Below are 57671 nucleotides of genomic sequence, written 5' to 3'. Positions count from 1 at the left end.
TTTGACATGTTGCGTGCGACGATTCCACTGGGACGGGTCGCGGGCATCCGCATCGGCGCGCACTGGTCGGCGCTGGTCACCCTCGGCCTGTTTATCTATCTCCTCGGCCGCTCGCTCGCTGGCACCGATGGGAACCCGGTGGCGGTCTGGCTGGTCGCCGCAGGCGGCGCGGTCGGACTGTTTATCTCCCTGCTGAGCCACGAGTTGGCGCATTCGATCGTCGCGCGCCGTAGCGGCACCCGGGTCGATGTGGTCGTGTTGTGGCTACTCGGCGGTGTGTCCGAACTCGGCGACGAACCGAAGGATCCGCGCTCGGATCTGCGGATCGCATTGGCCGGACCGCTCACCAGCTTCGTGCTCAGCCTCGCGCTGTTCGGTGTCGCCGATGTGGTCGCAGCGCTGATCAGTGGGCCGGTGCCGGCGATGCTCGGCTGGCTGGGCGCGATGAATCTCATTCTGGCCGTATTCAATCTGCTGCCAGGCGCGCCACTGGACGGTGGCCGAGTCCTGCGCGCACTGGTCTGGCGGCGCACCGGAGATCGGCTGCGTGCCGCCACCGTAGCCGCACGCAGCGGCCGCTTCCTCGGGCTGAGTCTGCTGATCCTCGGTGGCGCGGAGTTGCTACTGGTCGGCGCGGGCGGAGGGCTCTGGCTGATGCTGCTCGGCTGGTTCCTGTATTCGGCCGCCAATATCGAACTGTCCACCGCCGGGCTGCGACATCGGCTGGGCATCATTCGGGTACGCGACGTCATGACCGAACATCCGCTGTCGGTTCCGGCGACCTGGTCGGTGGCCGACCTGCTGCGCTCACAGCTCGCGCACACCGCCCATCGGGCTTTCCCAGTGATCGACAGTGCCGGCCGACCGATCGGCGAGCTCGGCTGGTCCGATCTCACCGCACTGCCCGTGGCGGCTCGCGAGACTACCGCAGTGCGTAGCCTCGCCCGTCCGCTGCCGCCGGCGGCCCGGGTTTCCGGTGACGAACTGCTTTCCACCGTGGCATCACATGTGGTGCTGCGACCCGACTTCGACGTCATCACGGCGATCGATTCGCACGGTCGACTCATCGGAGTGGTCACCGCGACAGATCTGACGCTGGCCGTCCAGCGCAGCGCGCTGGGGCTGCCCACCCGCCGGCCCGAACAGTATCGGCCACCGAATAGCGAACTCTGACAAGACAATTCGGCCCGCGATGGGCCGACCGATGGGAGGCTTGCGATGAACCATACACAAGTACGGCAGGAACCACCTCGACCGATCTTCCGGAATCGGCACGAGGCAGGCCGGGTGCTGGGCGGTCTGCTCGAACACTATCGCGGCGATCCTGATGTCTTGGTGCTCGGACTGCCGCGCGGTGGTGTTCCGGTCGCGTGGGAGGTCGCTGCGGCGCTCGGCGCGCCGATGGACACCCTGGTGGTGCGCAAACTCGGCGCACCGGGTCATCCGGAGTTCGCGGTCGGCGCACTGTCCATCGGTGGCCGCATCGTGCTCAACGACGATATGGTGCGTGCGCTGCGGCTGACCGCCGACCAGGTGCGCAGCATCGCCCGCGACGAGGCCGCGGAGATGGTCCGGCGGGAGGCCGCCTATCGCGCCGGCCGCGGCCCGATCGAGGTGGCCGGGCGGACGGTGATCCTGGTAGACGATGGCCTGGCCACCGGCGCGAGCATGTTCGCTGCCATCGAGGCGATCCGTGAGGGCGAGCCGAAGCGGATCGTGGTCGCGGTCCCCGCAGCACCGGAATCGACCTGCCGGGAACTCGGCGCATCGGTCGACGAAATGGTCTGCGCGACCATGCCGACCCCGTTCCGCGCGGTCGGCGAATGGTTCTGGGACTTCACTCAGGTCACCGACGAGCAGGTGCGCACGCTGCTGAGCATGTCGACCACCGGCACCGCCGTCCCGCGCATCGACGCCGCGGCGACCATCCGGGCTGCGGCCATCGACGCACCCGGCGGCGTCGCGCCATCGCAGGTGCTCGAAGAACTGATCGGCGACGCCAGATTCGTGCTGATCGGCGAGAGTTCGCACGGTACAAAGGAGTTCTACCGGGCCAGGGCGGCGATGACGCGATGGCTGATCGAGGAGAAGGGCTTCACCGCCGTCGCGGCCGAGGCGGACTGGCCCGATGCCTACCGGGTGAACCGGTACGTGCACGGGCGCGGCACCGACACCACCGCCGATCAGGCGTTGCGCGGATTCGAGCGTTTCCCGGCCTGGATGTGGCGCAATATCGAGGTGCGCGACTTCGTCACCTGGCTGCACGGGCACAATGCCGAGCAATTGCGTGACGACGCACCGCAGACCGGCTTCTACGGTCTAGACCTCTACAGCCTGCATCGCTCGATACAGGAGGTGGTGCAGTATCTCGACCGCGTCGATCCGAAGGCGGCGCAGCGCGCCAGGATTCGCTACGCCTGCTTCGACCACGTCGTGGGCGATGACGCCCAGGCATACGGTTTCGCCGCGGCCTTCGGGGCGGGCAGTTCCTGTGAGGCCCAAGCGATCCGGCAGTTGCTGGAATTGCAGCGCGTCGCGATCGCAGTTGACGAGTTGGAGCCTTTCGCCGCCGACGACCTGTTCGACGCGTTGCGCAATGCCTGTTCGGTGCGCGACGCCGAGGCGTACTACCGGGCCATGTTCGGCGACCGGGTGTCTTCGTGGAATCTGCGCGACAAGCATATGGCCGACAGCCTGGACGCGCTCGCCAACCATCTCGGCCGTTCCGACGAACGCTCCCCCGCCCGAATCGTGGTGTGGGCGCACAATTCTCATGTCGGCGATGCCCGCGCCACCGAATTAGGCGGCGAGGGCCAACTGACCCTGGGGCAGCTGACGCGCGAACGCCACGGCCGCGACTGCCGTCTTATCGGCTTCAGCACCTGCTCGGGCACGGTGACCGCGGCCGAGGAATGGGGCGGACCGGACCGCCGCGAGACCGTCCGTTTCGCATTGCCTTCGAGTATCGAAGAATTGCTGCACGACACCGGAAACCGGGAATTCCTACTCCGCACGGACGTTCCAGGCAAGGTCGGCGAGCTGTTGCGTCAGCCCCGGCTACAACGCGCGATCGGCGTGGTATACCGCCCCGGCACCGAACGTCAGAGCCATTACTTCCACACCAGGCTCGCCGACCAGTTCGACGCGCTCATCCACATCGACCACACCACCCCGCTGGAACCGTTGGAGCCGACCAGCGAGTGGATCGCGGGCACCACGCCCGAGACGTATCCGTCCGGTCTGTGACCAACCACCGTTGGCGCGCTCCATGGCGGCGGTGCCATGGAGCTCAGGCCTTGTGTACCACGATCATCGGGCACTCCACCGTATGCAGCAGCGCTTTGCTGGTCGACCCGAGCATCATGCTCGCGAATCCACCACGGCCGTGGCTGCCGACCACGAGCAGCTGCGCATTCGCCGACGCATCGAGCAGCGCCCGAACAGGCTTGTCCAACTTCAGGATTCGCAGCACCGGAACGTCCGGATACCGATCGCGATAACCGGCCATGTGCTCGGCCAACCGCGTCTGCTCGGACTCCCGCGCGGCCTCCCAGCCCGAATGCGGCAGATCGATCCCGCTGGCATCGCTCCAGGTGTGCAGCGCTGTCAGCCCCACCTCGCGCCGCGACGCCTCCTCGAAGGCCAGCTCGATAGCGGGCACACTATTCTCCGACCCGTCGACACCGACCAGGACCGGTTTACCTACCGATACCGGATCGAGCGCCGAATTCTCGTGAATCACGGCCACCGGGCAGTGCGCGTGGTGGGTGAGCGCAGTGCCGACCGAGCCGAGCAATCCGCGCTGGAACGCGCCGACGCCGCTGGTACCGACCACCAGCATCCTGGCCCGCGCCGAGCGCAGGATCAGAGTCGGAATGATGGACACGAACATCACTTCGGTGGCGAGCTCCAGTTCCTCGCCAAGTGCGGCCTGATGTGCTACCAGGGTCGCCTCAGCCAGAATCCGCTCGCCGTTGCGGCGCAGCCACTCGATATCCGACTCCGCCAAGGTCCGATCCGGGCCGAAGTCGGGAATCGCCACCGAGGTGACAATGCGCAGCCGACAATGGTGCAGTGCGGCATCCACCGCGGCCCAGGCGACCGCCTGATACGAACTCGCCGAGCCGTCGACGGCCGCGATGATCTGCGGCGCTGAGGAATTGCCCATCGTTACTCCTATAGCGGTACGACCGGCGGGCCGTTCGCTGTTCGGGGTCACCGAGGTACTGCAACCTCATTGCCGGTCTTCCTTGATCGGACTGTTGAATTGACGCCACCGCCGTTCCCAGCTCGCTCCATGACGACGCTCGAGCAGCGACACCACGCCCTGCATCAGCAGCCACGCGACGACCCAGGTGCCGTTGCACACCATGACGCCGATGCCGATACCGGTCAGCGCGGCGGCACTGGGGCGCCGTGGCGCCGCCGTCGGAGTCCCGTCCGGTCTCAGCCACACGGTCACGTGATCGCCTAGTGCCGCATCATTCGGCACCCGCACCGTCGCGATGCCGGGCCGACCATCGTGCGTCCACTGCACCTGTGCCTCGCGCAGATGTGACGGCGTCCGTTCAGGTTCATCCGTGATCACTGCACTGACCGCGGATTTCGCCGAGTCCTCGGCGCGTATCCGGGCCGAGGCGTCGGTATAGGCGGCCGTTCCCAGCGCTCCGGCGATCGGGATCGCGACGAGTACAGCGAGCGTGACCACGATCCGCAGCACAGCCTCGAGTCGATCCGATGGCCGCAGCAACGGATTCGGACTCCACGGACGCCGCCACCACAGCCGCCGCAGCGGTGACCAGGGGCCACGAATCGGGAACGCCGAGTCCCGCGACATCACCGATCACCTTCTTCCGGTGGCGTTTGTGCTGATCCGAGCATCACGCGTGTACGCGTGGGCGGGCAGAGACGAAGGTCATCGCTGTCCGGGGTCCACCGACCTTGCTTTTTCATCCGCCCGGCAGTGTCCGCAGCGGAGCAGGCCGACGTGCGGGTCCGCCGCCATCGCTGGGCCAAAGCGGCGACAGTTGGCGAGTACGGGGTGGCGGAGGTTCTGGATGTGCGAATGAGCGGACCGGCGAATCCAGCAGCGCGCGCCAAGCGGTCAGACGGCAGGTTCAGCGTGCGGAAGGTATCAGCGGTCTTAGTGCCCTGTGGTTCGTGACCAACGCCAGGCGTGCCGCACCGCATCGGATTCCTAACCTACGGGTAGCCGATTTATCGGAACCCGAAGGGACACCGCGCATGACCACCCAGCACCACGATGATCCGCACCGGCTGGCCTCGGCCGAAATGGTGGTCGGTGTCGACGGCTTCGAGGCCGCCGATCCGGCCGTGCGATGGGCTGCCGAGACCACCTCCCGGCGGGGCCGCCGACTGCGCATCGTCTACGGTCTGGACCTCGCGGCGGCCGGGGCCGTTAACGGGCTCTACGAGGTGATCAAAGCCCCTCGGTGATCGATGCGATCGGGCGCGGACCTGGTGCACACCGCTCCGACTGGCCCATGAGGTGGATCCGCTGGTGCGGACCGCGCAGTGCCCCGTCGTGGTCGTCCCCCCGCAGTAGCACACCATCATTCGCGCAGAAGGGTTACGAAATCACGTGTCCGCCAATGCCATCAATCTCCCTATCCTCGTCGGTATCGACGGCTCCGATGCGGCCACCGAGGCCGTGCGCTGGGCCGCGGTCGACGCCGCCCACCACCACGCACCTCTGCACATCGTTCACGGCATCAGCGCACCGATGGACTTCGGTCCCGCGATCGCCTTCAACCAATTCGATTACGACGCCTATCGAGCGGCCGGTACCGCCGCCGTCACCACGGCCCACGCATTCGCGACCGCCGCGGCCGCACCCGTCGGTGACCTCGATATCACAACCTTCGTGGTCGAGGCACCGCCGATCCCGGTCCTGCTCGACCGCTCCAAGGACGCCCGCCTACTGGTCGTGGGCACCCGCGGCCTAGGCGTCTTCCGCCGCAGCCTCCTCGGCTCGGTGAGCACCGCTGTGGCCAGGCATGCGCACTGCCCGGTCGCCGTCATTCCCGAACCGGAGAACTACACACCGGATCGGCTGGGCGGTCCAGTGCTGGTGGGTGTCGACGGCTCTCCGAGCGCCACCCGCGCCATCGAGGTCGCCTTCGACGAGGCCGCCCATCGCGAGATCGGAGTGCGTGCGGTATTCACCTGGTCCGAATTCAACCGCTACATCTCCCGCGTCGATTTGCAGACCGAGGCCGAGGAGTTGTTGGCCGAGAGCTTGGCCGGCTATGCGGAGAAGTATCCGGACCTCGAAGTACAGCGCGTCGTCGTCGAGGATCGATCGGCCAGACGCCTACTCGCGGAATCCGCGGACACTCAACTGATCGTCGTGGGCAGCCATGGCCGCGGCGGCTTCGCCGGCATGACGCTCGGCTCGGTCAGCCAAGCCGTCCTACACGCCACCGACTGCCCCCTCATCATTGCCCGCCCATAAGACTGACAGAAGGCATCGACATGATCGCTCACCCCGATGAGAATCCACACCAACTCGCATCAGCCGCGGTCGTGGTGGGAACAGACGGGTCGTCAACCAGCGACGCCGCCGTCCGATGGGCCGCGCAAACGGCGGCTCGGAAGCGACGGCGGCTGCTGATCGTGCACGGCCTCGACCTCGCCGGTACCCGCGCGGTCCTGGGAAGCTACGACGCGATGGAACCTTCGGTTACCGCGCCGATGCATGCCCACGGTGAACACATCCTCACCAAGGCCCGCGAACTGGCTCATGACTTCAACCCGGAACTGGCCGTCATCACTGAGCTCTTCGAAGCAAATCCAGCGAAATTGTTGATCGAACTCTCGCAATCCGCCGACCTTGTCGCCCTCGGCGCCACCCCGGGTGTCGGTACTGTCGCTCACCTCGGGTCGACTCTGCTCACGGTGGTCAGCCACGGCCACGGTGCCACGGTCGTCGTGCGTGGCACCGACGCAGGGCAACCGGCTCATCGCGGCGGTCCGGTCGTGGTCGGCGTGGACGGCAGCCCGGTCGGTGAAGCCGCCATCGCCGCGGCGTTCGCGGAGGCATCCGAGCGTGACGCCGAACTCGTCACCGTGCACGCCTGGAGCGATCTGAGCGTCGGCGCGTTCGCCGGAAGCGCCTATCTGGAAATCCCCGTCGTCGACCTCGAGATCGCCGAACACGCGCTGTTGGCAGAGCGACTCGCGGGCTGGCAGGAGAAGTACCCCGATGTCACCGTGACCCGCAAGGTCTCCGTTTTCGGACCGCGCGAGCTGCTGGTCAAATGGTCGGAGTCCGCTCAGCTGATCGTGGTCGGCAGTCGCGGGCGTGGCGGATTCCGTAGCCTGCTGCTGGGGTCGACCAGCAACTGGCTTGTACAGCACGCCGACTGCCCGGTCATGGTCGTCCATTCGAAATAGTGCAAAAGCTCAGCCGTTCAAAAGAATTCCCTTGAAAGATCAACAGGACATGGCCGCCGCATCGGGCGAGTGCTCGCCCCGACATGTCCTGGTGATCATGGGCGACGCCGTGGGGGCTCGGAGGGGCAGGGCGGACGGGGCCAGGATCAACAGGAGGAGGCTGAGGTGTCGGTGGGTGATCGCTGCGCCGTGTCCTGTTCATGACCGGACCGTTTGCATTTCGGGCGGGCCAGGTCGCTGGAATCCGAGAAACTGCGAGGGGTCGGCTGCGGCGAGGGGTGGTGTGCGCGGTCGAATCGACGGCTCGCACCAGCATGGGCGACGCGCGGGCGGCGAGGGGCTCGCCGGGCGACTTGGGGACGAGATTATGTGTCTTAGAACAACTTTGAGTACAAACTTCGACAAGGGACACCGCCGTGTGTTACACCGGTTCTACATATAGTTTGCATCGCTAACGAACTTTGGAGGTAGCGCATGTGCGGTATTGCGGGTTGGGTCTCCTTCGATTCAGATCTCACACAGAACCATTCGACCCTCGACGCCATGACAGCGACGATGGCGTGTCGCGGCCCGGACGGCTCGGGCACATTCGTCCGCACCCATGCCGGTCTCGGCCATCGGCGCCTGGCCATCATCGACCTCCCCGGTGGCACCCAGCCGATGAGTGTCGACACACCGAACGGCGACATCGGCATCGTGTACAGCGGTGAGACCTACAACTTCACCGAACTGCGTACTCAACTGATCGGACTCGGACACCAGTTCCGCACCGACAGCGACACCGAGGTCGTACTGCACGGCTATCTGCAATGGGGTGACGCCGTCGTCGACCATCTCAATGGCATGTACGCGTTCGCGATCTGGGACCAGCGCGACGAAAAGCTGGTGATGATCCGAGATCGCATGGGGATCAAGCCGTTCTACTACTACCCCACCCGAGATGGTGTGCTGTTCGGCTCCGAGCCGAAGGCGATACTGGCGAACCCATTGGCCCGCAAAGTGGTGGACACCAACGGAATACGCGAACTGTTCGCGATGACGAAGGAGCCCGGCTGGTCGTTATGGAAGGACATGCACGAGGTACTGCCCGGCACGATCGTCACCGTCGACCGGAGCGGGCTGCGTACACGCACGTACTGGAAACTGAACGCGGTGGCGCACACCGACAACCGTGACGACAGCGTCGCCCATGTGCGCGAACTGATGACCGATACCGTTGAGCGCCAGTTGATCTCGGACGTCCCGCGCTGTGTGCTCTTGTCCGGCGGTCTCGATTCGAGCGCCATCACCGGCCTCGCCGCTGCCCGGCTGGCCCGTGACGGCGAGCAGTTGCGCACCTTCTCTGTCGATTTTCTGCACCAGGAGCAGAGCTTCCAGCCGGACGAGATGCGCGACACCCCGGATTCGCCGTACGTGCGCGAGGTCGCCGAACTGGTGCGGTCCGCGCACCATGACGTCGTCCTCAACCCCGGCGATCTGACCGATCCCGAGGTGCGTCGCGCGATGATCACCGCACGCGACATCCCTGCCGGACTCGGCGACATGGATTCCTCGCTCTACCTGTTGTTCAAGGCGATTCGCGCACAATCGACGGTCGCGTTGTCCGGCGAGTCGGCCGACGAAGTATTCGGCGGGTACCGCTGGTTCCACGACGAGGCGGCGGTGAACGCGAACACCTTCCCCTGGCTCGCATTCCAGAACTCGGTAGTCGGGAATGACCGTTTCAACGTATTCAACCGAGACCTGTTGCAGCGCTTGCAGGTCGACAATTACATCGGTGATCAGTACGCGACCGCGGTCGCCGAAGTCGAGCACCTCAATGGCGAGTCGGACAACGAACGCCGCATGCGCACGATCTGCCACCTGCACCTGACCCGGGTCGTCCGCATGCTGCTCGACCGCAAGGATCGCGCGTCGATGGCGGTAGGTCTCGAGGTTCGCGTTCCGTTCTGCGATCATCGTCTGGTCGAGTACGTGTACAACACACCGTGGTCGCTGAAGACGTTCGACGGCAGGGAGAAGAGCCTGCTGCGGCACGCGACCAAGCACGTGCTCCCGCAATCGGTAGCCCAGCGGGTGAAGAGCCCCTACCCCTCGACGCAGGATCCCGGTTACGCCACCGGACTCGCCCAGCAGGCCAAGGAGATCCTGGCCGAGCCGGATAACCCGGTGTTCGCACTGGTGGACCGCAAATGGGTACAGGACGCCGTCGCAGGCGATCCAGCGCAAATCACCAGCAACATCCGGACCGGCCTGGACCGGGTACTCGACCTGCACCACTGGCTCGACATCTACTCCCCTGAGCTCCAACTCGACTGAGCCGGAGCTCGCGGCCGAAGTCGAATAGTGCTGGCGGCTCCTGCCTCACGGGGGCTATCCGAGTGAGTGTTCAATGGCTTCGCCGCGATGGATCCGCTTGCCCGCGAGTTGCGCCAGCACTTCGGCCGGGTCGCGATGGGTACACTTGCCACTTTCCGAGGCGGGTTGGAAGCTGCCGAAGCGGGCGACCACCGCGCCGTAGGTGCGTCGCACCCGCCGTGTGCGAATTGTCGGGGTTGGGAACAGTCGCTCCCTGTCCCAACCTGCGATGATCTCCAGCATGAATGGTGAGGCGATACGCACGCCCAGCCCCGATCGGTCCAGCACACGCACGCGCAATCCGCGCGGGCAAGGTGAACGTCTACGGGGCGAGATTCTGGCCGCCGCCAGCAGGCTGCTTTCCGAACTGGGCGGCGAGCAAGCGGTCACAATCCGTGGAGTGGCTCGCGCGGCCGGGATCGCCCCGGCCAGCATCTACGAGCACTTTGCCGACAAGGCCGCACTGGTGGACGGTTTGGTCGAATACGACTATCACCGATTAACGCAGGCACTGACGGCAGCGGGAGTGTCCGGCGACCCGAGGCAGGCACTCACCGACCAGATGCACGCCTACTGCCGGTTCGCCCTGGAGAATCCCGGCCACTACCGCCTGTTACTCACCAGACGTAAGTCTGTGCAGGGCAACGCTTCACTCAGTCCGGCCCTGGCGCTCGTCGCGGGCACCTTCGAGCGTTGCGCGAAAACTGGCTATCCACTGCGCATGTCGGCCGAACGAGCTGCGGTCATGGTCTTCGTCGGCGTGCACGGGCGAGTGGCGCTGTTCCATTCCGACGATGCCGAAACCGACACTGCCGCAGCGCTCTTGTTCGCCGACGAACTCAGCGGTCTCATGTTCCTTTCCCCTGACGATTACTGAGTCGCGCCGTACTATTGGTAGGTAACCGAACAATCGTTCGGCCAGGTTTATCGCGCTTGGAGACTCGGTGACCAATACTCTGACGCCCCCGTCCGAAGAACAGACCCCTCCTACCTATCCGATGGCCCGCACCCCTATCTGTCCGTTCAACCCACCGCCCGATCTGGCTCGGCTACGCGAAGATCAGCCCATCAGCCGCGTTCGGATCTGGAATGGCAACCAGGGCTGGCTCATCACGCGCTACAACGACGTGCGGGCGGTGCTGGCCGACCCGCGCTTCAGCGCCGACCCCGATCGATCGGGTTACCTGCCGGTGACCGCGGCGAGCCAGGCACGCCGTCAACGCTCGAAAAGCTTGATCTCCATGGACAATCCGGAGCACGACGTGATGCGGCGCATGCTTACCCGGGACTTCATGATCAAGCGCGTCGAGGCACTGCGGCCTCGAATCCAGCAGATCGTCGACGACCTCATCGACCAGATGCTGGCGGCCGGGCCACCGACCGATCTCGTCTCCGCGTTCGCACTGCCCGTGCCATCGCTGGTGATCTGCGAACTACTCGGCGTGCCCTACGCCGATCACGAATTCTTCCAGCGGTGCAGTCGCGTCCTGATCAACATCCATGCCTCACCAGAGACTTCACTGACGGTCAGTGGAGAACTGCGCACCTACCTGAGCGATCTGGTCCGACGCAAACAGTCCGAGGCCGAGGACACCACCGTGCTCAGCCGACTGGCGAAAAATCAAGTGGCCAACGGCGAACTCACGCTCGACGAAGCCACCGACACGGCGTTGCTGCTGCTGATCGCCGGGCACGAGACCACCGCGAACATGATCGCGCTCGGTACCCTCGCCCTCCTCGAGCACCCGAAACAGCTTGCCGAACTGAGGGATTCGGATGACCCAGCGCTGGTGCGGTCCACCGTGGAGGAGATGCTGCGCTACCTCACCATCGTGCACAGCGGTCGTCGTCGGGTCGCGATGGAGGACGTGGAAGTGGGCGGACAGCTCATCAGAGCGGGCGAGGGAATCATCGTCGCCGGCGAGGCGGCCAACCGTGACGCCGCCGCGTTCCCCGACTCCCCCAACGATCTCGACATCCACCGCGACGCCCGCCATCACGTCGCGTTCGGTTATGGCATTCACCAGTGCCTGGGCCAGCCGTTGGCCCGGGTCGAGCTTCAAGTCGTCTACAACACGCTCTACCGTCGCATACCCACGCTGCGGCTGGCAGGCGACCTGGCCGACGTGCGCTTCAAAGACGACATGATCGTCTACGGCGTACACGAACTAGCTGTGACTTGGTGAGGAGATCAGACATGAAAGTTGTTCTGGACGAGGACAAGTGCATCGGCTCGGGGCAGTGCGTACTGGCGGCACCGGAGGTGTTCGACCAGCGCGACGAAGACGGCATCGCCTTCGTACTGACCGATGAGATCGCCGACGCGGAGCCTGTGCGTCAGGCGGCAAGGGTGTGCCCCGCCCTCGCGATCAAGGTGATGGACGGCTGACGCTCGATTCGACCGCGCCCCGGAGCCGCCGCGCACTCCGAGGCGTGGTGCGGTCGATCTTTTTCACGACCGTCAGCACGATCGCGGAATCTTCGACCGAACATCACCCTGGCCATGCTCGCCCACACCTACCTCGCCGTCACTGTTGCTATCTCCCCAAAAGCATTGGCAGCGGCCTCATTCCACTCACACTCGGCGAAATTCACCGTCTTCTGGCACACCCGAGGCCCAGATGCGGTCGGCGGCATGCAGCGGGGTGAGTATGAACGCGATGAGCAGCCGGCGGATCTCCGGTAATGTGAGAACGATCATGTCCTCATCGAGGTCGCCGGTTCCTCTTTTGCGGCAAGGGTTTTCATGGAAGCGAGCCGGGCCGGGGCGAGCATGGACAAGGTGATGTGGGCATACCAGGCGCGCCATTTGCGGACCTGGTAGTGATCCGGTCCAGCCTCGCCCTTGGCCAGCTGAAATGCTTCCTCCACGTGCCAGCGCGCCCCGGCTGTCCAGGCCAGATCGACCAACCTGGCGCTGGCCGGGCCATAACAGATGTAGTAGGCGATCTCGGTCGGGTCGCCGATCGAGCGCCGCGCCAGCAGCCAGTGCCCGCGCGCGGTCTTCTCTCGTCACCGGCCAGCACGGCCTCGGGGTCGTCGAGGTGGGCGACGACATAGCCGCGCACATCGTCACGGACTCCGTCGACGTCCCAATCGGCGGCCCGCAGCAGCCGCTGCGTCCCGTGCGGAGCGCTCTCACCAGCGCGTTCAGCTAGGGTCCACCCGTTCTTGCGTTCCAGAGCCGCGACCAGCCCCGTCACGTACTCACCCGCTCGTCCCCGCGGCTCAGCGCGGGTGAACCGTCCCCCGATCCTCGACATCAACGAATCCAGCTCCGCCACAGCACGATCCAACACCACGCGACAGGTCTACCAGCAACCGACCAATGAGTGCCGTTGCAGTATCAGGCCAGGGTGACGATCTGGATCAGGTTCCCGCAGGTGTCGTCGAAGACCGCTGTGGTCGCCGGCCCTGCCGTCATCGGCTCCTGCGTAAACGTCACCCCCAGCCCACGCAGCCGCTCGCATTCCGCCTGCACGTCTGCGACCTGGAACGAGGTGGCCGGAATGCCGTCGGCAACCAGGCCTTCCTTGTACGGCTTGACCACGGGGTGTCCGTCCGGCTCGAGCAGCAGTTCTGTACCCTCGGGGTCCTCCGGTGAGACGACCGTCAGCCACCGGGCCTCGCCCAGCGAGATGTCGTGCTTCTTGGTGAAACCGAGCACCTCGGTGTAGAAGTCGAGGGCCTTCTGCTGGTCGTCGACGAAGACACTGGTGATATAGATTTTCACGGTGCTTGTCCTTTCCTGGTGACCGGCCACCGCTCGAAGATGGCGGTCAGCGGGGTGGTGTCGAGGTGGTGGAATTTGTACCGCCCCTGCTTGCGCGTCGTGATCAGCCCGGCCTCCTCCAGCACCGCCAGATGCTGAGATATGGCCTGCCGGGTCAAGCTCAGCTGATGTTGACTCGTCAGGCGCACGCAGATCTCGAACAGAGTCTGACCGTCGCGCGCGGTCAGCTCGTCGAGAATGGTCCGCCGGGTGGGATCGGCGAGGGCTTTGAAGATATCGCCCATAACGCCACGATAGGCAAGTGGATACTTGCCTGTCAAGATCTCAGACCGCTGAGCCGGTTCGGACCTCTGGGACTCGCCGATCAGGTCGAGCGATGGCATCCCAGCCGGTTCGCCTGACCGCTATCTCGGACGTGGGCGAGGCACGATCGAATGCCCTAGGACATTCGAAGGACAAGTGGGCTTGCGCACAGATCCCGTTCAGGCTTCCAGTCTGGCTCGGATGCCGACGAGTCGTTCCTGGAGTTCTGACTCGTCGATGATGCCGCGGACCACTAGGGAGTGAGCCAGTGCGACGAGCTGGTTTTCGGGGTAGGGCAGGCCGGAATAGACGGTTGCCGACAGCGAATCCTCCTCATCGCGTCGTTCCTTGAAGTTGGGGGTGCTCATGGCGCATCCCGCGTGATCGAGCGCGTCGCACATACCGTCCAAGCTTGTCTTCCATGGCGGCGCAGGATTTTCGACACCGTACTTGGCGGCCATGCGCGGCCAAACCTGATTACGTTCCACAATGCTTTTCAGCGGCGCGATATCGACATACTCGGTCGAGACCGAATCATCTGCCGTACTCACTATTGCGAGCTCCCTCAGTCGGCTGGGTGGATGGCTGGACGGGTTGCGGTGATGACATTGCTGGTCACACCCGCCTTGGGCAGTGCGACGCCGATCAAACAATCGCGTGTGACGATTTCGGCCAGCTGATCTTCGTCCCATCCGTCAGTTCCTTCGGGACGAAGGGGCATCACCATGAAACGGTGCTTTTGGTTAGAGTCCTGAACCTGGATGGCGACATCGTTGCTCAGATACAGCCCGAACTCTGCCAGTACCTGACGCGGCCAACGTACCAAGCGCCGTCGATAATTCGGGGTGCGATACCACTCGGGAGAATTGCCCAGTATCGGTCGCGGATAGCATGAGCACAGTGCGCAGACAATCACATTGTGCACTTCGGGCGTGTCCTCGAGGATCTCGAACGCGGTGAAGTCGCTCGGCGTTCCGAAGCCGGTAGGTTCCAGCCAGTCCACTCCGACTTCTTTACTCGCGGCCATCGGATCGATGAGGGCGAGTGTTTTGAAATCAGGATCAAGCCATGCGCGGGCGACCAGATGCGCGGCAGGTGTCGGACCGATATGCTCGGCGAACTCGGTGAAACGGCGATGCTCCTCGGCGCTGAAGATACCCTTTTCGATGCACAGTTCGCGCAGAGCGATCTCCAGAACTTCGAAGTCGGTTATTTCGTCCACCATGGGTGCGACCGTGCGATCGTGTTCGTGGTCGGTCATAGAATCCCTTTCTGGCAAGATGCCAATCAGTGAAATCGACCGGGAGAATGGCCTAGGCCGCTGCTTTCAGCCAGCGTTCTGGGAGCTCGGTTTGCAGGCTGTCGTTCGCAGTTCCCGTGTAGCCGTACCATAATTCGGAAAGGTTGAACCGAACAACGTAGAACCACTCGGGCTTCGCGTCGGGGCGGTCCCACGTTTCATCTTCAGCCGCCGGACTTTCGTAAGCGACCGAAGCAATCTCTCCTGAGGCGCCGCGCACATATTCTGGAGTGCGGGTATACAACAAGGCGGGCATTTCGCGCACCATTACAGGATCTCCGACTTGAAACCTAGGATTTCCCGCTTGGCCGGCAAACACCTGTGGATCACCCTTACCAACTGCACGGATATGATGCTGATTGCGTTTAACATGCGAACCGTCACCTTCGAACTTGGGTTGCGCCGCCAACGTCTTTCCGGCGAGGCCGCCTTCGTACCGGGCCTGGACTTCTACTAACCGTTCGCTCAACTCGCCGAGACCGATGTGGTGTTTCTCGACAAGGACGCGGGCAACAGCCAGCAGCCAGCGACCGTAGTACGGAAGCCCCAAATAGATAGCGCGCCCGACATCGACGTTGCCCATCCGGCGCCGCTCTTCCGAGAGCCAGATTCCGCGCCAGGCGAGCACCTCGCAGATCACATAGGTGTTGTGTTCCCACACCTCGTACTGTTTGTTCTCGTACCTCATCGGCGCGTCCGGCTCGCCGCCGACGTCGTGGACAGTCTTCATGTATGCGCTGAAGCGCTCGTGATCGATGAGATCAGGAGTCGGCGCATTCGGCAGTTCGGGATATGAGGACTCGAGCCGGGCTACCAAATCCAGTTGAGCTGCCCGCTCCGCCGCCGTACTCATGAAAGCTCCCTTCGTCGCGCGGACGAGATGACTACCTGAGGTCTGCTGAGGAGATTCGACGCGAACTGCTGTCCTGTCTGTGCGTGCCAATAGTCGCACTACGCGGTTGGCGAGAAGTAGCGCCAAATCAAACGTTGTGGATCGCACGATCTGCGGGGCAGCAACGCCTCACCAGGTCAAATCTATGCCTCATCGGCGCTGACGTGCAGGTTTCTCAGAAATTGTCCGGCACGAGCTCAGCTCCGCCACCCAGCCGCCTGGACCGCTTCTTCGGGGCAAGGTACTACGGAGGCTCCGACTCCATCGGGGTGACGTTCTCCACCCCTATGGACTGCCGCGGATCGAGGTTCTCCAGCCAGGGGGCTTCCGCGAGGCAACGTTCCGCGGCCCGTGCTGGGAGGCGATCGTGGGTGACTCGAGCATGTGGCTGACATTTTCACGGAGCTGCTTCGCGCACAACGCACCGGAAGCCGAGGTGGCAAGTGGCCGTGTCCTCGGTTTGCCCCTGTCGGGCGGCAGGCCGGTAGCGCAGGCAGTAGCAGGCCGCGCACAAATACGAGCCGCCCTTCACGACGCGGCATGGAAAGCGCTGCGGCGCTGCTGGTTCGGGTGTATCCGCCCGCGGGTTGCGCGGGGCGCAGCAGTCCGACTTGGGGTGCCAGGGGTGGAAGTAGTCGACGGTCCACTCCCATACGTTGCCGGTCATGTCGTAAAGGCCGTAACCGTTGGGCGAAAAGGTGCCGACCGCCGTGGTGCCCGGTGTCCGCGTCTGTCCTCGGCCGGGGTGGAATTGCCAGGGAAACGCGCCGACCCAGATATTGGCCATGCGCCGACCGGTGGGTTCGAACTCGTCCCCCCACGCGTAGACGGCCCCGTCCAGTCCCCCGCGCGCCGCATACTCCCATTCCGCCTCGGTCGGTAGCTGTTTGCCAGCCCAGGCCGCGTACGCCGCAGCGTCCTCGTAGGCGACCTGGGTGACCGGGCGGCGGTCGAGCCCGTCGAGTGTGCTGCCGCGACCGTGCGGGCGACGCCAGCTTGCCCCGGGGACGTACCGCCACCAGCAGCGCCAGTTGTCCAACGGCACCGGTCCACTGGTGGGCCGGAACACCAGTGCACCGGGGAGCAGGTTCCCCGGCTCCGCGTCCGGGTAGTCCTCGGCTGTGGGAATCCGTTCGGCGACCGTGACGTATCCGGTCTGCTTCACGAAGCGTCGGAACGCGGCGTTGGTCACCGGGTGCGGGTCGATCCAGAACGAATCGACCCGCACCCGGTGCACCGGCCGCTCTTCGGGGAAGAAGTCGTCTGATCCCATCGCGAAGCTGCCGCCGGGTATCCGGACCATGCCGCGACGGACATCGGTGCGGATTGCGGTCGCCATGGACGCTCCCTTCAGTCGCGCGAAAAGGCCGCAGCCACCGCCATTTCCAGGTCCTCGTAGGGTTTTCCGCTGACATCCGCGACCACCTGGTGGACGGTTCCCCCGGTGAACGGAAACGGTGACCGGTAGCGCGCGGAAACGGACTGACCGCTGTCATGACCCACGCGGGTCCCTTCTCCCACACCGGAGAAGGTGACGGGCTGGGTCCGCATGTCATCGAGTGAGCCGACCGGGTTCTCATCGATGTACAGGACGGCCGCACCGGTAGGCGTGAAATTGTCAGGGCGGGTTCCGTGACGTTCGTACCGAACCCCGAGGACGTGATCGCCAAGGGGTAGCGGGCGATCGGACACGATGGTCTGTTCTTCCTCACCGAGGAAGTTGTAGATGTAGTACAGGTACCCGTCCTGGACGAACAGGGTGTGCCCACCGAGTCGCCCACCGTGGGCGAACAGCACGCCCTTGGCGTCCGTGCCGGTAATCGTCGTCTCGGCCAGCAATGCGTAGGACCGTCCGTGAATCTCCAGCGCCGCACCCGGTCCCACTTCCGCGGCGCCCGGATAGTAGACGTAGTTGTCCCGCTTACCGGCGTATGTCGGGCGGTAGCGGGTGATCGCGGAGATAATGTCGAGGTCGTTCAGCGGCATTCCGTTGTACTTGTCGGCTTCCGAGAACCACAGCGCCTTCAGCTCATCCAGCTTCTCGGGATGAACCTCGGCGAGGTCGTGGGTCTGGCTGCGGTCCTGCTCGAGATGGAACAGTTCCCAGCGATCCTTGTCGAAATGGCCCCAACCGGACGGGCATGCCGCATGAACGGTGTTGGCGAACCATCCGCGATGCCAGATCCCGCGTGTGCCCAGCATCGAATAGAACTGAGTGTGCTTGCCCGTGTCCGCGCCCGGGTCATCGACCAGCGCCTGGAAACCGACACCTTCCAGGGGACGCTGCACCACATTCTTCACCGTGTCCGGGGGCGTGATGCCGAGCAGTTCGTAAACGGTGGGGGTGATATCGCAGACGTTGAGGTACTGGTGGCGAAGCTCACCGCGGGCCGCCATCCCGGCCGGCCACGACATGAGGCACATGTCGGCGATACCGCCTTCGTGCGAGGCATACCGCTTGTACAGCTTGTATGGCGTATTGAACGCCATCGCCCAGCCGATGCTGTAGTGGTTGTAGGTGGTCGGCGAACCCAGCTCGTCGAGCTTCGCCAAACTGTCATCGATCGTGTCTATGTAGCCGTTGAAGAACTTCATCTCGTTGACGGTGCCGTTCGGGCCGCCCTCGCCGCTGGCCCCGTTGTCCGACAGCGCGACAATGATGGTGTTGTCCAGTTGGCCGCTTTCCTCGAGATAGTCCAGCAGCCGACCGATCTGCGCGTCGGTGTAGGAAACGAAACCGGCGAAGACCTCCGCCTGACGACAGAACAGCCGCTTCTCGTCTTCCGATAGCGAATCCCACGGTCGCACCGTGTCCTGTGTCGGCCATGGCTTACCTTCCGCACTGGTGACATTCGAGTACGGGTTCACGGGCGAGAGCTCGGTGTTTTCCGGCAGCAGACCCATGCGCTTCTGGTTCTCCAGCACGATCTCGCGATACTTCTCATAGCCCATGTCGAACCGGCCGCGGTACTTGTCGGCCCATTCCTTCGGCACGTGGTGCGGCGCATGCCCGCACCCCGGGCACAGGTACGTGAACCACGGTTTGTCGGGGGCAATCACCTTCGAATCGCGGATGAACTCGATCGACTTGTCGGCCAAATCCTTCGACAGGTGATACCCGTCCTCCGGTGTGTACGGCTGCGAGACCGGGTGATTGTCGTACACGAGATTCGGATACCACTGGTCGGCCTCTCCACCCAGGAAACCGTAGAACCGCTCGAACCCACGCCCCAGCGGCCAATGCCGCTTCGATGCCGCCAGATTCTCCTCCTCCAGTGGAGTCATATGCCATTTGCCGACCGCATACGTGTTCCACCCTCGCTCGCCCAATACCTCTGACAGCAAAGCGGTTTCGGCCGGAATGCGACCACACATACTCGGGAACCCATCGGTGAATTCCTCGATCGTCGCCATGCCGACCGAGGTCGCGTTCCGGCCGGTCATCAAGGCGGCACGGCTGGGTGAACACAGCGCGGTGGTGTGGAACTGCGTGAACCGGACACCGCGATCAGCGATTCGCTTCATGTTCGGCATCTCGACCAGACCGCCGTAGCCGTCCCAGGTGCCGAACCCGATGTCGTCCCACACCAGATACAGCACGTTCGGCGCACCCTGCGGTGCCGTCGGCTCCGCGAAAGGCCCCCAATCGGGAACCGACTCGCGTATGTCGAGCGCAACCTGCCCTTCGAACTTTCTGACCATCATCCACCTCCAGCAAACTAGAGCTGTTCGTTCGCCATCGATCCTGTTGTCCGGGCTCCGGACCTCATGCCGCACACTCGCGCAAACGCCGATCGATGCGGCCGTAGCGCCGGGATGTATAGCCCCCGGCACCGGCGATACAGCGGAGGGTTCGGGTGTTCGAGTCGACGTGCGGTGGCCACGCCCCCCGGGACATAATGTCCGGATCCTCGCTGATCAGTGCCTTTCGTATCCAAAGAGAATACCGACCGGGCGGGATAGATATGAGTAGTTGAAGAAAGGACCCCTGACCGCCCGTGTCGATCTGCTGCCGGCGCGGGCGTTCGGGAGGTCATCGATATCGACTCACTGCCGCGCCCGGTCTACGGCCACCAGAAAAAAGGCGCCCCGACGGACACACCAAAATCGCGGGCAAACAGATTCTGCGCAAAGGACTTTCACCGCTGGCCGCCATGATCAGCATCGACCTCGCGCCACCGATGACATCACCGTCGGCGACGCCATCATCGAGAAAGCGAAGGCGTGGGAAGCAGGCACTCCGCCCCTGCTATTCGAACGATTCCCTGACCTTCGGCTCTCGCGGTCGTGACCGAGGATCTCCGCGACCTCCCGGTCCGCACCCTGCACGATTCCCGCTCCACCGGGGCGACTTACTAGCTTTCCCAAGAGTGGGAACAGTTAAACAAGCAGCGATAATCGATGGAGGAGAACCTTCTTCTCGGTTCCACCGAATCAGGGTTGAAAGGACAGCCGGGCATGGGCGAATCGTTGGAGGTCGACCCGGACCTACTACGGGCGTTGGCACCCGAGCTCACTGCGCTCGCCGACATGGCCGGCAACGAGCTGGCACGGCTGAAGGCCGCACTCGCGGCGGAGGGCCAATGCTGGGGCAACGACGAGCCGGGCCGCATCTTCGGCGAAAGCTATGAACCCGACGCGGAAAAAGGGCTGGCGGGCTATGCGAACCTGGTCGACAACCTGCGCGGCACCAGTGCTGGTGTCACCGACGCCGCCGACGCGTTCCACAGCCAGGACCGGGACATCGCCAGTCAGATCCGCAATCTGGATCTCGATGGCATCCAACCCGATTGGAACACTCCTACCCCGTCATTCAACCAACCGCCGCCCAGCCCGGGACGATCCCCAGCGGCGCCACCCGGTTCCACACCGAATCCCCGGGGCGGCACCCCGGATCCCAGTGGAACCCCGGGCCCTACCCCTCGATTCGAACAGCCACAGTCAGCACCGAACGGCAGTCCGTACGCGCCGAATCAACCGCAGTATCCCGGCTATGGTCCGAACGCCGGACCAGGACTGCCCGACGGGCAGCCGATGGGCGGGCTACCCGGCTCCGTCGCACCGCCGACCCCCAAGGACTCCGCGTCACCCGGCGGCGCATCCGGGTCCGGAAAGTCCGAACGCCCGGCAACTGCCGGGAAACCCTGGGACACACCGTGGTCGGGCTCTGCGCCGGATACACCGTGGCAGCGCAAAGGGGCTTCGGCACCGGCGGCGTCCACCACGGCGGGGGCACCGATATCACCCACCGGGACGGGCACACCGAGCCCACGCAACTCACCCGGCGGTGTTCCTCCCGGGCGCGTCATTCCGCCACAGCCCGGCGGGCCGCCGCCGGGGCCGCCGCCCGCGAAGCACGCGAAGTCCCGTCGAGACAAAAAGACTCGTCGACCACAGACCGTTCCGGTCCAACCGCGACGGGTGCGGACCGACGAGGCGGCCATGGCAGCCGCGCGCGAGCTGGCCGCCAGGCATGGCTTGCGGATCGTCGGGTTCGAGACCGCCGGCATCGCGGAACGCTCGGTGCGGCAGATCGCGGCGGCTATCGACGACATACTCGGGAAGTACCCATTCCTGAAGCTCGGCGGTATCGAGATCACCGAGCTCGGCGACGCGGCGTCCGATGTGAAGTGGAATCGGGAAGTCGGCTGGCTCATTCTCGACAGCGCCCTCGTGGCCGACCCGGCCAAGCTCACCGACATCGTCTCTGCCACAACTCCATCGGGCGTATCGGTACCCGGACCCGATGAACATCTGATCTATTCGACGATCGTCAACGACCTCGGTCGCGTCATAGCGGCGGCTGCGGGTCCCTCGGCACGCGAACGCGCGCAGGCAACATTGATCGCCGAATACCGGCGCATCAGCGGGCCATGGAACCGGACCGACACGCTGGCCGGCATCGTTGCCGGCTACCGGAAATGGCGCGCGCAGCTGAGCGTCCGGTGTTTCTCGGACTCTCGGTTCGAACCCCGCGCGGCATTGGTCGAAGCGTTCACCGAGGTCGAGCTGTGCGGTGACAAGGCCAGTGGACCAGCGAAAGTGCTGCACCGATTGGTCGTCGAGAGCGCGCGAGGGCGTTCGGAAACCAGGTGACAGGGCCACTTCTTCCCGGGATCCCCCCGGGGCTACAGGACATGGTGTTCGGGCACATACCGAACGCGGTGATCGAAGCGATGCGGCGGGCAGCCGACGCCTGGTCGGACTCGGCCAACAAACTCGTCCTGGTTCTGCGGGAACTCGAAGAGTCCGAGGCGCGCGCGCTGCGAGCGGCGACCAACGGGGTTGTCGCCGACGCGCTACGCGAGGACTACAAAAACCTCAAAGCATCCACGCAGCAACTGATCGACCACTGCAACAGCATGGCGAAGCGGCTGTACGAAGGTGCCAACGCATTCGAACTCGAGATGTACATGGTTAAGGGCATCGCGTGCGTATTGGCGGCACAGTTGCTTGTGGATCTGGCGTTCGGCGTCGCCGGTGTCCCGGCGGCGACCGCCCATCGAATTACCGCCGATGCGGGGATGAAGGCTGCGTGGAGCCAGCTGGTTTTCGGAATGCGGCAACTGATGTCGAGGTTCGCGGCAGAAAGTCCGATGCTGGCGATGACGATCAGGGGTGCGACTCGAGGCGCGGTGATCGGCGGCCTGAGCATGGGTGGTGTCCGTGCCGTCGCCGAAAGCATTCAGGTCGCGCACGGCCATCGCGAGGCGGTGGATTGGCACGCAGTCAAGTTGGGGGCCGAGGCCGGCGCGATCGGCGGCGCGGTCGGCGGCGGACTCGGCAGCGTCGTCGCACCTGCGGTGACTGGTTTGGGAGCGAACGCGGCGTCGAAGGCCGCGCAGAATACTTGGCGGGTCGCGGGCGTGATGGCCGCTGGGGTTTCCGGTGGTGCGGCGGGTGGTTTGGCAGCAGGAATGTGGACCGGCGGGAACCTGGCCGACGCGGTGCTGATGGGAATTGGCGGCGGTTTGCTCGGTGGAGTCGGTGCCGGTTTCCGTGCTGTGCGGACCGCAGGTCACAACCCCGCCGCAAGTGCGGGCGATGGCGGCAGCCGAGCAGGGCGGGAGCTCCGACTCAATCAGCGACGCGTGAGCGAACCCGTCACCGAGGCCGATGAGGGACAGGTAGCGCGCCCTGACGGGCTGACCCCGGAGATGATGGCCGCCGGTAAAGAGGCCGAAGCAGCCGTCGCCCACGACCTCACCCCCGAGAACATCGCGAGCATGAAACCGCAACAGGCCCGCGCCGCCAACGAATTCATGAACAATCGCGCCGAGCCGCCCGCCGGAGCACGTCGATTCGAGCCCATAGACAAAGCCACACTCCAGCAAAGGGCCGACGCCGAAGCCCGAGCCGAGCTCGACAAGCTGAACCTCGGCGAAATGAAGCTGCCGCCCAACGCCGAAGGTAGACCACCGGGACCTGGCACTCCACCCGCCATGCTCGGACACGGCAACGTCCACGGTCCGCAAATCGTCAGCCCTCACCCTTCGCCACCCTCGGGCGGCGCCCAGTCTCCGCCAGGAGCGCGCAACGCGACCGACACGGTATTCGCACCCGCCGAAGGCCAGGTGAGCAGGCCGACAGCCGCGCCCGGGCAGGTCATCACACCGGAGGGCGCGGTACGCACCAGCCAGGAAACACCCGGTCCCGGCGCCGGCGCTGACACCCCGACGCATCAACGTCCAGTCGCGGAAGCGACGCCGCAGGAGCCGGGGGTTCGAGTCGAGAACGAAGGCAAGGTTGTAGGCAGCCCAGACGAAGCCGGTGGCGTGTCGACTGCCGACGAGGTCGCTGCTCCTGCCACCGAGCCGGGCACGGCAGCCGAATCAACCAGCACGCACGACAATTCGGTCGCGCAGACCGGACAGGACGCGCCCGGAACCACAGTTGACCGCGCGCACGGGGACTCGCCGCCCGCAGACGATGGCGGCGGCGGGTTCGTGCCCGCACATGAAGCCGGCGCGGGCCAGCGAAACTGCGTCCCGGAAGCGGCGTCCTATATCAAGGAAAAGACCGAGAACGGCGCCATCGACCTGTCGGCAATCGGCGATCGGCCTGCTGGATCCAAGGGGGTCAGCGGTGACCAGGCCGCGCGCGCGCTGCGCGGGGATTGGCTGACCTACAGCTCACCGCAGGCATTGGTCGAGCACGCTCAGCGCACCAATGGGTCGATCTTCGGCGGCGTGCAATTCAAGGATGCCGGTGCGCACGCCTTCGCGGTCGGCAAGAACGCGCAGGGCCATATCGAGGTGCACGAGCAGGTCGGCAACATCGTCCGCAGAATATCCGGCAACGAGGTCGTGGAATGGCGGGTCGACACACAGGGGCGACAGGTCGGCGAGAAAACCACGACGCGCGTGGAAAATGCTGTCGGGCGATGGCTTCGAGATCTCACGTCGCATGTCGAGAGCACACACGGTATCGCCTTCAAAGCCGACGGAACCGCAGTATTGCCGCTCGAGCCTGGGCAGGCGCCGAGAGGGCACGGTCCAAAGGACCTGATGGGGTATCGATCGGATAGCGGAGCAACCGTTCTCGATCGGCCGGTCGACACGCCGGTGCGCAACAAAGGCGCTCCCATTGATCCGGATGCCCAGGCCGCATTCGAGGCCGCGTTCGCCCGTGACCTAGCGAAGCTGTTCGACGAGGGGATCACCGAAGTCGCACCACCGGTGGCGCCGAGTCCCGCACCCGAGGCGAACGGCCAAGGCGCGCGGGCAAACTCGCCGGATGTCGGTGCAGCCGACGCGCCCGCGCCGACGTCGCATTCCGTGCCCGAAGGCAACGACCTTGCGCCACAGCCCGGTCGGCCGACAGCACCCGATGCCACGCCTTCAGCATCACACGGCCCTGTCGTCGACGCGAACAACCCCGCGACCATCCCGAAGGCCACCGACCATCCACTGGCAGGTGTTGCCGCCGAACCGAATAGTCCTGCCGCGCAAGCAGACCCAACGATGACGGGTTCGGATCACGCCCCGCCGAAGCCAAAGCTCGACCACGGTGCCGACCAACCAACCCCGTCGAGTGCAGTTCCGGAGAGCACGCCACCGCAATCGCCACGACCGACCTCCGAAACGATCGGCCCCGCCGCACAAGCGACACCGCAGCACCCGGCCGCCGACACAAATGGCCCCACCGCCACCCCGAAGACTGTTCCCGACCACACACCCGTCCCGCCGGTCCCCGACACACCCAATCCCATCGCGCAGGCGACACCGAGAACCGTTCCTGAGCACACACCCGCACAACAGGCTCACCCGGCCTCGAACGCGACGGATCCCGCGCCCAAGGCGGGCACACCACTGGCAGCCACCAATCAATCTGCCGCGCAGTCGTTTACGCCGATGCCAGTATCCGATCTCGGCCCACCGATAACGAACCGGCCCCAGCTCGGCTCCGAAGCGCTAGAAGCCACGCCCAACCTGCTCGGCGCGATGAACACCCGGCCGGACCTAGACGAGGAGGAGCCCGAGGAGTTCGTCCAGCCTGACCCACTCACCTTCCCAGGCCCCCATCCAGGCAGCGTTCCGAATACCTATGTGCGACCAGTACCGAACTTTCCGGAGACGTTGCCTCAGGATTACACCTTCCCGAAGCCGGATTACGTACCGCTACCAGGCGTTCCGGAACCACCGGAAGACGAACGGCCCGAGGACATCACGCCGCTGATTCCGCACCTGCCCGCGCAATCCCCGGCGAACCTGCCCGCCAAACCGGCCCCCATGATCTCACCGTTCAATGTCCCCGACGAGCTGGAAGAACCGAACAGCCCGGTTTCGCCATGGACCGGGACGAAGCCTCCGCTGGAGGTCACGCCTCCTGCGCACAGCCAAGACCCCCTGCTGTCGCCCCGTTTGCCTGCCACGACAGAAACACCCCTCGAGTCCCCCCGACCCAGCCGCTACGCCACTCCCCCGGACCCGAGAACCCCGGGCGCGCCGGTCCCCCCGATGTCGACCCCGCCCGGTCCCAACCCCGACAGCCGCGGCGAAATCCCCGACATCAGTGGGGTTCCTCGTATCGAAGGGCCACCACCTCTACAACGCACGGCACCAGACAAGGAGGTAAAGAAAGGCCGTCTGTCCCCATCGGTCAGGCTGACCATGGGCGAGGATCCCGATGGCCGCCGGAAGCGTAAACCCAAGAAGCAACCGAAACCGCCGATCGCGCCACCGGACTCGGCAGCGCCTCCCACACCAGCGGTGACTCCCACCGAATCGAAGCCCGCGAAGCAAGAACAACAAAAACACCAAATCCCGGGCCAGCCCCCCGCGGAGCCCGGCGAAGCCGCGCAACCCGACGAATCCGCGAAATCCGGATTCCTGCAATGGATCCGCGGCAAAGCTCCCAGGAACCCACAGCTCGCCGAGCAGTTCCTCGCCTCTGGTCTCTCCTCAGGTTTTGGCAACGCCTGGACCAGCGGCATCAGCGTGGTGCTCGTGCAAGCTGATAATGGTTCGACGGCGATGCTCGGCGGCGTGGCGGCCGCAACCCAAGTGGCCACGCTGGGAGCTAACTTAATAGCCGGACCATTGTCACAGCTCGACAACCGTAAAGTATTGGAAGCGCTATCGGGCGCCGGACTCCTGACCATGCTGGGCAGCGGCGCCTGGGTCCTATTCGATTGGAACGGAGCTGCGTGGGCCATCGCGGGCGCTATGGTTCTCACGGCGGCAACCGATAGTATCGTCGGAACAATCAGCCCCGTCTTCGGCCAACAGGTGGCTAGAAACGACGAAGAAAAAGCAGACGCTACAAACTATTCGCTAATGGAGCGTGCATACGCCAGCGCCGGAGGCAAGGCCGCGGGCCCCTTTATCGTAGGGATCGCCCCGGTAGCCTCATTCGCAGTCAACGGCATTTCTAAATTGGTAAATATAATAGTCCTGCACTATCTGCCCTCGGCACCTCCACTGAAGGCGGATGAAAAAGCCTCTTTCACGGATGGATTCCGCGACATCGTGCATGATCCGTTCTTGCTCGGCCATCTCATAATGAGCGGCCCGGCGATCTTCGCGAACACGCTTGGCGGCGTGCAATTGACGAAAGCATTCGTCGATAACAACTTTTCGGCCGGGGCGATGGGGCTGGTCGTGTCAGGGATCGGCACCGGGCTCATTCTGGCAGGGTTTGTGCCGGATAAGTTTGCCAAAGCCATGAACGTTAAAATAACCTACCCGGTCTCATTGTTATCTTTGGCGGTTTCCATGGCCACGTTGGGGGTATCAAATGATCCGCTGAACCTTTATTTGAGCATGGTTGCAGTCGGTGCGGCCAACATGTTCTCCAACAAAGGATACGCCAGACTACGGAACGCCGTTGTCCCTGCACCAGCCCTCGGCGGTGCGATTACAACACTTAACATAGTCGGCACTATCGGCGGAGTAGCCGCCGGCGTGGCCGCCACACCGATGTTAGCGAACCTGAGCTCGCTAACGATAGGCGCGATAGACGCCTCGATATTCGGTTTGACAGCCATCGCGGCGTCGGTGCTCGGGATCGCGACCCGCAATCACAAACATGAACCACGACCGCGCGTCGATGGATCAACCGAGCACCCCGCAGCCGAACCCCTCCCCCCCGCCGTCATCCGAAACTGCGCCATCCAAGTGGCCCGCGTATTCCGAGCACTCGGCGACGACAGCTCACCCGAACCCGACGACACCGACCCCAAATGGGACGCCGACGACAACTGGAATCCCCTCGAAGCCGTCCTCCGCACCCAGCTCCGAGCACAATCAGGCAACGCGAACGACACCCTCGACACCGCCATCGAAACCGTCCGCAACCGAACAAACGGTATCGATACCCTCGTTGCCGCCGTCGACGGACACACCTACATCATCTGGAACGTCGAAGGCAAAAACGGCGACGACCAAATTTTCATCTACGACAGCGACGCCAATGCCGCGCGGTCCACCAAATCCGCCAACGGAATCACCAAACACCACATCGACTCCCCCATCGACAAACCCGACATCAACACCCCTCACATACGCAACATTGACGGCGATGAGAACGGGCAGAATAAATGGCGGCGGCCCAACTACAGCAAAGGGACCACCCTCTACCTCGCCTACTTCACGAACCAGAACGGCACACCAACTACACTCCCCGAACCACCCCGCACCCGCGCACACAGCCGACACCCCAAAAAACTCCTCAGTCACCCCGCCGGGGACCCCAACAACCACGAATCCACACAGCCGACGGCCACTAACCAGCCGCCGAACCCGCTCCCCATCGCGAATGAGTCGACCACCCAACCTCACCGGGGCGCAGATGCCGAGATCATCGACCACCCGGTCGAGCCGATCGTTGCCCGCCACGAGGGTGAGCATGAGCAAGGCGGCAAGAGCGACCCGCGCGATACGCCGGACGGTCCGTCGGGTTCCAGGTCTGAGGTGCCGACGACGGGACGGCGGTTGATTCATCCACCGGATCCAGCGGCCGGTCCCGTCGAAGAAATATTGGCGCGCACCGAGGTCGGGGCCGAGGCCATGAACGGGCTGTGGAAAGTCGGTGCGGGTATCCAGTTCACGAACGACCCGGGTGCGACCGATTCAATCAACCTGCGGAACATGACCTTCGTCATCCAGACTCACGACCGTAGTCAAGCGGAGCAGGCCAGCACGATCGTGGGGTTCAACGCGCTGGCGGTTGCGGTGAGTGCCGGACAGCTCGAGCTGCAACCGGCCAGAATCCGGGGCACCGACCTCGCCGACTATCTACAGTCACAGCGCCTCGCCAAAGCATTCGTCTTGGGCGCTCGAGCCGAATTCGACCGGGAATGGACCGCACAGGGTTTCGATCCGCCGCGCACCTCATTGGGTGAGAGCCTGGAAAATGCTCTCGACGGGGAGCAGAAAGCCGCATACTTCGCTGCCTATGACGCGGCGGTCGGTGCGGCACGACAACAGGATTCGACCATCGAACCAGCGCTGTTGCGCCGGATCGGACGAGAAGCCGGCGTCATCGAGCTCATGTCGAGCGAGTGGTTCGACGGCGATAGTCGAGAACACAGTCGCGAGTGGGAACGCTGGCAGACCAACGACGCCACCGACGTCGAGTACGTCCCGCCCACGACCGAATCGGCGCGGCAGCTGGAAAGGTTGGTACGCGAGCATAAAGCGGCACAACGTGCTTTGCTCCGGATCAATGAGGAATTCGATCGCCTGCGACAGCGCGTATACGACCACCTCGCTGTCGACCTGCCCCGCGCCTACCAGTTGCTGGAATATGAAGGGCAGAGCGTCGAGGACCGAAAGGCATGGTTCGAACTCAACCTCCTCGCGGACGGGATGGCGCGGCGGGCGGCGGCCGAGGCAGACCTGGCTCGGGTCGAGACGGCGATCACCACAAACATCTGGCACGAGCGGGTCGACGCCGAAGTGGTTGCCTCGGGTGGCCGTTGGATTACCGATCAAGTCGCGATCGTCGACGGCCCGTCACCGCAAATGCTCGTGCTCGACTCCAATGACGTTGCCGCCAATATACAAGCGGCTCTGGATGCCGACCCGAACATTCCGCCCACTATCGAGCTAGGACAATCACCGCCCCACGTCATGGGGTTCTCCGTCCAGGAGTCTGGTGGCGTGGTCGCCAGGGTCCGTACAACGGACCTCGCCGAGGAGTTGGTGGAGGCGATGTGGTCGGAGCCATCGCCGACGTTCCGCCCGGACGCCACATGGGGTGCAGGGCAGCTCGCGAAAGCGGCAGCCACTGCGGTGGACAACGCATGGCGGGAGCTGGACCGCAACGATATCGGCCGCAAGTCACGGGGGATATTGCAGCGGCGTGACGTCGGTATCCAATTCAGCACCGATCCGGCGGCGACCGTTGCTCTGGATACCGCCGGCGGCCGGGTAATTCGAGGCCGTTTCGCCGGTTACGACCCCGTGTCGAACAGCGTTGTCCTGCAATATGGATTGGACCCCGCCGAGCATGCGTCGGAGTTGGTGTGGGCGGCATCGGTGATCGAGCGGCTGCATCCGGCAACAGGGAATTCGCTGGAACGCCTGACGGCGCTACGCGACGACTATGTCAATCAGATGCTGGACGTGCAGGCGCTGGCCCACGCGCGGGCCTTCGAATTCGACCGGCTACGCCTAGACGGACACCACCGTAACCTCGGCCGGGAGAGTCTGCTGTCGCTGGCCTACCACGATGCGTTCACTGCGGCGCGACAGATCGCCGAGCGGGCCTACCACCAAAACCCAACCGCCGTCGCCAACATGATCGGCGCGGCGGCGCGGCGGATCGCCAAGCGGGGCTACCGACAGCATCAAGAAATCGTGGCAACCATGGTGGATGCCGCCGCCCATCAGGCAGGTATCCGTGCAGTGCGCGCCAAGCTGATCGAAGCGGGGCCGCTGGTCGGCGGAGTCGACTACGCGACGCATTACCGGGCGGAATGGGACTCCGCACACGGCTTCGAGCCTGCCGAAGGCGAGGCGCTACCGGTGCGGCCCAAGGAAACGTTGGCGATGTGGGAGAAGCTCACCGACCAATTCGTCATGGAAATCGAAACGTTGCCTATGCTGCGCGAATCGGGCCGGTTCGTGCCGGAAGGCTCCGCCGAAATCGCGTACAACCGGGCCTATGAGAACGCCGCGGGCGGCTCGGGCACCGGCGCGGAGCAAGCCGCTGCCAAGGCCGGCCGCAAGGCGGTGCGCAAATACCTCGGCAACGTCGGATTCGAAGCCGCCGAAATCGCATTCGACGTTGTACGCCACGCCGGCGACAATGTCGGCACCTACCGTCCCTGGCCGGATGACGCTCCCGCCTTACCGGACGCCGACCCCGGTTCCGGGCTACCCACCGATACACCGAAGCCGGCCGCGATGTCCGAGGCCGCGGCGTCCGAGCTCGCGAGCCGCGCGATCGCCGACCTGATGCAAAGAAACCCCGGCGGCACTCTATTGCCCGGTCATGTAGCCGAATTCCCCGACAACTACCTCGAAGGTCCCCACGGTAGGGGCCGCAAACTGCTGGTTGTCGCGGCAACGGAGGGTCGGCACATGGATGCGCTGCTTACGTTGGCGGCCAGCCCGCCCATCGACCCGGAGGCGGACCGGATCGACTTCCCCGAGGTGCTGTGGGGCTCCCAGTACCGGATCGAATATCTGCTGGTCGAGCCCGGCCTCGAAGGTCTGTACGACGTCAGTCCTATCGAGTCGGCAGCCGCAGAGGGACTATACCGGCGGCCTACCGCTGAGGAAGCTCCGCTCGAAATGCTCAGGATCTGGGCTGGTTATCGTCTCGAAACGGACCCAACGAAGCCACGCACCGACCTCGGGTTCGACGACTGGCTCCGTCAACTCGGTCCGGATTGCTTCTTCACCCTCACCGATTCCGCCGGGCTCGAAGATAGACTGGGCGAACTGCGGCCGGACTTCACGGTGCGCGGCTTCAAGACCGTCAAGGCCGATCCGGCGGTGACCGCACCACATCCGGCAGAGGCCGCATACCGGTTGCATATCAGGCAGGTGCCGCTACCGCCGCCCGCCGATGAGGCAGCCAATTCGGTGGAGTCTCGTCGATTTCCGCAGTTCAAGAAGGAGTTCGTCCGCACTTCGACAGCGATCTTCCAGGTCGATCTGAAGGCCGTCGGCAACGCCTGGCAGGTCGCCGCGCCCCTCGGCAACAATCACCCTGCGGATGTGATGGCTCGCCTGTTCCAAGGCATGGCCGACACCCATGTAGAGCGACTGCTGGAACGGCTCCAGGAGAAGTTGGTCGACGGTTCGGCCGATCTCCGCGACCTCAGCCCGCCGAAAAGCCGGCTTCAGCAGTTCACCGATCGACTCACGCGAACCGAAAAGGCCACCCCGGAGTCCTCGGGCAACGACCGAACAGCCAAGCAACTCGGGGGCGGCTCCGCAGGTGGCAGTCAGCCTCCGGGTGTGGAGTCCTTGTTCGGCTTTGATCTGGTAGAGGCGCTGGATCTCCCCGCTCAGAAGAACTCTCGCAGCGCGAAGGCGCAACCATGGTTGGGGTTCATGGTGGACCCGCAGACCGGCGCGGGGTGGGGTGCGCCGTCGAATGACCACGGCCCGAATCGGAACGCCGTGGTCCCCGGCGAACCCGTTACGAACGATGAGCTGGTAATGGGCAACACGCGCTATGCGTCAGTGGCGACACCATCGCCTGCCGAGCCGCAGCAGAATGGTCGCTCCCCTTGGGCACTGCGGGGAGCGCCCAGTCAGAAAGCAGCCCGCAGCCCCGGCCCCACCGGCAAGGCTCAGGATCAAGGCGAGACGCGTGCGTACTCGGCCGTCGACCGCGGCGGTGCACCGCAGGACCCATCCAAGTCGTCGCCATGGCGGCGCCGGGGGCCGGCTCCCACGGAACCGGCTCCGACGAACCGTGCGCCGCTCGAGCAGTCCAAAGTGCCGCCCACGCCTTCGGGCCCGTGGTGGGCCCCGGCTCCGGAAGAGTCGGGCCTTGCTGAGCACGCGCCGAAGCCGACCCACTTGGGGCCACCGGAACTGATGGAGACGATCGAACTACCCCATTCGCTGATGGTTGTCGGACCTGACACGGTGCGCGCCGCCGCACCACAGGCCCCGCGCCCGAGGGGCGCGATGCCGCCAGCGCCCATCGACATCGCGAACGTGACGGACCGTCCGCTGAGCAGAACACCGGACTTGGACCTGTCTGTCGCGCCCGGGTCCGAGCTGAAGAAGCAGAGATCCGGTACGCCGAACCCGTGGATCTTCACCAGGCTCGGCCCGGGGGACGCCAAGCATCCGGCGACGCCTGGTGCAGACCACACGCAACGGGACGCAGCCGAACAAGAACCGGCCGCTGCGGGCTCGGCACCCGAGGGTGATGCGGCCACGGCGGTCGAGCAGGGAGATAGGAGTCCCGCCCTGATCGAGGCCGAGCGACTGTTTGCCGAGGCAGAGCAGGTGCTCGCCGAGGCAGCCGAGCGGTTGGATAGGAATCCGAAGCAAGCCGAGGCGATGCGGGCATATGCCGAGGCAGCGCGGGGTCTTGCCGAAGCGGCCGAGCCTGTACTGGTGAACACTCCGGGCGGCGAATACGCGCTGATGCCGAAGGCCGAACCTGGTGAGCTATCCGGCAGGGCCTGGAGCGAAAGCCCGGAGCGGCATGCCTGGGAGCTCCGCTGGATAGCCGCGCGGAGTGCTCGCATCGGGGCCCTTGCGGCGTTCACCGGGGCCGCGTTGGAAGCGGAAGCGCTGATGGGCCTATCCAATACGTCGGAGGGCCCGCGGCTTATCGTGCAGTACCGGGAACGGTTGCCAGGCAAGCCGGTGCCTATCTGGAAATGGGTGACGATGCGTGCGGGGTCGCCGCAGCAGTCGGGCGGAAGCGACAGCACGAGCCGGGCCACCGTGATCGGTCGCCCTTGCCGCAGTTTGTCCCTCGACGAGATTCTGCAGTCCCTCTACGCCGCGTTGATAGCAGCACGGCCGTTACTCGACCTCGACCATAAGCTGATGGGGCCGCCGATGATCACGCTCGCAGAGCGTGATGTCTGGGCCACGATCCCACGAGACGGGGAATTCGGTCTGCACTTCCCGCTCTGCCGGCTGCAAACGAATCTGACGCCGCCATACATGCGCTCGCGACTCTATTCTGACCTGGCTCTCGACATTAATGGCTCCGAGCGGGGCTACGAGTACTTGATGACCGACGTCGCCGAGCGTTACCTGTCCAACCACGCTTACGAACTGCTCGAGGCTTACGACGCCGGTCCGCAGACCGGAGAGAATCGCATAGGTCGATGGTTCACGTCGGTAGTTGCGCAAATGATGACCGCACCGTCCGATGCCGCCCCCGCACTGCTCCATCACGCCTTGCAAGAGCAGGTGCTTCTCGACGTCGACACGTTGTCGCCTGAAGACCAAATGGTCCAGCGATTCGCCTCGATAGTGCACGAATTGATGGATGGGCACTACGACATCGGCAGCTACCTGCGGCACCGGAGACTGCCAGAGGCACAAGCGTTCATCGACGATGTCCGGGCTGCTGTGAGTAAGCGCCACCCTCCCGGCGCTGTGGAGCAGGTGCCGGTCATCTGGACGCTGATCCAACCGTCGTCGGCGGACACAGCGACGAATCGTCCGGGTGAACCTGCTCCCTCGGCACCGGAGAGTGCGGCCGATATCGAGTCCGGAAAGTAATGGCGTCAAGGGCAATCCAGATGCGGGATCGCCGGCCACTGGCGACCAACTGCCGCACGGCTCGTCGCCACCCATCTGCTGATACCGCTGCACCATCGATCTCAAGCTTCGGGCCTTGACCTCGTCAGCCCACTGCGACGACGACGTCAACAGATCGTTGTCGAACTCGGCGACGACGCTCGGAGGCTTGTCTGCCTGCTCCAAATGCGAAGTTCATCACGATCCTTCAGGCTCATTCGGCCCATCCGCGGAGCAGTGCGTGCAATTCATCCCGTGAAATGTCAGGCCAATCGGAATTTCGAGAAAATCGCTTGTGGTACCAGTCGACCCAGTTCTCGAAGCGGCTTGGGTCCGCGGCAACGCTACGCGGCATTGTCTCAGCGCACATCACTGCTCCTCTCCAGTCTTCGATACGGCGGTACATGCTAAGGGATGCTTCGGTATCAACGGCAGGATTCACAGGCGACGTCCGCTCGATCCACATCTCAATGGCCCGAGCACGGGTCGCCTCATCCGGCCATGTCACACGCTCGAGGAAGAACGCTGCGTTATAGAGCGGATCACTGGGTCCGGCAGTTTCCCAATCAAAAATCCACAATTTCCCTTGGTCATCGAGTCGAAGGTTTTGCGGATAAAGGTCGTTGTGGGCAAAGACAACCGGTTCGCCCGAACGACTATGGTCCGGCTGAACATAGTCCGATAACGGCCCGATCCCGAGTTCTTCGAGCCTCGACAGCTGATCCTGCGGCAGATTGTGGTACGCGTCGTCGGCATGCTGGATCATCTGCTGCTGCCACCCTGGAATGTCCAGTTCCATTCCTTCTGGTAAGGGGTGCGAGGACATCGACTGCACTTGATCCAAAAGATCAGGTAACCAATTCATCAGCTCGGGATCATCGAACGCCCGCGTTTCACCGGGAATATACTGCATGATTGTAAACTCCCTGCCAGTAGACGGGTCCACGCCAGCGTAGAGGATCTTAGGTGTTCGCACGTCGCACTCACGTGCGTATTCTATGGCCGTGTTCTCAGGCATCCATTTCTTCAAGAAAGTCACGGTCGGTTGTTCTTTTTTGAATCTGACCACAGCTGGGCCTGAGCTCGTGTCGACCAGATTCACCCTATTGCCGGTCCCAGCGAAATCCGGTTCCCGATCCCGGGCCTGCTCATACAACTCTTGGGCCTCTTCCGGAGATAATTCGAATCGGTGGCGACCGTTTCGATGCATCTGGTCATCGATGGATGAGTCCAGAAATCCGTCCTCGGCGGCGGGATCACGGTCCGTGTGTGCAGCCGGACCAATCTTGTCGAGCTTGCGTGCGAGCTGCTCGTCTTCGTGTGTGGCCCGCCCGAGGCCGTCCCGTACCCCGTGCGAGAATTCGTGGCGTGTTTCGGCGATTTCCGGGCCGGCTTTGTCAACAATCGCGGCGGTGATGCGTTTGACTGCCTGCAGCATTTTCGCGATGATCTCGTCACCGCCCGACCCGCCCATCGAGGTTTCCTGTCGCTGTGATCGGGCTGTCAGGCAGCGAGGTCAACGGTGGTGAAGTCGCCCTCGGTGAGCGTCGGGCCGAACGGGTCGGGTTGGTGGGTGAGTTCGTCGGTAGCGGCGGCGCCGAACCGGCTGATGTGGGCGCGTAGGTCAGGCGAGAGCGCGGCGAGCTGGTCGGCGGTGATGGTCCAGCCGACGAGCAGGAGAAGCTGGTCAAGTTCAACACCCTGCCGGCCACCCTGGTGATTTTCCACAACGTCCTCGACATCACCGACGTCGTCCGCGCCCTTGGCCTCCCTCATCGACGTCTCGCCTGACATCACCACCGCGAAACCGTACCGGAAACCTATTCAGCACACGGATTTCGGCCCACACCCCGGCGGTGTCCAGTGGAACGACTCGTGGAACGAGGGGCAATCGAATCAGCCCAGGGGGAGCTGTGGTTCACCTGCCTGCCAAATAGACTTTGTGGAAGTATGCGGCTTTCTGAGTTGCCGGGCAGCAGGCGATGCGCCATTCCGGCATCAGGATGAGGAGAACCATGGCAGACGAAGCGGGCGGGCTGACCGCCGAACACCCCATCGCCCGCGCACTCGCGGAACACGGGCCTGCGGGGTGGCAGCGAGCGGATGCGGTCTTCGCGGTCACCGTGGCGGGGGAAATCGCCAGCGTTGTGTATTCCGATGGTGCGCAGGCAGTTCCGATGAATACGCCGGAGTCGATGCTCGATCTCGTCCGGGAACTGCGGGTGGCCGCGGCGACGACCGATTCGGGACCGTGGTGGCGCATGTCGGTCGTGTTGTCCAGCTCCGGGGCCATAGAGATCGACTACGACTACGGCGACGACCCGTTCCCGCCCGGGCAGATGTTCACTCCGGAGGCGTATCGCGCGGACCTCGAGGCGTATCCGCGCGGCAAGGTGCCGGTGTGGCTGGCCGCTTATATCGGCCACGGGGATCGGCAATCGCGCTCTCCGCAAGAGGCCGCGGCCCAGGCTCGGGCCGATCGGACCGACCAGGTATGGGCGGTGTTGGCGGAGAACGAGTTTCCGCCGTTCCCGGTGATGTGGGCGCGGTGGGCGACGATCTCGGCGGCATTTGTTGCGGCCGGGTCGGATTGGGGGCCGCGGATGCTGCCGTGGAGCGGCAAGTTCGAGGGGTCCAAGCGGGGTGGGTCGACGTTGCATGCACTGCCCGCGGGGCGGGCCGTGTTGTCGGGTGGGGTGTGGAATGCGCCCACGTTGGATGCCGTGTACAACGGTGGCGCGCCGATGCCGAAACTCTATGCGGGGGCGCCGGATTGGGTGGCCGACTCCGTTCTGGATCCGCGAGCGGCATCGGGGTTGCTGTCGTTCTGCTACTGGTGGGAGGCGGGGCGGTGGTATCGGGGGCAGTCCCCCGGTGCCAGTGATTGCGCTGCGGCGGTGCCTGCTGTGTGGACGGGTGATACCGCGGCAGGGATCCTCGCGAGGCTGGTCACCGACGTTTCGGGCGACGATATGTCGGAGGCGATCGCGGCGCTGTTGGCTGCCGCCGAGATGGGCTCGGTGACGCGTGCGACGCTGGTCGATGTGTTCGGCGATGACGGGCGCTTCGATATCGACGGTGCGCTCTACCAGTATTCATCGGCGGGGCTGGTATCGACGTCGCCGGAGCCGATGCCGGCGGCAGCGGCGATCGCTCGAGTGCGGGACTACATCACCGGACGCGGGCTGGATACTTCGGGATATCCGTTGTCCCAGTTGGTTGCCAACCGGTTCGAGGTCGGGTGGATGGTGTATGTGCCGGTGACCGAGGGGGAAATCGCCATCGGCAGAGCGATCTTCTACATCGGTGACGATGGGGTGCTCGAGCCCTCGTCGTCGTCCATCGCTCCCGGGATTTACATCGCCGACTTCAGGCAGCGGTTCGCCGAACGCCATGGTTCGGTAGCCGGATCAGGTTCGAAGGAGTAGTTACCGATGGAGCAATGGGAGCGCGATGGGTTGCGCTCGGCCAACTTCGGGATGCGCAACCAGGTCGAATTCATCCTGGACGCGCTTGCGGAGCAGCGTGCGCAAGTGACCGAGGTGTATGAGCAGCTGGCCACGGTGCGGGCTACGGCGAGTTCGGCCGACGGTTTGGTCACCGTCACCGTGGACGGCGCCGGTGTCCTCACCGATGTCCAGTTCGCCCAGGAGGCGTTTCGCAGTACTCCGGAGAAGCTGGGCCGAGCTGTCACCGAGGCGGGACAGAACGCGGCGCGGCTGGCAAACGAGCAGAACCAGACGATCACCGCCCCGATCACCGCGGGAGCCGATGCGATGCCGGACCTGCCCGACCTGGTGCCGGGCGCGCCCAGCCTGCGGGAAGTGCGTGCACCCTGGCGGCGCGAACCCGAGGTACCGGGCTCATAAGAGCCAGCGCCGAAACCACCGCTGAACCCACAGTCCCGACAGACGCGCTATGTGGGAATCCAGGCCATCAGGTGTGTGGTTGTCAGTAAGGGGTGGTGTTGTCGGGTACCAGCTGGTTCGGGCTGGTGGGTAGGAAGTTCGATGGGTGTCAGCGATAACAACGAGGATGCGGTGGAGGGCAATGCTGGAGTGAGTTCCGATAGGGCTGCTGAAGGGAGTGCCATCATGCGGAAGAGACTGACCTATATGACGACGGTGTCGGGGACGGGCAAGGCACCGGTAGCGAATAGAGGCAGGTGGACTCATCATGTCGACTGATACTCGTGAAGATCGGCTCGAGCGTCGCATCGCCGATTTGTACGCCGAGGACCAGCAGTTCACCGACGCCAGGCCCAGCGAGGCGGTGATCGCGGCGATGGAGCAACCCGGACTGCGATTACCGCAGCTCTTGCGCACGGCGGTCGAAGGCTACGCGGACCGGCCCGCGCTCGGTAAACGCGCCGTTCAGTTCGTCGAAGACCCGCAGACGGGCCGCACCTCCCTCGAGCTGCTGCCCAGGTTCGACACCATCACATACCACGAGGTGTGGGACCGGGCAGGCGCGATCGCGAGCGCCCTGACCGATGACCAGGAGCACTCGGTGCGGCCCGGCGACCGCGTCTGCGTGCTGGGCTTCACCAGCGTCGACTACACGACCGTCGACCTGGCGTTGATCCGGGCGGGCGCGGTGTCCGTTCCGCTACAGACCAGCGCACCGGTCACCCAACTGCAGCCCATCGTCGCCGAGACCGAGCCCCGCATGATCGCTTCGAGCGTCGACTATCTCGCAGACGCCGTCGAACTGGTGCTGACCAGCCACACGCCCGTCCGGCTGGTCGTGTTCGACTACCACCCGGAGGTGGACGACCAGAGCGAGGCGCTCGAAGCCGCTCGGGCGCGCTCGAGGGAAGCGGGCAGCTCGGTGGCTGTGGAACCGCTGGCCGATGTGCTCGAACGCGGGAGGCAGCTACCACCCGCACCGTTGTTCATTTCCGACGACGATGACGACCCGTTGACAATGCTGATCTACACCTCCGGCAGCACCGGTGCGCCCAAGGGCGCCATGTACCCCCAGCGGCTGGTCGGCAACTTCTGGCGCAGGTCGACCAGAGTGGCGTGGGGCCAGCAGAGCGCTGAGCCGTCGATCACGCTCAACTTCATGCCGATGAGCCACGTCATGGGCCGGATGATCCTGTACGGGACACTCGGCAACGGCGGCACCGCCTATTTCGCGGCCAAGAGCGATCTCTCATCACTATTGGAAGACCTCGCGCTGGTGCGGCCCACCCAGTTGAGCTTCGTGCCGAGGATCTGGGACATGCTGTTCCAGGAGTTCCAGAGCGAACTGGACCGGAAGTCTTCCGCCGGCACTGATCGGGCCACACTCGAAGCGGAGGTGGCGGCCCAGCAGCGGCAGCAGATTCTCGGCGGGCGGTACGTCTCGGCGATGACCGGCTCCGCGCCGATGTCCGCCGAGATGAAGTCGTTCGTCGAGACCTACCTCGACCTACATCTGGTGGACGGCTACGGCTCGACCGAGGCCGGTGCCCTGTTCGTGGATGGACAGGTACGGCGCCCACCGGTGATCGACTACAAACTGGCCGATGTCCCCGATCTCGGCTACTTCCACACCGATCGGCCCCATCCCAGAGGCGAGCTCCTCGTCGACTCGAACGACCTGTTCCCCGGCTACTACAAACGGCCGGAGGTCACCGCCGAGGTATTCGACGCGGACGGCTACTACCGCACCGGAGACATCGTCGCCGAGGTCGGTCCCGATCAGCTCGTGTACCTCGACCGCCGCAACAACGTGCTGAAGCTCTCGCAGGGTGAGTTCGTCACGGTCTCGAAGTTGGAGGCGGTGTTCGACAGTAGCCCGCTGATCCGGCAGACCTATGTCTACGGCAACAGCGCACGCTCTTACCTGCTGGCGGTCGTCGTGCCCACCGCGGACGCGCTGTCGCGTACCAGCGGCGATATCGAATCATTGCGGCCACTCATCAGCGACTCGCTGCAAGAGGTCGCGAGAACAGCCGAACTGCAGTCCTATGAGGTACCTCGCGGCTTCCTCATCGAGACAACGCCGTTCACGCTCGAGAACGGCCTGCTCACCGGCATTCGCAAACTGGCGCGGCCCAAGCTCAAAGAGCGTTATGGCGAGCGTCTGGAACGGCTCTACACCGAGCTGGCCGAAGGTCGGGCTGACGAGTTGCGGGAACTGCGGCGCAGCGGTGCGGACCGGCCGGTACTGGAGACGATCAGCCGGACCGCGGGCGCACTGCTAGGCGCTTCGACCGTTGATCTGCGGCCCGACGCGCACTTCGCCGACCTGGGTGGAGACTCCTTGTCCGCGTTGTCATTCGCCAACCTGCTGCACGAGATCTTCGACATCGATGTGCCGGTGGGCGTCATCGTGAGCCCGGCGACTGATCTGCAATTCCTCGCCGACTACATCGAGACAGAGCGGACGTCCGACCTGAAACGACCCACCTTCGTGAGGGTGCACGGCAACGATGCCACTGAGGTGCACGCACGTGATCTCACGCTGGACAAGTTCATCGACGCCGAGACGCTGGCCGCCGCCCCCACGCTGCCACGCCCGAGCGGCGAGGTGCGGACTGTGCTGTTGACCGGCGCGAGCGGCTTCCTCGGCCGGTACCTGGCTCTGCGATGGCTGGAACGGTTGTCCTTCGTCGGCGGCAAGCTGATTTGTCTGGTGCGGGCGAAGGACGACACGGCGGCCCGTGACCGCCTGGACAAGACCTTCGACAGCGGCGATCCGAAGCTGTTGCGGCACTACCGGGAATTGGCCGCCGACCATCTGGAGGTCATCGCGGGCGACAAGAGCGAACCAGACCTCGGTCTCGATCAACAGGCATGGCAGCGGTTGGCCGACACGGTCGATCTGATCGTCGATCCCGCGGCGCTGGTCAACCACGTCCTGCCATATAGCCAACTGTTCGGCCCCAACGTGCTGGGCACCGCCGAGCTGATCCGCATCGCACTCACCACGAAGCTGAAGCCGTTCACGTATGTATCGACCATCGGCGTGGGCGACCAGATCGAACCAGCGGCTTATACCGAGGACGCCGACATCCGCGTCATCAGCCCGACACGCAAGGTCGACGACAGCTACGCCAACGGCTACTCCAACAGCAAGTGGGCCGGGGAGGTGCTGCTACGGGAAGCCAACGATCTGTGCGGACTGCCGGTGGCGGTCTTCCGCTGCGACATGATCCTCGCGGGCACCGAGTACGCGGGACAGCTCAACCTCCCGGACATGTTCACCCGGATGATGTTGAGCCTCATGACCACCGGCATCGCGCCTGGGTCGTTCTATGAGACCGCCCCGGACGGCAATCGACAGCGTGCACACTACGACGGACTGCCGGTTGATTTCATCGCCGAGGCGATCACCACGCTCGGCGAACAGGTGGTGGACCGGTACGAGACCTACCACGTGATGAACCCTTATGACGACGGTATCGGGCTCGACGAATACGTCGACTGGCTGATCGACGCCGGCTACTCGATCCAGCGCATCCCCGACTACAGCGCCTGGTTGGGGCGGTTCGAGACAGCCATGCGCACGTTGCCGGAACGCCAGCGTCAGCACTCGCTACTGCCGCTATTGCACAACTATCAACGACCCGAAAAGCCGATCCGCGGGTCTGTCGCACCCACCGAGCGATTCCGTTCCGCGGTGCAGCGAGTGAAGATCGGTGCGGACAAAGACATCCCCCACATCTCGCCGCCGATCATCGTCAAATACGTCACCAACCTGCAGTTGCTCGAACTGCTCTGAGCTCGAGATTCGACCTCGGGGCTGGACGTCGTTGCGGGCGGGGCCTTGCGCACCGGCACGACGCCCACCCCGCGTGAGGTCACCGCTCGCCGGACTCGGCGTTGAACGCGGCCGCCCGCGCCATCTGCACGGGCCGACGGCGCAGGATCGCCCACGCCACGCCGAGGATCGCAAACCAGACCGGGGTGATGAGCAGCGCGTGCAGGGTGTCCGTCTTCTGGGTGAACGCCCAGATCAGGAAGCCGAAGAAGGCCAACACCACATAGCACATCGGCACGCCGCCTGGCATCTTGAAGGCGGACGCCTCGTGCAGGTGCGGGCGGCGCCGGCGATAGACGATGTAGCTGACCAGGATGATCGACCACACGAATATGAAGCACAGCGACGAGATCGTCGTCACGAGCGTGAACGCCTCGACGATCGAGTCGCCCACCACCACCATCACCACACCGGCGAGCAGGAACACCCCCGACAGATATAGCGCGTTCGCCGGCACCCGCCGAGAGGTCAGCCTGCCGAACGCGGCCGGCGCATCGCCCTCCTGGGCCAGGCCGTACACCATCCGGGAGGTCGAGTAGATGCCCGAGTTCGCCGACGACGACGCCGAGGTGAGCACCACGAAGTTGATCACCGACGCGGCGATCCCGAGGCCGGCGAGGGCGAACATCGCCACGAACGGGCTGCGATCGGCAACGATCTCGCGCCACGGGGTGACCGACATGATCACGGCGAGCGCGACCACGTAGAACAGCATCACCCGGACCGGGATCGAGTTGATCGCCTTGGGGAGGTTCTTCTCGGGGTCCTTGGCCTCGGCCGCGGTGGTGCCGACGAGTTCGATACCGACGAACGCGAACGTCGCGATCTGGAATCCGGCGACGAAGCCCATGATCCCGGTCGGGAACATCCCACCGTCGTTCCACATGTTCGCGAACGAGGCCTCCGCACCGCCCGGCGCCGTGAAGTGGGTGAAGACCATCGCGAGCCCGACCACGATCAGCCCGACGATCGCGACGATCTTGATCAGCGCGAACCAGAACTCGGTCTCGCCGAACGCCTTGACCGTCGGCAGGTTCAGCCCGATCAGCAGCGTGACCGCCGCCAGCGCCGGGATCCACAACGGCAGCGAACCCCACCAATAGGACACATAGCCTGCGATTGCGACGACGTCGGCGATCCCGGTGACGATCCAGCAGAACCAGTATGTCCACCCCGTGAAGAAACCCGCCCATGGCCCTAGCAGGTCCGCCGCGAAATCGGAGAACGACTTGTATGAGCTGTTCGACAGCAGCAGCTCGCCCATCGCCCGCATGAGGAAGAACAGCATCGTGCCGATGATCATGTAGACGAAGATCACCGACGGACCGGCCAGGGAAATGGTCTTACCGGAGCCCATGAACAGGCCCGTGCCGATCGCGCCGCCGATCGCGATCAGCTGGATGTGCCGGTTCGACAGCTGCCGGGACAACCCCGGCTCGTGCAGCTCGGCGGATCCTGCTGCTGTGGTGGTCGGCGCGGGAGACGCGACGATGGGCTCGATATTGTCGGGCACGGGTGCTCCTTGGGGGTGGGATCGCACGGCGGTTGCCTGGGCGCGTGATAGCACGCCGATGCCAAGGATGGGACCGAAGCCGTTGTGGGACAGCCCGATCGAGATCGATGAGGTCGCGCGAGGAGGGCGGTATCGAATTTTCGAGAGTGCGAGGATCGCGCGGTGGTTCCGAGGACGGATTTGATCAGCTGCGAATCGCAGGCTTGGTCCTACACGCGCGATGTTGGTGGTAGATGGGGCGGTACTCCTCCGATTGGCCGACGCTATTCAGTGGCGCCGCGGTGAGTGGATCTTTCCGCTCTGTCATGGACCTGAGAGATTCCCGGGAGGAGTTGCTCCTTCGGCGCCCACCACAGCCCCCTGGCCGTTTCCGGGAAGGTGTGCTGATCTGGCTGGACTCTCTCGCCGCGACTGAACGGCATCTGGAATTGTCCACAGCACCCCAACCGCCCGCCGGCGTGCCGCGCATCACACTGTAGAGGCAAGGGGGACGGGATGCAACACGGGCTCGACAACGAACTTCCTCACGTCCGGCGACGGGGAACATCGCGGACTCCAACGCCGCGTCGCAGCTCAGTGCTGCTGCGAGGTTGTATCCCGCCTGGATTCGACGGGTCGGCGCCGGGGGCGCGGGTGCTCGAGCGCGGCAAGGGCGTTGTTGGGGATGCGCGCGTCGTGCAAGAGCTGGTCGAGAAGGATCCGGTCGATGTCGTCAAGGGGGTCGCTCGCCGAACATCGTTCATTCGGATGACCCCAGAGGCCGCGGCAGTCGAATCATCGTTATCCATTATGGCGAATCATAGAATTATGTTCCCAAATATTGGCAAACGCTCGACGTTTCTTCAGGATTATTTCATGCCGGTCGAACTTATCGACCAACCGCCCTGATCAGCCCAGCACCATCGCGGTGCTGGGGGCCCTTAAAACCAAAGGAGCATGACGTGAGAGTCGGGATCCCCCGCGAGATCAAGAACCATGAGTACCGAGTCGCCATTACCCCCGCCGGTGTGCACGAACTGGTCGGGCGCGGCCACAAAGTGGCCATCGAGACCGGCGCTGGCCTCGGATCCTCCTTCTCCGACGAGGACTTCACGGCCTCAGGTGCCCAGGTCCTCTCGACCGCAGACCAGGTCTGGGAGACCAGCGACCTGCTACTCAAGGTCAAAGAGCCCATCCCCGAGGAGTACTCCCGCCTACGCCGGGATCAGGTGCTGTTCACCTACCTGCATCTGGCCGCCTCGAAAGACTGCACCGACGCACTCCTCACGTCCGGGACCACCTCGATCGCATACGAGACGGTCCTCGGTAGCGACGGCTCGCTTCCGCTGCTCGCCCCGATGAGCGAGGTCGCCGGCCGCCTCGCCTCGCAGGCCGGCGCCTACAACCTGATGCGCCATGGAGGGGGCCGCGGCGTCCTCATGGGCGGCGTACCCGGCGTACGACCGGCGAAGGTCGTCGTCATCGGCGCCGGAGTATCCGGCAAGAACGCGATCGCCGTCGCATACGGCATGCAGGCCGATGTCACCGTCCTCGACCTGTCCATCGCCCGTCTCCGCGACATCGACGCGCTGTACCACGGCCAAGTCAAGACGATCACCTCCAATAGCCTCGAACTCGAACAGGCTGTCCTCGAGGCAGACCTGGTCATCGGCGCGGTCCTCGTCCCCGGCGCCAAGGCCCCCAAACTGGTGACGAACGACCTGGTCTCCCGGATGAAGCCAGGCTCGGTGCTCGTCGACATCGCCATCGATCAGGGCGGCTGCTTCGAGGACTCGCGTCCCACCACGCATGCCGAGCCCACATACCAGGTGCACGGGTCCGTCTTCTACTGCGTGGCCAATATGCCCGGCGCCGTCCCTCGCACCTCGACCTATGCGCTGACCAACGCCACCCTCCCGTATGTAGTCGCGCTTGCTGACCGTGGTTGGGAAGCAGCGACCAGTACGATTTGCGGTCTCGACCAGGGCCTGAGCACCCACGACGGGGCGCTTTTGTCCGCCGAAGTCGCCGAAGCCCACGGATACGTGGCCGCCACGGTATGACGCGGCGCCGAACGGATATCCCTGACCGGCTCGCGTGACCCAACACGCGAGTCCGATCGGGCTGCCCGGCCCCTCGCGCCCGGGCGGCCCGATCACCTCGGTACCTCCCGGCCAAGCGCGGGCCGGACACGCGAATTGACCCAAATGCCAATCGCACAACGCCCTAATGGGAGTTGATCGGCGAGCCTACGACTGGGACTGGGTAGTCGGGGTGAGGCTGATCAACCGAGCTGCTGGCCGGCGAGCACTTTTGCCGCCCTGGAGTGTTGTCTGATTCCTAGAGTTGGATCGTGCCCCGCCCGGCTGGTGAGGCTGCCTGTAGCGCTGATGGGGTGTCGTGCCGATCGAGCACTGATCCATTAGGTCGCCGCCGGGTTGCCTTGGGCTCCAGCAGATTCCACTATCCACCGATGAGGAGATGACCGTTGATCTTCGTAGGCGACGACTGGGCCGAAGATCATCACGATGTCCATGTGATGGACGAAAACGGCAAGAAACTGGCCACGCGGATCTACACCGATGGATCACCCACAGCTCCGTGACCCGGGCATCCCGGCGAAACATGTTGCCGTTCGACATGTTTCGCCGTGTTATCCCGCGTGCCGCAGCGACGCGAAACGGCTACCGCGCATCGTCGATCCGAACCATACCGGCGCCCCTATGAGGACATGGGGGTTTGGGGCGGTGGCATGTTTCTGATCGTGTGGATCAGCCGATCAGCGAATTCATAATCGCGCCCGCGCTGGTCGTCACCACACCACCAATCATGGCTCCCGCCAGCATCTTTGGTGATGCCAGCGCGCGGTTGTTCCATTTCTCCCATGCGAACATACCGCCCGAATAGGTGATGCCGAGGACGCCCGAAAGCATCATGAACCAGGTGAAATACCGGGTAATCTTCATGATCTGCTCTGCGGACGGCGGCGCCTCAGGGGTAGGATTCTCCACACGGACGGCGAGCAATTCCTGCGCGAAATCAACGATCATCTGACGTCTCCGGTGACTCGTCCGATATCAATGATTAGGTCGATAAACCGCAGGCGACAAATCGTATAAACAGTTCGCCCGCACGATAGCGCAATAGTTCGGAAGTATCCGACCCGCCGGGCTGCCCTGTCAACCCTTTGTCCAGGCTCCTTACACCCCGCTGTTTGCCGGATCCGCGATCGGCTCCGGCAAACGCACTGACGGAAGGACAGTGCCGTGACCGTTCCCGATCCCACGCGCCCTGGCAGGCCCGCACCCGACGAACCGATCCCGCCCCCGATTCCCGAGCCGGTGCCCCCATCACCGAGGCCGCGCCCCGGAGATCCGGCACCGCCTACTCCCCCGCCGCCGCCGGATCCCGTTCCGGCGCCGGATCCGATCCCGCCCAGCCCGATTTGATTCGGCGCGGGTCGCGGTGACTCAGGATCGGCTGCATCATGTCGACCGGCACTACACCCGCCCCGGCAACCATGGCCGCCGCCAACACCGCTCGTCAGCGCCCACGCGGCGGTGCCGCTGGCACAGCTGTGCGGAGGCGGGCTGGTCGCGGCGGCACTTGGCACCCGCTACGCGCCCCCGACCACACCGACCCTGACGAGGACGACTGATCCCGGCGTCCCGGGTTTCAGTTGCGGGTCTTGGCAAACATTTCAATGATCTCGGTGGTGGAACCAGTCTCGCCCAGGAGAGGGAAGACCCGTTCAATGCTATTGCGGTGCGCCTCGACATCCAGATCGGCCATGGCGTCCGTCGCGAGCGTGACGTGGTAGCCGTGTTCGTAGGCGGCGCGGGCGGTCGACTCCACACCGATGCTGGTGGTGAGCCCGGCCAGCACGATCTGTGTGATGCCGCGGCGGCGCAGTTGCAAGTCGAGGTCGGTTCCGTAGAAAGCACCCCAGGTGCGCTTGGTCACTGTGATGTCGTCAGGGTGGCCGGCGAGGTCATCGACGATGGCATCCCAGCCTTCGGGCAAGGAACCGGGCCGGCTCGGGACCTCGCTGCGACCTGGAGCGGCATCCGATCCGTCCGCACGGGCCGTGACCCGCACCAGGACGACCGGGGCGCTGTGTTCGCGGAAGGCGCGGGCCAGCTCGACCGCCCGGGCCACTACCTCGGAGCCGGGAAAGGGGACCGTGGGAGCGTCGACGATGGCGTTCTGCAAGTCGATGATGACCAGTGCGCTGGACGAGTCGAGTGTTGTGACAGTCATGAATGGTGCCTCTTCTGCATCGGCGGCTCAGCCGCGGTGTCTTCCGTGTGGCTCGGGGCCAGTTCTTGCCGTTGTCGCGTGGCTTGCATCTGAAAGCTGTTGGCGGCCCCTTTATTTGGCTTCACGCGAAACGCCTGCTGCGTGTGGCTGGGCACGGGCAGGGTCGGGTGGGAGTGCGGAATCCTCGCGGCGGGGCAGCAGCAACGGGCTGACGAGGATCAGCAGTCCCGCGACTGTGATAGCCGTGCGTGGGCTGGTGGCTTCGGCGAGCAGTCCGCCGAGCGCGCTGAGGATGGCGATGGAGGCACTGCTGCTGATCGACCAGGCCGACAGGGTGCGGACGATGCGGTCTTTGGGTGTGTGCTCGAGTCGATAGGTGGCGAGTACCGGGTTGTACAGGCTCATGCTGATGATGATCGCGAACTCGACAGCGATCACAATCGCAAGGCCTGCGACACCGGGCTGGACGAACGCGAGGCCGATCAGCCAGACCGCACGCAGCGTCCCGACGGTACGAAGGATCCGATGTTGGCCGTACCGCGCCACGACACGGCGGGCAAGGCGTGAGCCGATGAGTCCGCCGACACAGGGGGCGGCGAAGGCGAGGCCGTACTGCCAGGGTGGGAATCCGAGCTGGCGGAGCAGAAGCACGGCCAACAGCGGCTCGGTGGCCATGATCAGTCCGCCGACGAGCAGCTGGTTGAGATACAGCGCCCGTAGGCCGGGATGGGCCAGGAGGTGCCGCCAGCCGTCGAGCAACTCGCCGGCCCGGTCCCGGCGCTTGTCGGTTCGCCGCGGGTGCTCTTCTCGGCCGCGAATCGCCGTGACACCCAACGCGGAGAGCAGGTAGCTGAGCGCGTCGGCCACGACAGTGGTGACCGGCCCGAACAGGCCGATCGCCGCCCCGCCCAGTGGTGGCCCGACGGCGATCGAGCTCCAGTTGGTGGACTCGAACCGCGCGTTGGCCACTAGCAGGTCGTCCGGCCGGACGAGGGCCTCGAGGTAGGCGCCGCTCGCCGCATTGAAGGCGATCTTGGCCGCGGCGACCACGGCCGAGACGACCAGCAACTGGACGAAACTGAGCCGACCGAGAGCGTAGGCGACCGGGATCGTCATCATGACCGCGAACCGGGCCAGGTCCATCGCGATCATCATCGGCCGCTTGGGGCGAAACTCCACCCACGGCCCGAGCGGCAACGCGATCAGCGCGCCCACTGCCGGCCCCACCGCTGACAGCACGGACACCTGAACAGGGCTGGCGTGCAACACCAGCACGGCGATCAGCGGTAATGCACCGAAACCCAGCCCGGAGCCATAGGCGCTGACTGCGTAGGACGTCCACAGCCATCCGAACTGCCGGCCCAGGGATCGTCTGGCTACCAAGCTCCGTACCTCCGCTTCGAACAACTCACTGTTGATCGCCAGTGATCAAAGCAAGGCCGAGGAGGCTGGATCAAACAACTGCGCTGACGGCGAGCCACAACCGTATGTTGTGCAAGTAGGCTTTGCTGTGCGGATCTCGACGCCGTGCGCACCTTCATTGCCGCTGCGGACGCCGACCAGTTTCAGGAAGCTGCCGCGGCGCTGTCGATCACTCAGCAGGCGGTCTCCAAGCGCATCGCGACACTGGAGAACTGAGGCCGTCGCACCGCAGATGCAAGAACGGGAGCAGCTTTGGAAGCTGATATCGGACCTGGCGCCGACCTATCACCACTACGAAGCCCGCAGTCGCCGGATCATCCCGATCGCGGTATTTGAACGAATACCAACCGAACCCGCATGACCGGAACGACCATCTCGCCGGTAGCCGTTCACGGTTGATAATGCACGGGTTGCCGACGGAATCACCAGCGCGACAGTACTTCTGCGTCCCGTCGCTGCGGTGCCGGCACTATCGAATCGGGTTGGATTCGGCCGACCGCAGACTGTGGCGGCGAGCTCTGTTCGTCGTCGGTGGCCGGGTAGAGGGATGACCACTCGGGCGCGAACGACAGCCGATCGCTTCGCAAGAAGATGGCCGTTCACAGCGGACGACTAAACCGGAAAAGAGCGGACCTACTCCCTCCCACTCTCAACTTATAGCGCACCGGGGGGCTTGCGGCAAGGCCGGGGGTGTGCCGCATACTCGCTGGCCGAAGCCGGAATCGACGGAAATGGAGTAGCGATATGCGTGTGTTGTTGTCGACGTATGGGTCGCGTGGGGACGTCGAACCGCTGGTGGCACTCGCGGTCCAGTTGCGGGAACTCGATGCGGAGGTGCGGGTGTGTGCGCCACCGGACGAGGACTTCGCACAGCGGTTGGCCGGTGTCGGCGTGCCGATGGTGCCCGTCGGCCCGTCGGCGCGCGCGCTGACGATTGCGGCACCGCGCCCGTCATCCCTGCCCGAACGCGCGGCCGAGGTGATCGCCGGCCAGTTCGAGGCGGTCACCGCGGCGGCCGAGGGATGTGACGCGCTGGTGGCGACCGGGATGATGCCCGCGGTGGCCGGCGCGCTGTCGGTCGCCGAAAAATTGGGCATCCGCTCGGTGTCGGTGAGCTTTCAGCAGCTCATCCTGCCGTCGCCGCACCGCCCGCCGCTGGCGTATCCGGGGCGGCCGCTCCCACCGGAGGTGACCGACAACCGGGTGCTGTGGGAACTGGACGCTGCGAGCATCAACGCGCTGTTCGGTACGGCGCTCAACACGAACCGGGCGTCGATCGGTCTGCCACCGGTGGACAATGTCCGCGACTACGTCATCGGCACCCAGCCGTGGCTGGCGACGGACCCGATCCTGGACCCGTGGCAGGAGGCGCCGGACCTCGACGTCGCCCAGACCGGCGCGTGGATCCTGCCCGACGTTCAACCACTCCCGGACGAGTTGGTGGCGTTCCTGGACGCCGGCACACCACCGGTGTACGTGGGCTTCGGCAGCATGCCCATGCATGCATCGACGGATGTCGCCGAGGTGGCCATCGAGGCGATCCGCGCGCGGGGCCGCCGCGTGGTTGTGTTCTGCGGCTGGGCCGAGCTGGCCCCGATCGACGACCGGGACGACTGCTTCGTCGTCGGCGAGGTCAACCAGCAGGCACTGTTCGGCCGGGTGGCCGCCGTCGTGCACCACGGCGGCGCGGGTACCACGACGACGGCCACCCGCGCCGGCGCACCTCAGGTGGTGGTACCCCAGGCAGCGGACCAACCGTACTGGGCTGGTCGGGTGGCCGAGTTGGGTATCGGTGCGGCACACGACGGTCCGACTCCGAGCATCGAGTCCCTGTCAGCCGCGCTCGAAATGGCCCTGGCCCCCGGAACCCGTGCACGAGCGACCGCCGTGGCGGGCACGATCCGCACCGACGGGGCAAAGGTGGCCGCAAAGCTGCTGCTCGAAGCCGTCAGCCGAGAAAGGCCGCAGGTATTCGTGTGAACCGGACGGGATCATCGTTGCAGGGAAAAAGTAAGGGGCACATGTCAATTCAAGGGCACGAAGACGACTTACGGTCGGAGCGGAGCTACGTGGCCGGGCTCTACGCGCGCCTGGACACCGAGCGCGCGCGAGTGAAAGCCGAGTACAACTCGGCGTTGCGGGGAAGAGACGGGTCGCCCATGGAACGGGAGTTCCATGTGCGGGCGCTGGACAAGGCGGCAAAGCGGCTGGACGTAGCGGACAACGGGCTGTGTTTCGGCCGGTTGGACACGGCGTCGGGCGAACATTCCTACATCGGACGGATCGGCATTTTCGACGAGAAAAACGAGTTCGAACCGCTGTTGCTCGATTGGCGGGCGCCGGCGTCGCGTGCGTTCTACGTCGCTACCGCCGCGAACCCGGAGAACATACGACGGCGCCGCCAGTTCCACACGCGTGGGCGTCGAGTGGTCGATTTCACCGACGAGATACTCGGTCGCCCCGATGGTGGTGAGCAAGTCGTCGGAGAGGATGAAGACGCGGCTCTGCTCGCTGCGGTCAACGCGCCGCGCGGTGACGGGATGCGCGACATCGTGGCGACGATCCAGGCCGAACAAGACGGAATCATCCGGCTCGATCACCCAGGCGTGGTGGTGATCGAGGGTGGCCCGGGTACCGGGAAGACCGTGGTGGCGCTGCACCGCGTCGCGTACCTGCTCTACACCCAGCGGGAGCGGATGGAACGTCATGGTGTGCTCGTGGTCGGGCCGAACCCGGCGTTCCTGAACCACATCGGCCGCGTTCTGCCGTCGCTGGGCGAGTCTGCTGTCGTGTTCACGACCACCGGCGACCTGGTGCCCGGTCTGCGCGTCACCGCCGAGGACACCCCGCAAGCCATGCGGGACAAGGGCTCCCTGAAAATCCTGGACGTGCTCGCGGCGGCGGTCGCCGATCGGCAGCGGCTACCGGAGCATCCGCTGTCGATCGATTTGGCGGACGTCACGGTGCGGATCGACTCCGAGACCGCGCAGTGGGCCAGACAGGAGGCGCGCGAGAGCGGGCTGCCGCATAACGCGGCCCGCACGGTGTTCGCTGAGATCATCACCTACGTGCTCACCGAACGGGCGATAGCCCGGATCGGACAGGGCTGGCTGACCCGGGCGGATCGCGAAGCATGGGAGCAGTTGCGGGCCGACCTGCTCGCCGAGCTCGCCGAGAACGATAAGTTCACCGCCGCGCTCGACGAACTCTGGCCGGTACTGACACCGGAAACACTGTTGGCAGAACTGTATTCGTGCCCCGAAAGGTTGAGTGCGGCAGGCGCCGACCCAGCGCTGTTGCGTGCCGACGGAGACGCCTGGACGGTGTCGGACGTGCCGCTGCTCGACGAACTCATCGACCTGCTCGGCCGCGACAAGGCGGCCGACGAGGCCGCCGAGCGCGCCGCCGAGCGGGAACGCAAGGCCGAGGCCGAATACGCCGCCGGCGTGCTGGACACTCTCATCAAGCGCGAGGACCTGAACGACGACATCGGCTTGCTCGCCAAGGACATGCTCTACGGCGAGGATCTGGCGGATCGCTTCGTTGAACGCGACACCCGTGAACTCGTCGAACGCGCTGCTGCGGACCGGGACTGGACCTATCGGCACGTCGTGGTCGACGAGGCTCAAGAACTGTCCGAAATGGACTGGCGGGTACTGATGCGCCGCTGCCCGGGCCGATCTTTCACGGTGGTCGGTGATCTCGCCCAACGCCGGTCGGTGGCCGGAGCGACATCGTGGGACACGATGATGGAGCCGTATGTGCCGGGCCGCTGGCTCTACCGGTCGCTAACGGTGAACTACCGCACTCCGGCGGAGATCATGACCGTCGCCGCCGCGCTGCTCGCCGAGTTCGCGCCCGGGGTCCAGCCACCGGAGTCGGTCCGCGCGAGCGGCGTCCAGCCCTGGTCCAGGCGGGTCACCGAGGACGAACTGCACACTGCCATAGCGGAATTCGTGCGGGACGAAGCCGATCGTGACGGCACCAGTGTGGTGATCGGGCCACCGGGTGTGCCGGGCACAGTAATGGCATCGGAGACGAAGGGCCTGGAGTTCGACGCCGTCCTGGTCGTGGAACCGGAACGGATCCTCGCCGACGGCCCACGCGGCGCGGCCGAACTCTACGTGGCCCTCACCCGCGCCACCCAACGCCTCGGCGTCCTGCACCAGGGCCCATTGCCGCAGGCCCTGACCGGCCTCGCCGATAACGGGACACTCGCCCAGGCCGGGAAGCAACCGTAGCGACACGACGTGCGCTGCCGGGTCCAGGTCGTGGCGGTGCCGGCATGGCGAGACAACCGCGAAACACGCTGGCGCCCTTTCTACGATATCCGCCAGCGGTTGGCCGACATGCATCCGGCCGGGCCGCCCGAACGCGCGGGATTGCCGACGCGCGGGCATTCGAGCGGTTGGTTTACTCGCCCCGGTAACCGGGCCCGGTGTGCGGCTCGACCGGACCCGAGAGTCGGCCGACGGCGTCGAGGTGGCGCAGCGCTTGTGCGTAGGAGGTGAACAGGCTCGTCTGGCAGTAGGGAATTCCGGCCTCGGCGCAGAATTCTTCGACAAGTGGCTGGGCTCGGCGCAGATTGGGTCGCGGCATGGACGGGAAGAGGTGGTGCTCGATCTGGTAGTTCAGCCCACCCATGGCTGCGTCGACGAGTCGGCTGCCACGGACATTGCGAGAAGTGAGCACTTGACGGCGCAGGTAGTCGGTCGAGTCACCAGCCTCCAGTACCGCCATGCCCTTGTGGTTGGGTGCGAAAGTACAGCCCATGTAGAACCCGAAAAGACCTTGTTGCACAACGATGAAGGCCACCGCTTTGGCCGGTGAGAGAATCAGGAACACCGCAGCGAGATATCCGGCGGCGTGCGCGGCGAGCAGCACGGCCTCCCAGACGCGGTGTGGGATCGCCCAGCGCCGCACCGCTCGAACGCTGGCGTAGTGCAGGCTGCCCGCCTCTAGCAACAACATCGGAAAGAACAGCCAGGCTTGGTAGCGGAATATGAACCGCCGCAGGCCTTTTCCGGTCCGTGCGCGCTCGCCGGAATGCGCCAGCACCCCCAGGATGTCTGGATCCGAGCCCTCGGTGTTGGGGTGGGCGTGGTGCCGATTGTGATTGCTGGTCCACCATCCGATGCTCACTCCGATGCCGAGATTGCCCGCGATCACACCGAACAGGTAATTGGCTCGCCGGGTGTCGAAGATCTGCTTGTGCCCGGCGTCATGGCCGAGGAAGGCGATCTGGGCGAACACCATGCCCAGGAGCACGGCGGTGCCCAGTTGCCACCACGAGTTGCCGACAGAGAAGAACACCGCCCACCCGGCCACGAACGCCGCCGCGGTGACCGCACACTTTCGGGCGTAATACCCCAGCTGCCGGTCCAGCAGAGCCGCTTTGCGCACCCGACGTAACAACATCGCGTACTCACTGCCACGCGCCGGTGCGGCGTCAGAGGACCACCGCACTTGGGTTGTCGTGGCAGACAGTTGCGACGTTTCGGGCCCGTCTGTATCGCTGCGGTCGACCGCGACCGCATGCATTGCGGAAGCCGCGCCGGGCACCACTCGACGGGTAGATCCTTCTAAAACCACGTGGCCACCCTGCACATCCTGCTTCATTTGTTGTTCTCCGGCCCCCAACTGTCGTCCTCCATGTCTCCGCCGACTACACCGGCCCTCCGGAAGTCAGCGCACACCTACTCACCCGTGGTCGAGAGCAGAGTGTCACGCGGAGACCATCACCAGGTGAACGGGTGTGCGGATCGGCAACACATCTGCGTGACGAATCAGCACTCCGGCCCGCCGGGAACGCCGCGAGATCCACAGTCGCGAGTATGCAAGACCGATCTGATTCGGCGAATTCTCGAGTCCTGGCAACCCCCTGCTCGACGCTGACGACACCGGCGCCGGACTATTCGTATCGGACTCGTGGGTGTCCTCGGGCCGACGGTCGCGCTCGACCGCCCGGTGCTCCACTCTGCGCGATCCGGCAGCGGCTCCGGGATCCACTCCTCCACATAGTGTTTCCCGCACCGCGCACCGCACCGTTGGTGAGGGTGGTGCTGAACACCGCTCCCGCCGCGCGTACCCGCTGGCCCGCCGCTGCTTCGGCCAGGTTGTCGTTACCGTCCCAGCGCGGTTGCTGAGCGGCGTCGTTGCCGCACAATCCTTCCGATCATCCCCACCCGAATCCGGCCGGCGGCCGCGACCCCAATCGGCGACGGTGGTCAGCTCGGTTCGCCGCCGAAGCTGCCCTCCAGCCGGTTGCGCGAGCCTGGGTGGATGAGCCGCGCGACGCTGACGAGGCCGCTCGATGACCAGGTGCGCCGCCGGATCAGCAGGCATGGCTCGGAGCGCGGGATCCCGAGCAGTCCGCACTCGTCGGCGCCTGCCAGCACCGCCTCGACGACGTGTTCACCGCGTACGAGCGGCGCCGCCTCGCTGAGGTAGGTGTTCGGCGTCAGTGTCGTGAAGTCCTGTTCCAGGTAGGCCGGTGCCTCGTCCGGGTTGACGTAACGGTCCTCCACCTGGATCGGGACGTCGTCTTCGAAGTGCACGAGCAGTGAATGGAATACCTTGCCGCGCACCGCGTTTCCCAGCACCGGATGTCCCTCGTCGGACTCCTCGGAACGCGCGAACACGACCTCCGTGCGATGCCGGTGACCGCGCTGCTGGATCTCGTCGGCGATGTTCTTGACCTCGAACAGCGGCGAGGCTGTCTTGGTCGGCGCGACGAAGGTGCCGACTCCCATCACGCGGATCAAAGCGCCACCGGCCGTGAGATCACGCAGTGCGCGATTGATGGTCATCCGCGACAGCCTCAGCGCGTTGACGAGCTGGTTCTCCGAGGGGATCTGATCGCCCTCCTGCCACCGCCCGACCTTGATCTGCGACAGGATCAGCTGCTTGACGCGCTCGTACGCCGCGAACTCGGACCCCAGTTCGTCGTACAGCGCGGCCAGCTCCGCATCGACTACTTCGATCGCCACCACCGACACCCGTTCCCTTGCCTCATGAGTTCTCGCCAGGACATGCGATCGTCACCGCACCAGTGCGCGGAGCTGTCGCGTCGCGACCGACAGTGCCGCCAGGTCCCGGCCGCCCGATTCCGAGATTGCCTCGAGGATACGTTGCGCACGGTTCAGCTGTGCCGCACTACGGTCCGCCCACCCGCCGATGAGTTCCTCGGCCGCGTCACCGGATTCGCTGCCGACGAGAACATCCTGGCAGAGCGCCCGGATAGTGCCGTACAGCTCGTCACGCAGGGCCACTCGGGCCAGGGCGTTCCATTTCGTTTCGCGTTCCAGCCGCGACACCGCCATCAGCCGCGCCACCATGTCGAGCCGCTCGCCGAGCAGGTAATACACCTCGGCCACAGCGTGCGGCGGTCGGCCGCAGATCTCGGCGACCTCGATGATGTCCAGCAGGGCGAACCGGTCGAGCAGCAGCGCTACCCGGCGGGCCAGCTCCTCCGGCACGCCGCGCGCTATCAACGCCGCACCGCGTTCGCGCGCGATGTCCGCGTCGCTGCCCGACAACCATCCTGCGACGTGCGGGGTCAGCTCGGCGACCTGGTCGCGGAAGCGCCGGATCTCTGCGCCTACCGCGAGAGGTTGCGGCCGGTGCGTCAGCATCCATCGGGCGGCGCGGTCCAGCAGCCTGCGGCTGAGCACGATGAGGTCGTCGGCGAGTTCGGCGCCGAGTCCGCTGCCGCGGATGTCGCGCCATAGCGCAGGCAGTTCGAAGACCACCGCGACCACCGCGAAAGCGCGGACAGCGTCGGCGTTGCTGGCCCCGGATTCCTCGGAGAGCCGGTATGCGTAGGTGATACCGCCGTTGTCGACGACGGTGTTGGTCAGTACCGTCGCGATGATCTCGCGGCGCAGCGGATGGTCGGCGATCGCGTCGCGGTACTCGGTACGCAACCGTTGCGGGAAATAGCCCGCGAGTTCCGCTGCGAACGCGGGGCTTTCGGGCAGGTCGCCCGCGAGTAGGTCGGCCTGCAGGACGAGCTTGACGTGTGCGAGCAGCATGGCCAGCTCCGGCGAGGTCAGCGCCTGACCGGACCGCCGCCGGGTGGCGATCTCCTTCTTGCTCGGCAGTATCTCCTGGTCGCGGTCGAGACCGTTGGCCCGCTCGAGATGGTCGATGAGGCGCCCGTGCACCGCGATCGACGCTGCCGCCCGTGCCCGGCTGGTGCCCATCAGCTGGTTCTGGGATTCGTTGTCGGCGAGGACGAGCCGGGTCACCTCGGGCGCCATCGCCGCGAGCAGCGCGTTGCGCTTGTCGGGGTCCAGCCTGCCGCAGCTGACCAGACCGTCGAGCAGGATCTTGATGTTGACCTCGTGATCGGAGCAGTCGACACCGGCCGAGTTGTCCAGCGCGTCGGTGTTGATCCGCCCACCGGCGCAAGCGAATTCGATCCGGCCGCGCTGGGTGAACCCGAGGTTGCCACCTTCGCCCACCACGCGGGCGCGCACCTCGCCGCCGTCGACGCGGACTCCATCGTTGTTCTTATCGCCCACATCGAGAGAGGATTCGGTACCGGCCTTGACGTAGGTGCC

General features: G+C 64.9%; 39 protein-coding genes, 5 pseudogenes and 1 riboswitch (2 of these 45 cut by a window edge). Of the genes and pseudogenes, 21 read left to right on the top strand and 23 right to left on the bottom strand.

The window, feature by feature from the left end; all coding sequences use genetic code 11:
* The 3 genes in view from LKE06_RS15205 to LKE06_RS15195 are tightly spaced (at most 45 nt apart) and all read left to right on the top strand, a layout consistent with a single transcriptional unit that may run on beyond the window.
* Positions 1 to 5 carry the 3' portion of a DUF2267 domain-containing protein gene (locus LKE06_RS15205; RefSeq protein WP_227999572.1) on the top strand. The gene continues 661 nt to the left of window position 1, outside the view, so 5 of the gene's 666 nt are visible here — the last part of the coding sequence; the start codon falls outside the window, past its left edge; the stop codon is at positions 3 to 5.
* A gap of 1 nt (position 6) precedes the next feature.
* Complete coding sequence (locus tag LKE06_RS15200) at positions 7 to 1173, top strand: site-2 protease family protein (protein ID WP_227999570.1); 1167 nt, start codon at positions 7 to 9, stop codon at positions 1171 to 1173.
* Positions 1174 to 1218: 45 nt separating this feature from the next.
* Positions 1219 to 3246, top strand: coding sequence for an erythromycin esterase family protein (locus LKE06_RS15195; RefSeq protein WP_227999568.1), 2028 nt, complete (start codon positions 1219 to 1221; stop codon positions 3244 to 3246).
* A 43-nt stretch (positions 3247 to 3289) separates the two neighbouring features.
* Here LKE06_RS15195 and LKE06_RS15190 read toward each other — a convergent pair whose 3' ends face one another.
* Together LKE06_RS15190 and LKE06_RS15185 are read right to left on the bottom strand one after the other, a co-directional pair.
* Entirely contained in the window at positions 3290 to 4168 is an 879-nt protein-coding gene (locus LKE06_RS15190) for a universal stress protein (RefSeq protein WP_227999566.1), read from the bottom strand.
* Positions 4169 to 4234: 66 nt separating this feature from the next.
* Positions 4235 to 4837, bottom strand: coding sequence for an Rv1733c family protein (locus LKE06_RS15185; protein WP_227999564.1), 603 nt, complete (start codon positions 4835 to 4837; stop codon positions 4235 to 4237).
* 407 nt (positions 4838 to 5244) lie between these two features.
* Here LKE06_RS15185 and LKE06_RS15180 point away from each other — a divergent pair, with 407 nt between their 5' ends.
* From LKE06_RS15180 to asnB, 4 genes are all read left to right on the top strand, one after another.
* Positions 5245 to 5457, top strand: coding sequence for a universal stress protein (locus tag LKE06_RS15180; RefSeq protein WP_227999562.1), 213 nt, complete (start codon positions 5245 to 5247; stop codon positions 5455 to 5457).
* A gap of 145 nt (positions 5458 to 5602) precedes the next feature.
* On the top strand, positions 5603 to 6475 hold the full coding sequence (locus LKE06_RS15175) for a universal stress protein (protein WP_227999560.1): 873 nt from the start codon (positions 5603 to 5605) through the stop codon (positions 6473 to 6475).
* Positions 6476 to 6495: 20 nt separating this feature from the next.
* Positions 6496 to 7416: a universal stress protein gene (locus tag LKE06_RS15170; protein WP_227999558.1), complete on the top strand. Its 921-nt coding sequence runs from the start codon at positions 6496 to 6498 to the stop codon at positions 7414 to 7416.
* A 474-nt stretch (positions 7417 to 7890) separates the two neighbouring features.
* Positions 7891 to 9735 carry an asparagine synthase (glutamine-hydrolyzing) gene (gene asnB / locus LKE06_RS15165; protein ID WP_227999557.1) on the top strand — a complete coding sequence of 615 codons (1845 nt, stop codon included), beginning with the start codon at positions 7891 to 7893 and terminating at the stop codon, positions 9733 to 9735.
* A gap of 54 nt (positions 9736 to 9789) precedes the next feature.
* Here asnB and LKE06_RS15160 read toward each other — a convergent pair whose 3' ends face one another.
* Positions 9790 to 10017, bottom strand: coding sequence for a hypothetical protein (locus LKE06_RS15160; protein ID WP_227999555.1), 228 nt, complete (start codon positions 10015 to 10017; stop codon positions 9790 to 9792).
* Between LKE06_RS15160 and LKE06_RS15155 the strand changes: the two genes are divergently transcribed.
* The 4 genes and pseudogenes from LKE06_RS15155 to LKE06_RS33450 form a co-directional block, all read left to right on the top strand.
* On the top strand, positions 10016 to 10651 hold the full coding sequence (locus LKE06_RS15155; protein WP_227999553.1) for a TetR/AcrR family transcriptional regulator: 636 nt from the start codon (positions 10016 to 10018) through the stop codon (positions 10649 to 10651). The two genes, LKE06_RS15160 and LKE06_RS15155, sit on opposite strands and share 2 nt — an antisense overlap.
* 121 nt (positions 10652 to 10772) lie before the next feature.
* A complete protein-coding gene (locus LKE06_RS15150) occupies positions 10773 to 11960 on the top strand; it encodes a cytochrome P450 (protein WP_228000629.1) in 1188 nt (395 codons plus the stop codon).
* Positions 11961 to 11971: 11 nt separating this feature from the next.
* Positions 11972 to 12163 (top strand): ferredoxin, encoded by a 192-nt coding sequence (locus tag LKE06_RS15145; RefSeq protein ID WP_227999551.1) that lies wholly within the window; start codon positions 11972 to 11974, stop codon positions 12161 to 12163.
* Positions 12164 to 12262: 99 nt separating this feature from the next.
* Positions 12263 to 12385 (top strand): annotated as a pseudogene (locus LKE06_RS33450) (IS701 family transposase); the annotation flags it as partial.
* Here LKE06_RS33450 and LKE06_RS32565 read toward each other — a convergent pair.
* The 9 genes and pseudogenes from LKE06_RS32565 to LKE06_RS15105 all read right to left on the bottom strand — a co-directional run bounded on the left by LKE06_RS32565 (position 12350) and on the right by LKE06_RS15105 (position 19704).
* On the bottom strand, positions 12350 to 12475 hold the full coding sequence (locus LKE06_RS32565; RefSeq protein ID WP_255649209.1) for a hypothetical protein: 126 nt from the start codon (positions 12473 to 12475) through the stop codon (positions 12350 to 12352). The pseudogene LKE06_RS33450 and the gene LKE06_RS32565 sit on opposite strands and share 36 nt — an antisense overlap.
* A pseudogene (locus LKE06_RS15140) lies at positions 12472 to 13076 on the bottom strand (transposase). The gene LKE06_RS32565 and the pseudogene LKE06_RS15140 overlap by 4 nt, the downstream one beginning before the upstream one ends.
* A 44-nt stretch (positions 13077 to 13120) precedes the next feature.
* Positions 13121 to 13507 (bottom strand): VOC family protein, encoded by a 387-nt coding sequence (locus LKE06_RS15135; protein ID WP_227999549.1) that lies wholly within the window; start codon positions 13505 to 13507, stop codon positions 13121 to 13123.
* Entirely contained in the window at positions 13504 to 13791 is a 288-nt protein-coding gene (locus tag LKE06_RS15130; RefSeq protein ID WP_227999548.1) for an ArsR/SmtB family transcription factor, read from the bottom strand. Before LKE06_RS15130 ends, LKE06_RS15135 begins: the two co-directional genes overlap by 4 nt.
* Before the next feature lie 198 nt (positions 13792 to 13989).
* Entirely contained in the window at positions 13990 to 14271 is a 282-nt protein-coding gene (locus LKE06_RS15125) for a thiocyanate hydrolase (protein WP_228000628.1), read from the bottom strand.
* A 104-nt stretch (positions 14272 to 14375) separates the two neighbouring features.
* Positions 14376 to 15071 carry a thiocyanate hydrolase subunit gamma gene (gene scnC, locus LKE06_RS15120; RefSeq protein ID WP_227999546.1) on the bottom strand — a complete coding sequence of 232 codons (696 nt, stop codon included), beginning with the start codon at positions 15069 to 15071 and terminating at the stop codon, positions 14376 to 14378.
* A 52-nt stretch (positions 15072 to 15123) separates the two neighbouring features.
* Positions 15124 to 15963, bottom strand: coding sequence for an SH3-like domain-containing protein (locus LKE06_RS15115; RefSeq protein ID WP_227999544.1), 840 nt, complete (start codon positions 15961 to 15963; stop codon positions 15124 to 15126).
* Between the two features lie 436 nt (positions 15964 to 16399).
* Positions 16400 to 17341, bottom strand: a complete 942-nt coding sequence (locus tag LKE06_RS15110; RefSeq protein ID WP_227999543.1) for a formylglycine-generating enzyme family protein — start codon at positions 17339 to 17341, stop codon at positions 16400 to 16402.
* 11 nt (positions 17342 to 17352) lie between these two features.
* Entirely contained in the window at positions 17353 to 19704 is a 2352-nt protein-coding gene (locus LKE06_RS15105; protein ID WP_227999541.1) for an arylsulfatase, read from the bottom strand.
* 286 nt (positions 19705 to 19990) lie between these two features.
* On the opposite strand from LKE06_RS15105, the pseudogene LKE06_RS33190 reads away from it, so the two are divergent.
* The 3 genes and pseudogenes from LKE06_RS33190 to LKE06_RS15095 all read left to right on the top strand — a co-directional run.
* Positions 19991 to 20186, top strand: a pseudogene (locus LKE06_RS33190) (IS1380 family transposase); the annotation flags it as partial.
* A 217-nt stretch (positions 20187 to 20403) separates the two neighbouring features.
* Positions 20404 to 22098 (top strand): hypothetical protein, encoded by a 1695-nt coding sequence (locus LKE06_RS15100; RefSeq protein WP_227999539.1) that lies wholly within the window; start codon positions 20404 to 20406, stop codon positions 22096 to 22098.
* Positions 22095 to 34163 (top strand): MFS transporter, encoded by a 12069-nt coding sequence (locus LKE06_RS15095; protein WP_227999537.1) that lies wholly within the window; start codon positions 22095 to 22097, stop codon positions 34161 to 34163. Before LKE06_RS15100 ends, LKE06_RS15095 begins: the two co-directional genes overlap by 4 nt.
* Before the next feature lie 232 nt (positions 34164 to 34395).
* Here LKE06_RS15095 and LKE06_RS15090 read toward each other — a convergent pair whose 3' ends face one another.
* Positions 34396 to 35655, bottom strand: coding sequence for a phosphotransferase family protein (locus LKE06_RS15090; RefSeq protein WP_227999536.1), 1260 nt, complete (start codon positions 35653 to 35655; stop codon positions 34396 to 34398).
* 29 nt (positions 35656 to 35684) lie between these two features.
* Positions 35685 to 35957 carry a hypothetical protein gene (locus tag LKE06_RS15085; protein ID WP_227999534.1) on the bottom strand — a complete coding sequence of 91 codons (273 nt, stop codon included), beginning with the start codon at positions 35955 to 35957 and terminating at the stop codon, positions 35685 to 35687.
* Between the two features lie 239 nt (positions 35958 to 36196).
* Between LKE06_RS15085 and LKE06_RS15080 the strand changes: the two genes are divergently transcribed.
* From LKE06_RS15080 to car, 3 genes are all read left to right on the top strand, one after another.
* Positions 36197 to 37609, top strand: a complete 1413-nt coding sequence (locus LKE06_RS15080; RefSeq protein ID WP_227999532.1) for a hypothetical protein — start codon at positions 36197 to 36199, stop codon at positions 37607 to 37609.
* A 6-nt stretch (positions 37610 to 37615) separates the two neighbouring features.
* Positions 37616 to 38050, top strand: coding sequence for a YbaB/EbfC family nucleoid-associated protein (locus LKE06_RS15075; protein ID WP_227999530.1), 435 nt, complete (start codon positions 37616 to 37618; stop codon positions 38048 to 38050).
* 307 nt (positions 38051 to 38357) lie between these two features.
* A complete protein-coding gene (gene car, locus LKE06_RS15070) occupies positions 38358 to 41894 on the top strand; it encodes a carboxylic acid reductase (protein ID WP_227999528.1) in 3537 nt (1178 codons plus the stop codon).
* 79 nt (positions 41895 to 41973) lie between these two features.
* Here the strand turns inward: car and cycA are convergent, their stop codons facing one another.
* Positions 41974 to 43425 carry a D-serine/D-alanine/glycine transporter gene (cycA, locus tag LKE06_RS15065; protein ID WP_308188390.1) on the bottom strand — a complete coding sequence of 484 codons (1452 nt, stop codon included), beginning with the start codon at positions 43423 to 43425 and terminating at the stop codon, positions 41974 to 41976.
* Positions 43426 to 43736: 311 nt separating this feature from the next.
* A riboswitch (glycine riboswitch) is annotated at positions 43737 to 43830 on the bottom strand.
* Between the two features lie 255 nt (positions 43831 to 44085).
* Positions 44086 to 44175: pseudogene (locus tag LKE06_RS33185) on the bottom strand (Lrp/AsnC family transcriptional regulator); the annotation flags it as partial.
* 212 nt (positions 44176 to 44387) lie between these two features.
* Here LKE06_RS33185 and ald point away from each other — a divergent pair.
* Entirely contained in the window at positions 44388 to 45488 is a 1101-nt protein-coding gene (gene ald / locus LKE06_RS15055; RefSeq protein WP_227999524.1) for an alanine dehydrogenase, read from the top strand.
* 708 nt (positions 45489 to 46196) lie between these two features.
* Here ald and LKE06_RS15045 read toward each other — a convergent pair.
* The 3 genes from LKE06_RS15045 to LKE06_RS15035 form a co-directional block, all read right to left on the bottom strand.
* On the bottom strand, positions 46197 to 46475 hold the full coding sequence (locus LKE06_RS15045) for a hypothetical protein (protein ID WP_227999520.1): 279 nt from the start codon (positions 46473 to 46475) through the stop codon (positions 46197 to 46199).
* Positions 46476 to 47100: 625 nt separating this feature from the next.
* A complete protein-coding gene (locus tag LKE06_RS15040) occupies positions 47101 to 47685 on the bottom strand; it encodes an isochorismatase family protein (RefSeq protein ID WP_227999518.1) in 585 nt (194 codons plus the stop codon).
* A gap of 111 nt (positions 47686 to 47796) precedes the next feature.
* The gene (locus tag LKE06_RS15035) at positions 47797 to 49068 is read right to left on the bottom strand and encodes an MFS transporter (RefSeq protein WP_227999516.1); all 1272 of its coding nucleotides are present in this window, start codon (positions 49066 to 49068) and stop codon (positions 47797 to 47799) included.
* 144 nt (positions 49069 to 49212) lie between these two features.
* Here LKE06_RS15035 and LKE06_RS15030 point away from each other — a divergent pair, with 144 nt between their 5' ends.
* From LKE06_RS15030 to helR, 3 genes are all read left to right on the top strand, one after another.
* Positions 49213 to 49323 carry a helix-turn-helix domain-containing protein gene (locus LKE06_RS15030; RefSeq protein ID WP_308188371.1) on the top strand — a complete coding sequence of 37 codons (111 nt, stop codon included), beginning with the start codon at positions 49213 to 49215 and terminating at the stop codon, positions 49321 to 49323.
* 528 nt (positions 49324 to 49851) lie between these two features.
* Complete coding sequence (locus LKE06_RS15025; protein ID WP_227999514.1) at positions 49852 to 51087, top strand: glycosyltransferase; 1236 nt, start codon at positions 49852 to 49854, stop codon at positions 51085 to 51087.
* Positions 51088 to 51128: 41 nt separating this feature from the next.
* Positions 51129 to 53348 (top strand): RNA polymerase recycling motor ATPase HelR, encoded by a 2220-nt coding sequence (gene helR / locus LKE06_RS15020; protein WP_227999513.1) that lies wholly within the window; start codon positions 51129 to 51131, stop codon positions 53346 to 53348.
* A 172-nt stretch (positions 53349 to 53520) separates the two neighbouring features.
* Here helR and LKE06_RS15015 read toward each other — a convergent pair whose 3' ends face one another.
* The 4 genes and pseudogenes from LKE06_RS15015 to LKE06_RS15000 form a co-directional block, all read right to left on the bottom strand.
* A complete protein-coding gene (locus tag LKE06_RS15015; RefSeq protein ID WP_227999511.1) occupies positions 53521 to 54573 on the bottom strand; it encodes a fatty acid desaturase family protein in 1053 nt (350 codons plus the stop codon).
* 568 nt (positions 54574 to 55141) lie between these two features.
* Positions 55142 to 55261, bottom strand: a pseudogene (locus LKE06_RS15010) (polyketide cyclase); the annotation flags it as partial.
* Between the two features lie 73 nt (positions 55262 to 55334).
* Positions 55335 to 56105, bottom strand: coding sequence for a histidine utilization transcriptional repressor HutC (hutC, locus tag LKE06_RS15005; RefSeq protein ID WP_227999509.1), 771 nt, complete (start codon positions 56103 to 56105; stop codon positions 55335 to 55337).
* Between the two features lie 42 nt (positions 56106 to 56147).
* Positions 56148 to 57671: the 3' portion of an NAD-glutamate dehydrogenase domain-containing protein gene (locus LKE06_RS15000; RefSeq protein WP_372477385.1), read on the bottom strand. Its footprint extends 1896 nt past the window's final position; only the last 1524 of its 3420 coding nucleotides appear in the window; its start codon lies beyond the right edge, outside the window; it ends in the stop codon at positions 56148 to 56150.

It is taken from the genome of Nocardia australiensis, from assembly GCF_020733705.1.
In the GTDB taxonomy this organism is placed as follows: Bacteria; Actinomycetota; Actinomycetes; order Mycobacteriales; family Mycobacteriaceae; genus Nocardia; species Nocardia australiensis.
This window is presented reverse-complemented; position numbering and strand designations above follow the sequence as displayed.

Bases quoted from the DNA above. Each gene is read 5' to 3' on its own strand.
- LKE06_RS15200 (WP_227999570.1), top strand. From the start codon at position 7: ATGTTGCGTGCGACGATTCCACTGGGACGGGTCGCGGGCATCCGCATC.
- LKE06_RS15195 (WP_227999568.1), top strand. From the start codon at position 1,219: ATGAACCATACACAAGTACGGCAGGAACCACCTCGACCGATCTTCCGG.
- LKE06_RS15190 (WP_227999566.1), bottom strand. From the start codon at position 4,168: ATGGGCAATTCCTCAGCGCCGCAGATCATCGCGGCCGTCGACGGCTCG.
- LKE06_RS15185 (WP_227999564.1), bottom strand. From the start codon at position 4,837: ATGTCGCGGGACTCGGCGTTCCCGATTCGTGGCCCCTGGTCACCGCTG.
- LKE06_RS15180 (WP_227999562.1), top strand. From the start codon at position 5,245: ATGACCACCCAGCACCACGATGATCCGCACCGGCTGGCCTCGGCCGAA.
- LKE06_RS15170 (WP_227999558.1), top strand. From the start codon at position 6,496: ATGATCGCTCACCCCGATGAGAATCCACACCAACTCGCATCAGCCGCG.
- asnB (WP_227999557.1), top strand. From the start codon at position 7,891: ATGTGCGGTATTGCGGGTTGGGTCTCCTTCGATTCAGATCTCACACAG.
- LKE06_RS15155 (WP_227999553.1), top strand. From the start codon at position 10,016: ATGAATGGTGAGGCGATACGCACGCCCAGCCCCGATCGGTCCAGCACA.
- LKE06_RS15160 (WP_227999555.1), bottom strand. From the start codon at position 10,017: ATGCTGGAGATCATCGCAGGTTGGGACAGGGAGCGACTGTTCCCAACC.
- LKE06_RS15150 (WP_228000629.1), top strand. From the start codon at position 10,773: ATGGCCCGCACCCCTATCTGTCCGTTCAACCCACCGCCCGATCTGGCT.
- LKE06_RS15145 (WP_227999551.1), top strand. From the start codon at position 11,972: ATGAAAGTTGTTCTGGACGAGGACAAGTGCATCGGCTCGGGGCAGTGC.
- LKE06_RS32565 (WP_255649209.1), bottom strand. From the start codon at position 12,475: ATGATCGTTCTCACATTACCGGAGATCCGCCGGCTGCTCATCGCGTTC.
- LKE06_RS15130 (WP_227999548.1), bottom strand. From the start codon at position 13,791: ATGGGCGATATCTTCAAAGCCCTCGCCGATCCCACCCGGCGGACCATT.
- LKE06_RS15125 (WP_228000628.1), bottom strand. From the start codon at position 14,271: ATGGCCGCCAAGTACGGTGTCGAAAATCCTGCGCCGCCATGGAAGACA.
- scnC (WP_227999546.1), bottom strand. From the start codon at position 15,071: ATGACCGACCACGAACACGATCGCACGGTCGCACCCATGGTGGACGAA.
- LKE06_RS15115 (WP_227999544.1), bottom strand. From the start codon at position 15,963: ATGAGTACGGCGGCGGAGCGGGCAGCTCAACTGGATTTGGTAGCCCGG.
- LKE06_RS15110 (WP_227999543.1), bottom strand. From the start codon at position 17,341: ATGGCGACCGCAATCCGCACCGATGTCCGTCGCGGCATGGTCCGGATA.
- LKE06_RS15105 (WP_227999541.1), bottom strand. From the start codon at position 19,704: ATGGTCAGAAAGTTCGAAGGGCAGGTTGCGCTCGACATACGCGAGTCG.
- LKE06_RS15100 (WP_227999539.1), top strand. From the start codon at position 20,404: ATGGAGGAGAACCTTCTTCTCGGTTCCACCGAATCAGGGTTGAAAGGA.
- LKE06_RS15090 (WP_227999536.1), bottom strand. From the start codon at position 35,655: ATGGGCGGGTCGGGCGGTGACGAGATCATCGCGAAAATGCTGCAGGCA.
- LKE06_RS15085 (WP_227999534.1), bottom strand. From the start codon at position 35,957: ATGAGGGAGGCCAAGGGCGCGGACGACGTCGGTGATGTCGAGGACGTT.
- LKE06_RS15080 (WP_227999532.1), top strand. From the start codon at position 36,197: ATGGCAGACGAAGCGGGCGGGCTGACCGCCGAACACCCCATCGCCCGC.
- LKE06_RS15075 (WP_227999530.1), top strand. From the start codon at position 37,616: ATGGAGCAATGGGAGCGCGATGGGTTGCGCTCGGCCAACTTCGGGATG.
- car (WP_227999528.1), top strand. From the start codon at position 38,358: ATGTCGACTGATACTCGTGAAGATCGGCTCGAGCGTCGCATCGCCGAT.
- LKE06_RS15045 (WP_227999520.1), bottom strand. From the start codon at position 46,475: ATGATCGTTGATTTCGCGCAGGAATTGCTCGCCGTCCGTGTGGAGAAT.
- LKE06_RS15040 (WP_227999518.1), bottom strand. From the start codon at position 47,685: ATGACTGTCACAACACTCGACTCGTCCAGCGCACTGGTCATCATCGAC.
- LKE06_RS15025 (WP_227999514.1), top strand. From the start codon at position 49,852: ATGCGTGTGTTGTTGTCGACGTATGGGTCGCGTGGGGACGTCGAACCG.
- helR (WP_227999513.1), top strand. From the start codon at position 51,129: ATGTCAATTCAAGGGCACGAAGACGACTTACGGTCGGAGCGGAGCTAC.